Below are 57671 nucleotides of genomic sequence, written 5' to 3' on the forward strand. Positions count from 1 at the left end.
TTAAGCAGTTGCGTTACTGTCATTGATAAAAACAAATGCTCACACTTGGAAGTTCTTTCACTCACTTATTGAAGTTATTGTAATGTATACTGAAAAGTAAGGGGAAAATTATATAATAACGATTATCAGCAAACTATGTAGAGTGCTTTTCATATATGACGAATGGATAGACGATCTGTGTATGTTGTACTCGCATATTATTTGTTTCGACATGTCCTGTTGAGTTACGATATGGAGTATAGAACTCGTTTATAAGGAGGCAAAGTTTTATGAGTGGGTTTCCTAAAGATGCAATGCGTATGTTAAAGGAGACAAGTCGTACTTTCTATATCCCGATTACTTTTCTGCAAAAAGAGCTAAAGTACTCGGTTGCATCTGCTTACCTAGTTTTTCGCGCAATCGATGAAATTGAAGATCATGAAGAAGTAGACAATGAAGTAAAATACACAATTTTAATGCAGGTTAGTGACCTATTTAAAAAACCCTTTAATAATGAAGAATATTTACAAATAGTAGAGCCAGTTAAAGACTATCTACCTGAGGTATCACTTCGTCTTGAAGAATGGTTACTTGCTTGTCCTGATGCAGTTTTACCAATCCTAAGGAATGCTGCGCATGAGATGGCATATGGTATGGCAAAATGGTCAAAAGCGAATTGGAATATTCGTACTCGTGAAGATTTGGACGAGTATACATATTACGTAGCAGGCCTTGTTGGTGTAATGCTCTCAGAACTATGGTCGCACTATGGTGAAGAAAAAACAGACCGTGAACTTGCAATTGGTTATGGGCGTGGGCTTCAGGCTGTAAATATTTTACGCAACCAGAAGGAAGATTTGGATGAACGTGGTGTAAGCTTTGTACCTGATGGCTGGAAACGTGAGGATTTATTTGTCTACGCGGAGGAAAATCTAGCGAAAGCAGATGAGTATATGAAATCTCTACGTAAGAAAAGCATCATCTTATTTTGTCGTTTACCTCTTGCACTTGCGCAAAAAACGTTACATGCATTGAAAGAAGGGCGAGAAAAAATATCTCGTGCAGAAGTAGAACAAACGGTGGAGGAAGTCCAAACCAATTAACTTTGTATACTGGATTGAGTGTTGTCCTTAGCTATATCTTATTTTGAGTCTGCGATAAGGAGGTGTTGGTGATGACTAATACGATTGAACAAAGAAAATCTCAACATATTCAAATTTCATTGAACGAAAAGGTTACAGGGGATTCAATTTCAACTGGATTGGAGTCACTTGTGTTCGTTCACAATGCTCTTCCTGAGATAGATTTTAACGAAATCTCTATTGAAACCAGGTTTTTGGACTATGTTTATAAAACTCCATTTCTAATTAGTTCAATGACAGGTGGGACAGCCTTGGCTGAGACGATTAACCGGAACTTAGCAATAGCAGCCCAAGAAAGAGGATGGGCACTTGCTCTTGGATCCACTCGAGCGCTTCTAGACATCGACGGACATTCCTCGTCTTTTTTAATGAGGAAATATGCTCCGAGTATCCCAATCATTGCAAATCTTGGTGCTGTTCAGTTTAATTATGGATTTGGGTTAGAAGAGTGTAGAAAGATCATTGAATTAACTGAGGCAGATATGCTTGTTCTACATTTGAATAGCATTCAGGAAGTTATTCAGGATAATGGGGATACGAATTTTAAAGGGCTAATAAAGAAAATCGAACAATTGTGCACGATGTTGGAGGTTCCCGTTGGAGTTAAGGAAGTCGGTTGGGGAATAGACGGACAAACAGCAAGAAAGTTAATAGATGTTGGAATTTCGTTTATTGACGTTGCTGGTGCAGGGGGTACTTCTTGGAGCCAAGTGGAGAAATTCCGCTCGGAAGATCCAATCCGCCGAGCGGCAGCTGAAGCATTTAGTGGATGGGGAATCCCGACAGTAGAATCGATTAAGCTAGTTCGAAGTGAGAGTGGTGTTATTCCGCTTATTGCTAGCGGGGGAATGCAGACAGGTATAGATGCTGCAAAATCCATTGCATTAGGTGCTGATTTGGTAGGATTCGGTCGCTCGATTCTAAAAGAAGCGACCCAGAGTGCAGACGATGTCATTAAAATTATGAAAATCCGCGAGATGGAACTTCGTATGGCCATGTTTGGAGTGGGTGCCCTAGCCTTAGATACGTTGAAGGGTAACCCACGTCTAAAAGAACGTGGCAAAATTACGTAACCACTATTAAAACACTCTTTTTGTTATTAAACATGTAATATTACTCGAAGGCTCTAACCATTGGTTAAGAGTCTTTTTTGCGCTTGCGCATCCTAGTTAACAGCTGAATTTCCTTCAAGAAGATGGAAAACTTTGGTATGATATGAGTTAAAGAATAGATTCACGCGTACCTAGGAGTGGTGGTATTGGGTGGTATTATTATTGCGGTATTCGTCAGTTTGGGCATACCTCTAATGGCTTTTGTTTATGCATGTTATAAAAAACTACACATTCCATTTGTATTAGGCATGCTGTCATTTGTAGTTTCCCAGGTTTTATTGAGAATTCCACTTTTGGAATACCTGGAGAAAAATAGCACGAGCTATTTAATGTTTAGCGCAACACAACCCGTTTTGTATGCAATAGTTGTTGGGGGATTGACGGCTGGAATTTTTGAAGAAATGGCTCGGTTTTTAGCCATGCGTTACTTCTTAAAGATGAAAGAATGGAATTCAGGTTTCTTATTTGGGCTTGGTCACGGGGGTATTGAAGCCATTTTATTTGTTGGTATCAGTGCAGTACCACTAATATTTTCACCTACCGCCATCGCTTATAATGAGACTTACTTTATAAGTGGTATCGAGCGGTTCTTTGCAATTATTTTGCATATGGGGCTTTCGGTTATTGTACTAAAAGGGGTTGTGACAAAAAGGATATTTTATGTACTGCTAGCTATTTTGCTCCATAGTTTTATAAATTCAATAATAGGAATTTTACCGCTTTTTGTACCAAGAGGTATTGTATTAATTGTTTTGGAATCTACAATTGCAATTTTTGCAATAGTGGTATTTTGTTTTAGTTTACTACTAAATAGAAGGGGAGATTGATAATGAGGAAAATAGTATTGTTAGTCGTAAGCGCTTTGTTGATGTTGGCTCTGGTAGCGTGCGGTGGTAACGTTGACGAAGCAACCTCAGAAAAGTATGTGTCAAAGGCAGAAGATGTCATTTCTTTATTAAATGAGGGCAAGTATGGAGAAGTACATGATATGTTTGACAATCAGATGAAAGTTGGATTATCCGAGGAACAAATGGAACAATTAACTCCAATTATTGAACAATCAGGTAGATTTGAAAAAGTAGATAAATCTTCAATTGAGGAAAAGGATGGCTATTATGTTGTGGTTTTAGTTGCCAAATACAGCGATGAGAATCGGATTTATACGATATCATTCAATGAGAATGATGAGATTGCAGGGCTCTACATTAAATAGTAAATCACCTCTTGAAAAAAGGACTAAAACGGATGTTATACCTTTCTAACAACCGTTTTAGTCCACGAGTCGATTCTTCACTGCATATAGAGCTGCTTGTGTCCGATCAGCCAATTCTAGCTTCGCTAAAAGGTTCGATACATGTGTTTTAACTGTTTTTTCAGTGATGAAAAGAAATTTTGCGATTTCTTTATTACTCTTTCCTTTTGCAATTTCCTTTAACACCTCTAATTCTCTTTTTGTTAATTCATCTACGAGGTGTTTCTCCTGGTTTCTGTTAGTGGTTAGATTGGCTAATAGGTGTGAGGTCGCTTTTGGATGAAGTTGATTTTCTCCACCTATTATACGCTTGATAGATGCCAGAAGATCATCCGGCTCTATGTCTTTTAATTGGTAACCTGATGCGCCTGCTTCTAGGGCAGGTAAAACGTGATCCTGATCAGAAAAACTAGTCAGCATCATTATTTTTATGTCTGGTTGTTCTAATTTGATTACTTTCGTTGCCTCAATTCCGTCCATCACAGGCATAACTAAATCCATTAGTATTAAATCTGGTTTTAAGAATTTGGCTTGTTGAATAGCTTCTCTTCCATTTGCTGCTTCACCGACAATCTCAATCTCTTTTTGTGTTTGTAGGAAAAAGGCAAGGCCGCGCCTAACGATATGATGGTCATCCACAAGTAATATACGTATGCTCACAACAATCCCCCTAAAATGGAATGTAAACCTTTATTTCTGTTCCGGTTCCTGGTTTACTATTCAATAGAAAAGTTCCATCTAAATTTTCGGTCCTTTTTTTCATATTTCTCAATCCTAATGTCGGTATTTCCAAATTATTTTCGTGGTGGAAACCACAGCCATTATCCATAATGCTCATGGTTACACCAACTTCAGAGGCTTGAAAATCCAAAACGACCTCTGTTGTTTGAGAATGTTTTTTACAATTAGCTAGCGCCTCTTGTCCGATTCGCCACAATGCTTCTTCTACTTTTCCTGGAAGGCTTGTTGCACCTGTCAGTTTTGTTTCAATAGATAATCCTAGCATTTCTGCATAACTGCGTAAGGCGCTAATAAGGCCGTTTTCCAGACCATCCGGTCGTAATTGCCAGATTAAGGCTCTCATTTCCCCAAGAGCTTCTTGGGCTAAATCTTGTATATAGGTAAACGTCTCTTTTATGTCAGTGCTTTCAGTCATCTCAACCCCACCTCTTGCGGTAAGACTAAGAGAAAATAAGAGTTGATTAACGGAGTCATGCAAATCCCGAGCCAAACGGTTGCGCTCAGCAACAAGAGCGGTCTCTTGTTCGCGTTGCGTTAGTTTAATCCGTTTCAACGCGGTTCCGATTTGGTAGGCCACACTTTCTAGTAATGCAAGTTCATTTCTTTCAAAGTGAGTTTTATTGGGGGCACCCACATTCAGAATACCAAATCGTTCTTGGCCAGCGCGGAGCGGGACCGTTGCGTGATGGGATAGGCCACATGTTTCACCAGCACCCTCATCAAGGGCGTCCTCAATTCGTTTGCACTCGATTATATTCGTTGCCTTAGTGAGTTGTAGATTGTTGTACTTGTTTACACACCAACATTTATCTTGGCACATTCGTTGCTTTTGATTAGCAGCTAGAGCAGGTGGGAGGGCTTCGTCAGCTACAAGGTGTTGAGTACCGCTGTCATCGATTAGAAAAATCCAACCTGTTTGTAATCCGGTTACTTGGAGTAGTTTCTTCAATACAACTGTCAACACTTTCTTTGTGTCTGTTCCTTCGTTTAAAAGCTCAGCAATCTCTTTTAAAATAATACTTGATTGGTACCTATCTTCAACTGACATTAAATTCCCTCCCTTAAGTCAAGTAACTGTCTATATTATAACTCGTTTTTAATTTTCAGACTTCCCTTTTTTCTAAGTTGTTGTGATCGGTGCCCTGTACTCGCAATCCGCTCTAGCGAGGCCGAATCCCTTCACAGAGGGTAGTTATTGTAGGGTCTGCCTCAAGTAAGTGGTGTTGACGTCTGGGTCCTACGCAATGGGAACCCGCGAACCCTGTCAGGTCCGGAAGGAAGCAGCAGTAAGCGGACTCTCCCATGTGCCGTAGGGTTGCCTGGACCGAGCTAACTGCTTGAGTAACGCCTGGGGTAACTATTCGACGGAAGGTGCACGGCAGTTATACTACATAAATTAACTCACTCATTCGGGTGAGTTTTTTTATTGTCTTGACGTAAGTGTCACCAGTTTTTGTTATATTCATCGCCACGTTGGGTTTTTAAGTGTGACTATTTCCATTTAGTATCGATTGTCTAGTACACTTAGAGTTTTTCCTATTTTTTAATGAATGTTATAATCACTTTGTACAGTATATTCACTTCCTGTATAATAAGAGTTGACGATAAGAAGGAGGGGCAAGATCAATGGCATATCAAGCATTATACCGTGTCTTTCGGCCGCAGGCATTTCAAGATGTGGTGGGACAAGAACATATAACAAAAACTTTGCAGAATGCCCTTCTTCAAGAAAAATTTTCTCACGCCTATCTTTTTTCAGGACCAAGAGGGACAGGTAAAACAAGTGCTGCAAAGATTTTTGCTAAAGCAGTTAACTGTGAACGTTCTCCTGTTGCTGAACCTTGTAATGAATGTGCAGCATGCCGAGGGATTACAGACGGATCTATATCTGATGTGATTGAAATCGATGCTGCATCAAACAACGGTGTTGATGAAATAAGAGATATTCGAGATAAGGTAAAGTACGCGCCAAGTGCTGTAAGATATAAGGTTTATATTATTGATGAAGTACATATGCTTTCCATCGGTGCGTTTAATGCATTGTTAAAAACATTAGAAGAGCCTCCTAGACACGTCATATTTATTTTAGCAACTACAGAACCTCATAAAATTCCTTTGACAATCATTTCAAGATGTCAACGTTTTGACTTTCGTCGCATCACAACCCAAGCAATTGTTGGTCGAATGAAAACTGTTATTGCAGAACAAAACGTAACTGTAGCAGACCCTGCACTATATGTAATAGCAAGAGCTGCTGAAGGTGGAATGAGGGATGCGTTAAGTTTACTAGACCAGGCAATCTCTTTTAGCGATGATGAGGTAAATATTGACGATGTACTCATGATTACAGGTGCTGTGTCTCAAACCTTTTTAACGAATGTCGTTCGAGCAGTTCGAGACCGTGATGTCCGAACAGCCTTAAAGACGTTAGATGAAATGATGGACCACGGAAAAGATCCGATGCGCTTTATTGAAGATTTAATCTTTTATTATCGAGATATGCTTTTATATCAAACGGCCCCTCAGTTAGAAGAGGTTTTGGAGCGGGTTTTAGTTGATGAGGACTTTACGGAATTAGCGAAGAGTATTCAGAACCAAGAAATTTATGAAACCATTGATGTATTAAATCAAGCCCAGCAAGAAATGAAGTGGACGAACCATCCGCGTATATTCCTAGAGGTTGCTATTGTGAAGTTAAGCCAAATGGACCCACATCAGAGTCCTGATTCACTTCCCCAGCTTGAGGGCTTAATGAACAAAATAAATATGTTAGAGTCTGAACTTGCATCAATTAAAGAAAAGGGAATTACGACTCAATCACAAGATTCAAAACCAGCAGAAAAGCGTCCACAAAAGTCAGCAAGAGCTGGCTATAGGACTCCTGTAGGTAGAATTAATGAGGTTTTAAAGACCGCAACAAGGCAAAACCTTGATTTATTAAAAGGAAAATGGGGCGATATGCTCGAACAGCTGCGGAGTCAAAACAAAGTATCTCATGCTGCTCTTTTAATTGAAAGTGAACCAGTTGCGGCTTCTTCGGTAGCCTTTGTGTTGAAATTTAAGTATGAAATTCATTGTAAAATGGCATCAGAAAACGCAGAAGTAAAAGAAAATCTAGAAAATATCCTTTTTACATTAACCGGGAAAAAGTTAGAAATGATTGGTGTACCCGATGATGAATGGGGTAAAATTAGAGAAGAGTTTATCCGTGGGCAACGAACCGATGATGATCAAGGGCCTGAAGAAACAGAGGACCCTCTTATTGCGGAAGCAATGAAAATCGTAGGTGCCGAGCTCATAGAAATAAAAGAATCATAATAGAGTAAATCTAAGGAGGAAATGAACATGATGCGTGGTGGCGGAATGGGAAATATGCAAAAAATGATGAAACAAATGCAGAAAATGCAAAAGGATATGGCAAAAGCACAGGAAGAGCTTGCTGAAAAGGTAGTAGAAGGTACTGCTGGTGGTGGCATGGTTACTGTAAAAGCAAATGGCCAAAAAGAAATTATTGACGTTATTATTAAAGAAGAAGTGGTAGATCCAGAAGATATCGAAATGCTACAAGATCTTGTCTTAGCTGCAACGAATGATGCTCTTAAGAAAATCGAAGACCTAACAAATGAAACAATGGGTCAATTCACAAAAGGAATGAACCTACCGTTCTAATTGTCGGTTGAAAGGACTTAGATAGATATGCATTATCCTGAACCAATATCTANCTCTATTATCTCTTGATGAGGTCCTTCATAGAATACTGTTTGCCACCCATTCGTATTTTTATAAGGTCCTTCTATTCTTCGCAAGTCTGTAAACTGCAGCATAACATCCTCAAGGTTATTAACTTCAAAACAGATATGAGCATTTGAGTAGTTTCCTTGCATGGTTGATACTAACTCCAATCGAAAGCCATTCAAAATCAAAAATACAATGTCTTCTCCCATAAACGTGAGACGTGTTTCCTCCTTGAAGCCAAACTGTTTTATAAAATACGCACTTGTTTCTTCTAACTCACTTACTTCAAGACCGTAATGGTGAAATCTCATAGCCGACCTCCACTTATATAATCAGGTTCATATCCCCAAACTCATGCCATAAATAGTTGTGTTCAATCGCTTGATGATATGCCTTAAGCAAATGCTGTTCGGATATAAATGCAGAAAGCATATCTAGATGACTGGCTTCAGGTTCATGAAACCCAGTAATGATGCCATCTGCAATTTGTAATGGAAAGCGATGATTAATATATAACTTGGTAGTACCTGAAAGTGTTCCTGAGAGTGTTGCACTTTCAAGTGCTCTAACCACAGTAGTCCCAACCGCAATGACTTTGTTTCCAGCTGCTTTTGTCTTTTGAATCTTCTTCATGGTCTCTCTAGAAATATAATAGTTTTCCTCATTCTCCTCTGGGCCATGGTGCCACTGGTCATCGAGTAGATAGCTCAATCCAGTATGGAGTTGTATAAATTCAACCTTAATCCCTTTTTTCATCAATGTAAATAACAGTTCCCAGGTAAATGCCCTCCCAGCCGAAGGCATTTCTACTGATCCTGGGTGACTTGCAAAAACAGTTTGATAATAGTCCAATTCCCATGGTTCATCTATATATTCGTAACGAACGGGTTCTCCGATTGAGTAAATTATATTTAGAAGGTCAGTTCCTTTTTTACTAAACCTTAATACTTTGAGTGGTGAATTCGCTTTGATTCCAATTACTGTTGCAGATAATTCGTGTGAAAAGAGTATAGTGTCACCAGAATCTACACCAGTTTTATCAATAAGTGCTTCCCAAACGTCTGCCTCACAACGTCTGGCTAATCTCACCTCAATGTTTGTTTCGGTTTGCGAATTTACCCTCAATAATTTCGCATGTAATACCGCAGGAATGGTACGGCTATTATTTAAAACAACTAGGTCACCAGGTTGGAGATAATCTGGTAATTGAAAAAAGTGCGAATGCTGAATGCTCCCAGTGTAACGATTAAGTACCATCATCCGTACATGGTCTCTTCTGATGCCGCGTTTTTCAGGGGGCACTGATGCGTTTAGTTCTGTTGGTAAATTGTAATCAAAAGTATTTGTTGCCATACCTCATACCTCCTCCTGAGATTGGGCCATAAAGCGTTTGCCGGTAATGTTCTGTGCTTGATCAGAAGCAAGGTATAAAAATATATCCACTACCTCTTCTGGTTTCGCCAAAGGATAATCGCAATCTGGTACAGCCAGTTGGTGCATGTCAGTATCCATTTCACCTGGGTCGACCATATTGACTCGAAGGCCTGTTTCACTTAATTCATCCGCCCAAGTTTGGGTTAGGCCCTCGATTGCAAATTTTGAGATTCCGTAAGCACCCCAGCCTGCATATCCAACATGTCCTGCTTCTGAGGTAACATTAATAATCGATCCCTTGTTACGTTCTAACATCCCAAGGCAAACCCTTTTTGTAACTAAAAATGCAGATACGGTATTCACCCTTACTACTTCGGTAAACTGTTCCTCAGGATAATCGAGTAGTAGTGGCATGGGGCTAGGGCCCAACATAGAAGCATTATTTATTAAAACGTCAATTTGACCAAATTCATTCTCTGTCATTGCTACAAATCGATCTACATCTTTTGAATTCGAAACATCAGCTGTTACGGCAAGAACCTTTGCTCCGAAGTTTTCAGCCTCATTCTTCACTTCTAGCAGATTCTCGGTATTCCGCGCGCAAATAGCAAGCCTTGCTCCTTCCTTAGCGAAAGCGAGTGTTAATGCTTTTCCTAATCCTTTTGATGCTCCGGTAATCATGACTACTTTATTTTTCATCGTTATCACTCCTTCGTTCCTGTTGATTTAAGCATATCAACTGTTGGAAAATCCTTCCTCGTATAAAAGCTTGAACTTTTCTACGACTTTAGGATGAGATTTTTTGGGGGGGAAGTAAGATTGAAATAGTGGTGCCTTTGCAGTTTAAATTAATCGGTGTATATGCATAGTTTATTTTGGTAGTTCAGGTAGTTTGTGTAGGGCGCATTTTTAACCGAATACAGAAGGAAACTAACTCTCAAAGGAGGGTTCTATATTTATGAATGTAATTACAACCTTCAAGGAAAAACGGAAAGAAAAACAAATCAAGTATGAACGGAAAATGTTGCGTGAGCTCTCATTGGAAGACTTGAAAAAGAGTGTAGCGGAATCATTTAGGAGTTTCTTCAAAATGGATACGATCCTCGGTAGTGCCATTGAAGAAGGCTGTCTAGATATTGCAATTGAAGCATATTTATTAGGGGCTAAATATAGTAAGTTTGGTTATTATGGTGAATCTGTTGAAGATGTGAGAATGCGGTGTTACAGATTCGAGAAGAACCTTATTGATGCACTTTATGAGTTTATTTGCTACTGGGGGCATATTGGAGACCAGGGCTTTGTAAACGAGTCACTTTACTATGCCTGTGAGTACTATGTAACCTATTGGTGGACCGAAGGATTTCAAAAAGGAGAAAAAAGACACCGGCTAAAATTGCATTAGAATTTTTAATCATATATACTCTCCTTGTCCCATATAGTTAATGTAGGGACATGCAGGAGGTAAATGATGAATAAGAAATTAAAAATTACTGGTATCCTTTTAGGAGCTATTGTTTTATTTATATTTATACAATATCGATTCTTAGACAAAGATGTTTGGGATCCGTGGAGTTTACCACTATCAGGTAAGTATATTATTATTGATCCTGGACATGGTGGCCCTGATGGCGGGGCGGATAGTGGAGATATCCAAGAAAAAGATATAGCACTTGAGATTTCAAAGAAGCTACGAGACTACCTGCAACAACAAGGTGCCCTTGTTCAAATGATACGAGAAGAGGATACTGATTTAGCACCTGAAGGAATGAAAGGGTACAGCAAACGGAAAACTGAGGATTTAAAGAAACGTGTTCAACTCATTAATGAATCAGAAGCGGATTTATTTATAAGTATTCATTTAAATGCTATCCCGTCTTCTAAGTGGAGAGGTGCACAAACCTTTTATTATAGTACCTACAAAGAAAATGAAGAAGTAGCTAAATTTATTCAAGATGAGCTTAGAACTAACCTTGGTAATACCACACGACAAGCTAAAGCAATTAATGGTGTGTATTTATTAAAAAGTGCTAAGAAGCCAGGCGCACTTGTTGAGGTAGGTTTTCTTTCTAATCCAGAGGAAAAAAACCTCTTGATACAAGATGACTATCAAGACAAGGTTGCTGCTTCTATCTACACTGGAATTAATCGCTATTTCTCAGATGAATCAAACCCACCAGACTAGTAGGTGGGTTATTTATTTTTACCGAGCAACGATTTTCGAGATATGATGTTCCTCACACTGTAAATTCGGACAGGTGTGATATAATGGGAGAGGAATGTAACCGAATACAGAATTTAGGTGGTGTTTTTTATGTTAACTGATCAACAAGTGAGAGAAGTACTACATCAGCTGCAAGATCCATTCTTACATAGAACCTTCGAGGAAACGAACGCAATCCAAGAGGTTAAAATAAAAGAGGAAAAGAAACATGTCAGTGTGAAGATTGCCTTATCGAAGACTGGTACCGGTGAGCAATTACAACTTCAGACTGAGATTGTAAATGTATTGAAACAAGCGGGGGCAGAATCTGTCGGTCTTCGATTTACGGAGCTTTCACCAGAAGAATTAGCTAAATTTAAGACGGAATCACCAGAAGAATCAGCATCTTTATTATCTCCTGTAAGTCAAACTACCTTTATTGCAATCGCAAGTGGAAAAGGTGGCGTTGGAAAATCAACTGTTTCCGTTAACTTAGCGGTGTCTCTAGCTAGACTAGGTAAAAAAGTTGGTATTATTGATGCGGATATCTATGGATTTAGTGTTCCAGATATGATGGGGATTACAAAGCGTCCCGTCGTTCGTGGTGAAAAGATTATCCCTGTAGAAAGAAAAGGGGTAAAAGTAATTTCAATGGGATTCTTCGTTGAAGATAATTCTCCAGTTATCTGGCGTGGTCCGATGCTTGGTAAAATGTTAAACAACTTTTTTAATGAGGTTGAATGGGGAGACCTTGATTATCTAGTATTAGATTTACCTCCAGGTACAGGGGACGTGGCCCTGGATGTACATACAATGCTTCCACATTGTAAAGAAATCATCGTTACAACACCACATCCTACAGCTGCATTTGTAGCAGCTAGAGCGGGTGCGATGGCTCTTCGTACAGAACATGAAGTACTGGGTGTTATTGAGAATATGTCTTACTTTGAAAGTAAAGCAACTGGTGAAAAGGAATATGTATTTGGTAAAGGTGGAGGAGAGAAACTTGCAGAAGAGCTTCAAACATCTTTATTAGGTAAAATACCTCTAGGGCAGCCAGACTGGGATGATGATGATTTTGCTCCATCTGTATACGATGAGAATCATCCAACCGGTAAAATCTATAATGAAATAGCAAAACGTGTAATTGATGCCATCTAATGTAAAGACCCTCCCGCACAGGAGGGTCTTTTATTTGCGGAGAAATTAGCTGTTACCACTACCTTCTCCTTCGTCTTTCTTGGCTTTTTCTTGCTTTTGCATATCTTCTGCTGCTTTAATGAGGATATCTTCAATTTTTGCTTTATATAACGGACTTTCAAGTGTTTCACTGGTTACTGTTTGGAGATGCTTTCTAAATTCCTGACTTTTTACTATCTCCATAAGTTGTTCTTCCATCTCAGGGTTTTTTAAGATATCCATCATCATTTTTTGATAATCCGGATCCTTCATTAAATCTTTTATGAGCTTTTCGTGCTCCGTTTGCATACTTTTTGCGAAGTCTTCTACAAACTTCGTATCTTCGAATGTCTTTTTCCAGAATTCTACCCCATTATCGGAGGTTAAGGTTTCTCGGATGGCGTCCTTTACGATGACTTGGTCCATAACAAGATGCTGCTTAATTTTCTCATCTCGCATAAGTTCTTCGATCGCTTTTTTACCATCATCGGTTTTCAATATATCAACAACCATCTTTTTTGTCTCTTCATAATCCATTTTTTGTTCAACATTTGCTGGGGCACAGCCCACAATAGCCAATAGAAAACTAAAAATGAGGAGGAGCGATATCCATTTTCTCATTTAAAAAGCTCCTTTCAAAAAGGGATCCTTATCTGTTAATATGCTTTTTTTGTTAGAAAATATTCACGGATTGCATAGTGAGAAACTGGCATTCATCCCCGACATTTTGGTACAATCATATGGTGAATACAAAGAGTGGGGGATTTTGTCGTGAAAAGTCGAAATTGGGTAAGGTTGTTCTTATCTACCTTACTAGTAGGTGCGGTTAGCACAATTATTACCGGATTTGCTGTTAAGTGGAGTGAATATAAAGAGTTATTTTTAGCATCGGATATTGTTGAAATCCTTATGGTAGTATTTTGGCTTATTGGAGTTGGATTTATTTTTAGTATTATTAGCCAAATGGGGTTCTTTGCATATTTAACTATTCATCGATTTGGGCTTGGGTTATTTAAATCGGTTTGGAGTCCTGCGCAGGTCGTATTAATAGCTTTTGTGTTGTTCGATTTAATCTATTTCCGCTATCAAGCATTTGCTACAGAAGGAGAAAGCATCTCTTCGTATGTGTGGTTGCCTATTTTAATCCTACTTATTGCTTTAGTTGTCGCGTATTTTAAAAGGAAGCAGACAAACAGTAAAGCATTTATACCAGCTGTATTTTTTATGTATGTAGTTTCTGTTATCGAATGGGTACCAGCTATAAGGGCAAATGATCAGAGTTGGTTATATTTAATGATTTTTCCGCTTTTAATATGCAATGCGTATCAATTATTGATACTACCAAAAATAACAAACCAAAAAAGCTGACCAAATTGGCCAGCTTTTTTATTCAACAACTTTACTCTTAACATCTGCATTATTAAGCATATCACTAACTGTTACAAATGAGAGCCCCTTACCTTTAATCCCTTTTATTATGCCTGGAAGTGATTCGGCTGTTTGTTTAGCAGAATCTGAAGCGTGGAAAAGAATGATATCCCCGCCCTTAGCCTTATCCAAGACATTACTTGTAATCTTCGTTACCCCCGGGTTGTTCCAATCATCTGAATCAATACTCCAATGAACAAGAGTAAGTCCTATCGAGTCCACTACTTTCACGACTCTTGAATCAAAATTTCCATCAGGTGTTCTAAAAAAGGAAACTGTTTTGACACCCATTTTTTTAAATACATCCTGGGCTTTATAAATGTCCTTTTTGATTTGTGCATCTTCTAATTCGGTGTAGTTTTTATAATCATATCCTTTGATACCAATTTGATGACCGTCTTTCACAATACGTTCGACAATTTGTGGGTGTCGCTCTGCCCAAGATCCTGATAGAAAAAAGGTCGCATTCGTCACACCTTCGTTTTTCAGGGTGTCGATGATTGGTAAAGCTTTAGTGTCACCCCAGCTAATATTAAATGTGAGTGCAATTGTCTTTTCGCTTTTCTCTCCTGTATAAATCACTCGTGGGCCATCTTCAGTAGAAAAAACCGGAGCAATGTTGCCTTTTTCAATATAAAATATACTGGCTGTAAATAAGGATGCGAATAGAATAATGAATGTTTGTTTTATTCTTTTACTACTCAGGATGTAGAAAAAATTCATTTTTATCCTCCTTGTCCAAAGCATCTTCTGTCTAAATAATATGCTTGTCTTCCAAATTTATGTTTAAAACCAACTCAAAATTTAGTTCATAAAATATGCAATTCTGGTAATAATTAGAATTACAACAAACTTGAGGTGAAACTATGATTGGATTACTAGTTGATCAGAAGGAAGTTAAAGAATTAGAATATCTCCTAAAAAGAGAGATGGATGAAATCTTATTTGATGTGGAAGATTCAAGAATAGACCATATAGTAAAACGTGCAATGGAAGAACGGTATCAAATACTCTTTCGTTTATTTAAAAGGATTGCCGACCCATCTGAGTGCAGTAGGTATATTCGTTCGAAAAAAGTAAACAGTAAAAAAGGATAAATAGAGACTTATGAGGATTGTATTTCAATAATATAGTCCTCTTTTAAAATTTATTCTTTTTTTTAATATAGATTATTGACATGACATTTAGACGATGATATATTAATTAACGTTGTCGCAGACGATAACGATTTATTAAAAAAGTTTCAAAAAACATATTGACTTCAATTACTCAATATGTTAAATTAAAAAAGTCGCTTCTGAGCGGCTGATCAAAAAGTTCTTTGAAAACTGAACACAATACAAGCGTCAACGTTTTTAATTTTGTTAACAAATTATTGAGCAATCAATACTCTTATTGGAGAGTTTGATCCTGGCTCAGGATGAACGCTGGCGGCGTGCCTAATACATGCAAGTCGAGCGAACTTTTGGGAGCTTGCTCCCAAAAGTTAGCGGCGGACGGGTGAGTAACACGTGGGTAACCTGCCTGTAAGACTGGGATAACTTCGGGAAACCGGAGCTAATACCGGATAACATCGAAGACCACATGGTCTTCAATTAAAAGGTGGCTTTTAGCTACCACTTACAGATGGACCCGCGGCGCATTAGCTAGTTGGTGAGGTAACGGCTCACCAAGGCGACGATGCGTAGCCGACCTGAGAGGGTGATCGGCCACACTGGGACTGAGACACGGCCCAGACTCCTACGGGAGGCAGCAGTAGGGAATCTTCCGCAATGGACGAAAGTCTGACGGAGCAACGCCGCGTGAGCGAAGAAGGCCTTCGGGTCGTAAAGCTCTGTTGTTAGGGAAGAACAAGTATCGTTCGAATAGGGCGGTACCTTGACGGTACCTAACCAGAAAGCCACGGCTAACTACGTGCCAGCAGCCGCGGTAATACGTAGGTGGCAAGCGTTATCCGGAATTATTGGGCGTAAAGCGCGCGCAGGCGGTCCTTTAAGTCTGATGTGAAAGCCCACGGCTCAACCGTGGAGGGTCATTGGAAACTGGGGGACTTGAGTGCAGAAGAGGAGAGCGGAATTCCACGTGTAGCGGTGAAATGCGTAGAGATGTGGAGGAACACCAGTGGCGAAGGCGGCTCTCTGGTCTGTAACTGACGCTGAGGCGCGAAAGCGTGGGGAGCGAACAGGATTAGATACCCTGGTAGTCCACGCCGTAAACGATGAGTGCTAAGTGTTAGAGGGTTTCCGCCCTTTAGTGCTGCAGCAAACGCATTAAGCACTCCGCCTGGGGAGTACGGTCGCAAGACTGAAACTCAAAGGAATTGACGGGGGCCCGCACAAGCGGTGGAGCATGTGGTTTAATTCGAAGCAACGCGAAGAACCTTACCAGGTCTTGACATCCTTATGCCATCCCTAGAGATAGGGCTTTCCCTTCGGGGACATAAGTGACAGGTGGTGCATGGTTGTCGTCAGCTCGTGTCGTGAGATGTTGGGTTAAGTCCCGCAACGAGCGCAACCCTTGATCTTAGTTGCCAGCATTTAGTTGGGCACTCTAAGGTGACTGCCGGTGACAAACCGGAGGAAGGTGGGGATGACGTCAAATCATCATGCCCCTTATGACCTGGGCTACACACGTGCTACAATGGATGGTACAAAGGGCAGCGAAACCGCGAGGTTAAGCGAATCCCATAAAACCATTCTCAGTTCGGATTGCAGGCTGCAACTCGCCTGCATGAAGCCGGAATCGCTAGTAATCGCGGATCAGCATGCCGCGGTGAATACGTTCCCGGGCCTTGTACACACCGCCCGTCACACCACGAGAGTTTGTAACACCCGAAGTCGGTGGGGTAACCGCAAGGAGCCAGCCGCCTAAGGTGGGACAGATGATTGGGGTGAAGTCGTAACAAGGTAGCCGTATCGGAAGGTGCGGCTGGATCACCTCCTTTCTAAGGAAACTGAAGTTCTACGAACTTCATAAAAAGACGCTTTGTATTGTGGTCAGTTTTGAGAGTGCTTTTTCTCTCAAAGTCGTTCCTTGAAAACTAGATAACGTAACAAAACATTCATTGAAGTAAAGTAAGTTCTTATAACTTTAGGCGCACGAGAAGCAAGAAGAAATTCGCAGCTTATCGAAGCCGAACAGGTTAAGTTAATAAGGGCGCACGGTGGATGCCTTGGCACTAGGAGCCGATGAAGGACGGTACTAACACCGATATACTTCGGGGAGCTGTAAGTAAGCATTGATCCGAAGATTTCCGAATGGGGAAACCCACTGCTCGTAATGGGGCAGTATCCTTACCTGAATACATAGGGTAAGAGAAGGTAGACCCGGGGAACTGAAACATCTTAGTACCCGGAGGAAGAGAAAGCAAACGCGATTTCCTGAGTAGCGGCGAGCGAAACGGAAGATAGCCCAAACCAAGAGGCTTGCCTCTTGGGGTTGTAGGACACTCTATACGGAGTTACAAAGGAACGGAGTAGACGAAGCGACCTGGAAAGGTCCGTCAGAGAAGGTAACAACCCTGTAGTCGAAACTTCGTTCTCTCTTGAGTGGATCCTGAGTACGGCGGGACACGTGAAATCCCGTCGGAAGCTGGGAGGACCATCTCCCAAGGCTAAATACTCCCTAGTGACCGATAGTGAACCAGTACCGTGAGGGAAAGGTGAAAAGCACCCCGGAAGGGGAGTGAAAGAGAACCTGAAACCGTGTGCCTACAAGTAGTCAAAGCACATTTATGTGTGATGGCGTGCCTTTTGTAGAATGAACCGGCGAGTTACGATCCCGTGCAAGGTTAAGTTGAAGAGACGGAGCCGCAGCGAAAGCGAGTCTGAATAGGGCGAAATAGTACGTGGTCGTAGACCCGAAACCAGGTGATCTACCCATGTCCAGGGTGAAGTTCAGGTAACACTGAATGGAGGCCCGAACCCACGCACGTTGAAAAGTGCGGGGATGAGGTGTGGGTAGCGGAGAAATTCCAATCGAACCTGGAGATAGCTGGTTCTCTCCGAAATAGCTTTAGGGCTAGCCTCGAGTTAGAGTCTTGGAGGTAGAGCACTGATTGGACTAGGGGCCCTCATCGGGTTACCGAATTCAGTCAAACTCCGAATGCCAAAGACTTGATTCTCGGGAGTCAGACTGCGAGTGATAAGATCCGTAGTCAAGAGGGAAACAGCCCAGACCACCAGCTAAGGTCCCAAAGTATACGTTAAGTGGAAAAGGATGTGGAGTTGCTTAGACAACCAGGATGTTGGCTTAGAAGCAGCCACCATTTAAAGAGTGCGTAATAGCTCACTGGTCGAGTGACTCTGCGCCGAAAATGTACCGGGGCTAAACGTATCACCGAAGCTGTGGATTGTTCTTACGAACAATGGTAGGAGAGCGTTCTAAGTGCAGCGAAGTCAGACCGTAAGGACTGGTGGAGCGCTTAGAAGTGAGAATGCCGGTATGAGTAGCGAAAGAGGGGTGAGAATCCCCTCCACCGAATGCCTAAGGTTTCCTGAGGAAGGCTCGTCCGCTCAGGGTTAGTCGGGACCTAAGCCGAGGCTGAAAAGCGTAGGCGATGGACAACAGGTTGATATTCCTGTACCACCTCTTTACCGTTTGAGCAATGGAGGGACGCAGGAGGATAGGGTAAGCGCGCTGTTGGATATGCGCGTCCAAGCAGTTAGACTGGTAAGTAGGCAAATCCGCTTACCATAAGGTTGAGCTGTGATGGCGAGGGAAATATAGTACCGAAGTTCCTGATTCCACACTGCCAAGAAAAGCTTCTAGCGAGGTAAATGGTGCCCGTACCGCAAACCGACACAGGTAGGCGAGGAGAGAATCCTAAGGTGATCGAGAGAACTCTCGTTAAGGAACTCGGCAAAATGACCCCGTAACTTCGGGAGAAGGGGTGCTTTTTAGGGTGAATAGCCCTGAAAAGCCGCAGTGAATAGGCCCAGGCGACTGTTTAGCAAAAACACAGGTCTCTGCGAAGCCGCAAGGCGAAGTATAGGGGCTGACACCTGCCCGGTGCTGGAAGGTTAAGAGGAGGGGTTAGCGCAAGCGAAGCTCTGAATCGAAGCCCCAGTAAACGGCGGCCGTAACTATAACGGTCCTAAGGTAGCGAAATTCCTTGTCAGGTAAGTTCTGACCCGCACGAAAGGTGTAACGATCTGGGCACTGTCTCAACGAGAGACTCGGTGAAATTATAGTACCTGTGAAGATGCAGGTTACCCGCGACAGGACGGAAAGACCCCGTGGAGCTTTACTGCAGCCTGATATTGAATTTTGGTACAGCTTGTACAGGATAGGTAGGAGCCTTGGAAGCCGGAGCGCCAGCTTCGGTGGAGGCATTGGTGGGATACTACCCTGGCTGTATTGAAATTCTAACCCGAAGGCCTTATCGGCCTTGGAGACAGTGTCAGGTGGGCAGTTTGACTGGGGCGGTCGCCTCCTAAAAAGTAACGGAGGCGCCCAAAGGTTCCCTCAGAATGGTTGGAAATCATTCGTAGAGTGTAAAGGCACAAGGGAGCTTGACTGCGAGACCTACAAGTCGAGCAGGGACGAAAGTCGGGCTTAGTGATCCGGTGGTTCCGCATGGAAGGGCCATCGCTCAACGGATAAAAGCTACCCCGGGGATAACAGGCTTATCTCCCCCAAGAGTCCACATCGACGGGGAGGTTTGGCACCTCGATGTCGGCTCATCGCATCCTGGGGCTGTAGTCGGTCCCAAGGGTTGGGCTGTTCGCCCATTAAAGCGGTACGCGAGCTGGGTTCAGAACGTCGTGAGACAGTTCGGTCCCTATCCGTCGTGGGCGTAGGAAATTTGAGAGGAGCTGTCCTTAGTACGAGAGGACCGGGATGGACACACCGCTGGTGTACCAGTTGTCCTGCCAAGGGCATAGCTGGGTAGCTATGTGTGGAAGGGATAAGTGCTGAAAGCATCTAAGCATGAAGCCCCCCTCAAGATGAGATTTCCCATAGTGTTAAACTAGTAAGATCCCTCGAAGATGACGAGGTTGATAGGTCAGAGGTGGAAGCATGGTGACATGTGCAGCTGACTGATACTAATCGATCGAGGACTTAACCAAAAAAGAAAAGCGTAGGCGACTGTACTGCCTCGACAAGCGCTGGAACTTCTGACCGAAAAGTCGATAGACTTTGACAGAAGAAGTGAAGCGACCTCGAGAGGCTAGGAGCCGGAGCTAGACAAATGACTTCATGAATGTGCGTACGTTATCTAGTTTTGAAGGAATGAATCCTTCATAATAGTCTAGTGACGATGGCGAGAAGGTCACACCCGTTCCCATACCGAACACGGAAGTTAAGCTTCTCAGCGCCGATGGTAGTTGGGACTTTGTCCCTGTGAGAGTAGGACGTCGCTAGGCATTGTTCCGCAGTAGCTCAGTGGTAGAGCTATCGGCTGTTAACCGATCGGTCGTAGGTTCGAATCCTACCTGCGGCTGTNATGGCGTGCCTTTTGTAGAATGAACCGGCGAGTTACGATCCCGTGCAAGGTTAAGTTGAAGAGACGGAGCCGCAGCGAAAGCGAGTCTGAATAGGGCGAAATAGTACGTGGTCGTAGACCCGAAACCAGGTGATCTACCCATGTCCAGGGTGAAGTTCAGGTAACACTGAATGGAGGCCCGAACCCACGCACGTTGAAAAGTGCGGGGATGAGGTGTGGGTAGCGGAGAAATTCCAATCGAACCTGGAGATAGCTGGTTCTCTCCGAAATAGCTTTAGGGCTAGCCTCGAGTTAGAGTCTTGGAGGTAGAGCACTGATTGGACTAGGGGCCCTCATCGGGTTACCGAATTCAGTCAAACTCCGAATGCCAAAGACTTGATTCTCGGGAGTCAGACTGCGAGTGATAAGATCCGTAGTCAAGAGGGAAACAGCCCAGACCACCAGCTAAGGTCCCAAAGTATACGTTAAGTGGAAAAGGATGTGGAGTTGCTTAGACAACCAGGATGTTGGCTTAGAAGCAGCCACCATTTAAAGAGTGCGTAATAGCTCACTGGTCGAGTGACTCTGCGCCGAAAATGTACCGGGGCTAAACGTATCACCGAAGCTGTGGATTGTTCTTACGAACAATGGTAGGAGAGCGTTCTAAGTGCAGCGAAGTCAGACCGTAAGGACTGGTGGAGCGCTTAGAAGTGAGAATGCCGGTATGAGTAGCGAAAGAGGGGTGAGAATCCCCTCCACCGAATGCCTAAGGTTTCCTGAGGAAGGCTCGTCCGCTCAGGGTTAGTCGGGACCTAAGCCGAGGCTGAAAAGCGTAGGCGATGGACAACAGGTTGATATTCCTGTACCACCTCTTTACCGTTTGAGCAATGGAGGGACGCAGGAGGATAGGGTAAGCGCGCTGTTGGATATGCGCGTCCAAGCAGTTAGACTGGTAAGTAGGCAAATCCGCTTACCATAAGGTTGAGCTGTGATGGCGAGGGAAATATAGTACCGAAGTTCCTGATTCCACACTGCCAAGAAAAGCTTCTAGCGAGGTAAATGGTGCCCGTACCGCAAACCGACACAGGTAGGCGAGGAGAGAATCCTAAGGTGATCGAGAGAACTCTCGTTAAGGAACTCGGCAAAATGACCCCGTAACTTCGGGAGAAGGGGTGCTTTTTAGGGTGAATAGCCCTGAAAAGCCGCAGTGAATAGGCCCAGGCGACTGTTTAGCAAAAACACAGGTCTCTGCGAAGCCGCAAGGCGAAGTATAGGGGCTGACACCTGCCCGGTGCTGGAAGGTTAAGAGGAGGGGTTAGCGCAAGCGAAGCTCTGAATCGAAGCCCCAGTAAACGGCGGCCGTAACTATAACGGTCCTAAGGTAGCGAAATTCCTTGTCAGGTAAGTTCTGACCCGCACGAAAGGTGTAACGATCTGGGCACTGTCTCAACGAGAGACTCGGTGAAATTATAGTACCTGTGAAGATGCAGGTTACCCGCGACAGGACGGAAAGACCCCGTGGAGCTTTACTGCAGCCTGATATTGAATTTTGGTACAGCTTGTACAGGATAGGTAGGAGCCTTGGAAGCCGGAGCGCCAGCTTCGGTGGAGGCATTGGTGGGATACTACCCTGGCTGTATTGAAATTCTAACCCGAAGGCCTTATCGGCCTTGGAGACAGTGTCAGGTGGGCAGTTTGACTGGGGCGGTCGCCTCCTAAAAAGTAACGGAGGCGCCCAAAGGTTCCCTCAGAATGGTTGGAAATCATTCGTAGAGTGTAAAGGCACAAGGGAGCTTGACTGCGAGACCTACAAGTCGAGCAGGGACGAAAGTCGGGCTTAGTGATCCGGTGGTTCCGCATGGAAGGGCCATCGCTCAACGGATAAAAGCTACCCCGGGGATAACAGGCTTATCTCCCCCAAGAGTCCACATCGACGGGGAGGTTTGGCACCTCGATGTCGGCTCATCGCATCCTGGGGCTGTAGTCGGTCCCAAGGGTTGGGCTGTTCGCCCATTAAAGCGGTACGCGAGCTGGGTTCAGAACGTCGTGAGACAGTTCGGTCCCTATCCGTCGTGGGCGTAGGAAATTTGAGAGGAGCTGTCCTTAGTACGAGAGGACCGGGATGGACACACCGCTGGTGTACCAGTTGTCCTGCCAAGGGCATAGCTGGGTAGCTATGTGTGGAAGGGATAAGTGCTGAAAGCATCTAAGCATGAAGCCCCCCTCAAGATGAGATTTCCCATAGTGTTAAACTAGTAAGATCCCTCGAAGATGACGAGGTTGATAGGTCAGAGGTGGAAGCATGGTGACATGTGCAGCTGACTGATACTAATCGATCGAGGACTTAACCAAAAAAGAAAAGCGTAGGCGACTGTACTGCCTCGACAAGCGCTGGAACTTCTGACCGAAAAGTCGATAGACTTTGACAGAAGAAGTGAAGCGACCTCGAGAGGCTAGGAGCCGGAGCTAGACAAATGACTTCATGAATGTGCGTACGTTATCTAGTTTTGAAGGAATGAATCCTTCATAATAGTCTAGTGACGATGGCGAGAAGGTCACACCCGTTCCCATACCGAACACGGAAGTTAAGCTTCTCAGCGCCGATGGTAGTTGGGACTTTGTCCCTGTGAGAGTAGGACGTCGCTAGGCATTGTTCCGCAGTAGCTCAGTGGTAGAGCTATCGGCTGTTAACCGATCGGTCGTAGGTTCGAATCCTACCTGCGGAGCCATTGCTTCCATAGCTCAGCTGGTAGAGCACTTCCATGGTAAGGAAGAGGTCAGCGGTTCGAGCCCGCTTGGAAGCTTAAAATATGGACATTTTTAAAACTGGCCCGTTGGTCAAGCGGTTAAGACACCGCCCTTTCACGGCGGTAACACGGGTTCGAATCCCGTACGGGTCACCATTGTATAGTTTTAACCTATACACATATACTGCGGAGGATTAGCTCAGCTGGGAGAGCACCTGCCTTACAAGCAGGGGGTCGGCGGTTCGATCCCGTCATCCTCCACCATATGTAAATTTTTAATAGTAGTTATATTTGCCGGTGTAGCTCAGTTGGTAGAGCAACTGACTTGTAATCAGTAGGTCGTGGGTTCGACTCCTATCGCCGGCACCATCTTAATTTAATGTTGGAGGGGTAGCGAAGTGGCTAAACGCGGCGGACTGTAAATCCGCTCCCTCCGGGTTCGGCGGTTCGAATCCGTCCCCCTCCACCATTACATATTTTATAAGGCCTTTATTCTCTCTTTGAACGGTTTCAAAAGGATGGAGTAGGCTATTTTTATGGAAATACTACAATTAATTAACAAAATTACTCATATTTTCATCTTTGACTGTACATTATAATAAGGTAAGCATTTAGCTAACTTACATAATAAACAGCGAAAATAAGTACTTACTTTTTGAAAATAATCAATGGGCTATAGCCAAGCGGTAAGGCAACGGACTTTGACTCCGTCATTCGTAGGTTCGAATCCTGCTAGCCCAGCCATTTTTTACATTATTTCTTGTATGAGCCATTAGCTCAGTTGGTAGAGCATCTGACTTTTAATCAGAGGGTCGAAGGTTCGAGTCCTTCATGGCTCATCTTATGCGGAAGTAGTTCAGTGGTAGAACACCACCTTGCCAAGGTGGGGGTCGCGGGTTCGAATCCCGTCTTCCGCTCCATGAACTACTTCTTTTTCATATTCGGGGCCTTAGCTCAGCTGGGAGAGCGCCTGCCTTGCACGCAGGAGGTCAGCGGTTCGATCCCGCTAGGCTCCACCATATATATTAAAACAGACAATAAACCATTGAGGTTTATTTTTTTTGCATAAAACCATAACTGCATCCTCTCAAACCCACTTAAACTATGCATATATATACATGATTTTGCTGAGTTGAGTCATTCTATGAAAAGTAGGAAAATAAAGGTATATGGGAGGAGGAGGTTTGTAAAGATGAGAAAGGATATATCCTTAATTGGAGTACCCATGGACTTAGGTCAAATGCGTAGAGGAGTTGACATGGGTCCGAGTGCTATCCGTTACGCTGGGGTTGTAGAACGTTTAGAGAGACTTCATTATGATATAGACGACTTAGGTGATATTGAAATTACACGTCCTACTCGTGAGGAAACGGCAAATGATGAAAATTTGAAAAACCTTGAAAAAGTATCTGAGGCAAGTGAAAAACTTGCAGCAACTGTCGACAAGGTTATACAAAATGGAAGATTCCCACTGGTCTTAGGGGGTGACCATAGTATTGCAATAGGATCACTAGCTGGGATTGCAAAAAACTATAAAAACCTAGGAGTTATTTGGTATGATGCTCATGGCGATTTAAACACACCAGATACTTCTCCATCTGGTAATATACATGGAATGCCCCTAGCTGCTAGTCTAGGTCTTGGTCATAAGAGATTAACACATATCGCAGGGTATAGCCCTAAAATCAAACCTGAACATATTGTCCTTATTGGTGCAAGAGCACTCGATGATGGTGAGAAAGAGCTAATAAAAGAATTAGGTGTTAAGGTCTACACCATGCATGAAATAGATCGCTTAGGTATGACGAAGGTCATGGAAGAAACAATAAGTTATTTAAAGAAGAAAACAGATGGCGTTCATCTTTCGTTAGACCTAGATGGTCTAGATCCACATGATGCACCTGGAGTAGGAACACCGGTACTTGGTGGGATTAGTTACCGCGAAAGTCACCTAGCCATGGAGATGTTAGAGGAAGCTAAGTTAATTACCTCTGCTGAATTTGTAGAGGTCAATCCGATTTTAGATGATAAAAATAAAACTGCATCTGTTGCAGTTGCCCTAATGGGTTCACTCTTCGGAGAAAAACTATTATAATTTGTTGCAGTACTCTAAAAAGAGAGTACTGTCTTTTTTATTAATAAACTGTAAATGTTTTGAAATCACTACACATAAACTAGCCAAAATTTGTTAAAATGAAATTTATGGAGAAAATGAAACCTTTTTTAAGGTCATTCGTAAATAATGATACCCGCGAATAGAGCGGAGGTTGCAAAATGGAGACAATCATAAAAAACAGAATTAGGCAGATAAAAAATGGAGATCAGAATGCATTTGCGGAAATTGTAGAATTTTATAAAGATAAGGTTTTTCAGATAAGCTATCGAATGCTTGGTAATCGACATGAGGCTGAAGATATTGCACAAGAGGCCTTTATTCGAGCATACGTAAATATCCATAGTTATGACTTAAATAAAAAGTTTTCAACATGGCTATATCGTATTGCAACGAATCTGTCGATTGACCGTATTCGAAAGAAAAAACCGGATTACTACTTAGATGCCGAAATTGCGGGCTCGGATGGACTAACTATGTATTCACAGATTGCCGCAGATGCAGCATTACCTGAGGACGAGCTTGAAACGATGGAACTTCAGGAATTAATCCAAGCACAAATCTTGAAGCTTCCGGAAAAGTATCGTTCTGTCATTGTTTTAAAATACATCGAGGAGTTTTCGCTCAAAGAAATCAGTGAAATTCTTGACCTTCCAGTGGGTACGGTTAAGACAAGAATTCACAGAGGACGAGAAGCTTTACGAAACCAGCTTCGACATGTATAGGGGTGAGAAAATATGAACTGTTCAGAAAAGGACATGATTGAACTTATTTACAACTACCTTGATGAGGACATTTCTGAAGAGGATGAGAAGCTACTACGTGAGCATTTGCAAACATGCGAATCATGCAATCAACATTTTCATGAGCTAAAGAAGACCATTGCGCTGGTACAAAGTACTTCTCACATTTCTGCACCTAGTGATTTCACATTAAAGGTCATGCAAAACCTACCGAAGGAAAAACGTACAGTGAGCATTAAACGCTGGTTTAGAGGGCATCCGATGTTGACAGCTGCTTCGCTCTTCCTCTTACTTATGGCAGGAAGTCTCTTTTCAACTTGGAATGAAAATGAACAATTCTCTGTATCTAAACAACCAAATTTAATCGTCGAAAATAACACAGTAATTGTTCCTGAGGGTGAAACTGTGAAAGGCGATGTCGTTGTTAAGAATGGAAAGATTCTGATTGAAGGGTCCGTAGATGGGAACGTTACGGTGATTAATGGTGAGAACTATATGGCTTCAGCAGAAAATGTAACAGGGGAAATTACAGAAATTAACCAAATGTTTGAGTGGCTTTGGTACCATATAAAGAAGATTGGAACAGATGTAATTCACATATTTGATAATGAAGAATAGGCCATCGATATTGATGGTCTTTTTCTTCTACGAAAATTAGCCTATCCACCTACCAATTTGTAATCGGTACAAGAAAGATATATGATATAATATTATAGCTAACTATGTGTTTTGGGATTATTTCATAGAGGAAGTGTGAGAATGTCATTTAATGAACTACCATTACTAGGTTATCTCGGCATTTTTTTAGATGTTCTCCTTGTCTGGTATGTGATATATAAATTATTGACCCTAATACGTGGAACGAAAGCTGTTCAGCTGTTGAAGGGTATTATCGTTATCGTTTTCATCCGATTATTGAGTAGCCTGTTAGAATTACATACATTGTTTTGGTTAGTGAATCAGGTGATGGATTGGGGATTCCTAGCAATCATCGTAATATTCCAACCTGAACTGCGAAGGGCATTGGAACAACTTGGCCGTGGAAAGCTATTTTCTAGAGGTGGTACAGATGAAGAAGACCATCAAGTGAAATTAGTTGAAGCTATTACGAAAGCGACCGATTATATGGCAAAACGTCGCATCGGTGCACTTATTTCGATTGAGCGGCAAACGGGAATGGGGGATTATGTAGAGACAGGGATCCCGTTACATTCCACTATATCGTCTGAATTACTAATCAATATATTTATACCGAACACTCCTTTACATGATGGAGCCGTCATTATTCAAAAAAACCAGGTTGCAGCTGCAGCTTGTTATTTACCTCTTTCAGAGAGTCCATTTATTTCTAAGGAATTAGGTACGCGTCACCGGGCAGCACTTGGAATAAGTGAGGTAACAGACAGCATTACCATCGTTGTCTCAGAGGAAACAGGAAGTGTGTCATTAACGAAGAACGGGGAACTTCACCGGGATTTAAAAGCAGACGCATTTCGGGATCTACTAAATCAAGAACTAACGACAACTGAACGTAATACCTCTCATTCACTTTGGCAATGGAGGGGGAAAAAGAATGGATAGATTAATGGATAATCGATGGGTTACACGGATTATTGCATTATTACTTGCCTTGCTCTTATTTGCATCAGTTAGTTTTGAAAATCAGCCAACTTCTAAGAGTCCTGCAGGATTACCGCTATTTTCAAATTACACTGAGACATTAACGGAGATTCCAGTAAATACATACTATGATGATCAGAATCTAGTGGTATCTGGAGTACCTCAATATGTAAATGTAACAATTGAAGGTCCATCGGGTGTTACAAAACGGGAAGGCCTACAAAAGGAAATTGAAGTATATGCGGACCTTACTCAACTTACGGTTGGAACTCATAAGGTTAAATTACAATATCGGAATATATCAGAAAAGATAAAAGTAAAAATTGATCCTGCTGAAATTACCGTGGTCATTCAGGAAAAGGTGACGAAGGAATTCCCTGTTGAGGTCGACTTTGTAAACCGTGATCAGGTAGCAGAAGGTTACACAATTGAAAAGCCAGTGGTGTCACCGCGGGTTGTCAAAATAACAGGTGCATTAGAGGATATTGAAAAAATTGCCCTAGTAAAAGCAGTTGTTGATCTAAAAGGAGTAACCGAAAACTTTACCCAGGAATCTAGGGTAGCTGTTTATGATAGAAACCAAAATGTATTATCGGTTACAGTTGAACCGGGTGTGGTTGAAATAACGGTTCCAATTGTAAGCCCAAATAAATCAGTATCGTTTACCCTTAAGCAGAAAGGAAAGCTTGCTGATGGTCTAAGCCTAGTCAATATTACACCTACGCCGAATCAAGTTACGATATTTGGTCCAAAGGATATAATTGATGCTATTTCTTCTATTGAAGGTGAAATAGACCTTGATAAAATAAAAGAAGATTCTACTATTGAAGTGAAGGTTCCGATTCCGAAAGGAGTTATTCAGGTATTACCTGATAAAATCGAAGTTGCTGTAGATGTTGAAGAAGAGATATCGGAAACCTTCTCGGATATAGCAATTAGAAGCCAAGGCTTGGGGTCTCAATATTCACTTAGCTTTTTAGACCCTGAAGCAGGGACCATTAATTTGGATTTGCAGGGAGCTCCTAGTGTAATAGAAGGGACAAGTCCTACTAACCTTGATGTGTATATTGATGTGGCCAATTTGGGGATTGGTGAACATGATGTAGATATAAAAGTAAATGGCCCAGACAATGTTACGTGGGCACTACCTCAAGAAAAAGCAAGGATACAAATCACTGAAACTGAAGAGTAATTTAGTATTTGAAGTATCTGCAAAAGGAGAGATCATTTAAAATGGGAAAATATTTTGGTACAGATGGTGTACGTGGTGTTGCGAATAGTGAATTAACTCCAGAGCTTGCATTTAAAGTGGGAAGATTTGGAGGTTATGTATTAACGAAGGATAAAGACAGACCAAAAGTTCTAATAGGTCGTGATACCCGTGTATCAGGTCATATGTTAGAAGGAGCTCTTGTAGCTGGACTACTTTCAATTGGAGCAGAGGTTATGCGCTTAGGTGTCATTTCTACACCAGGTGTTGCTTACTTAACGAAAGCTTTAGGAGCTGAGGCAGGGGTAATGATTTCCGCTTCACATAATCCTGTTCAAGATAACGGAATTAAGTTTTTTGGGCCAGATGGCTTTAAGCTTTCTGATGAACAGGAAAATGAAATCGAGGCTCTGTTAGATTTAGCTGAAGACCAGCTTCCACGTCCAGTTGGTGCTGAGCTTGGCCAAGTAAATGATTATTTCGAAGGTGGACAAAAATACCTTCAATTCTTAAAGCAAACTGTAGACGAAGATTTCACGGGTATTCATGTAGCCTTAGATTGTGCACATGGTGCAACCTCTTCTTTAGCTACGCATTTGTTTGCTGACCTTGATGCAGATATTTCTACAATGGGGACATCTCCTAATGGTCTAAATATTAATGACGGCGTTGGATCTACCCACCCAGAAGCATTAGCTGCATTTCTAAAAGAAAAAGGTGCTGATGTTGGTCTAGCATTTGATGGGGATGGAGACCGTCTTATCGCGATTGATGAAAATGGAGATATCGTGGATGGCGACCAAATCATGTACATATGTGCAAAATATATGAAGGAACAAGGTCGTTTAAAGCACCAAACTGTGGTGTCTACTGTTATGAGTAATCTAGGGTTTTATAAAGCGTTAGAAGAAAATAGTATTGAGAGTATACAAACTGCTGTTGGTGACCGCTATGTTGTAGAAGAAATGAAAAAGAGTGGATACATTTTAGGTGGGGAACAATCTGGTCATATTATTTTCCTTGACTACAACACAACGGGTGATGGGCTCCTAACAGGTCTTCAATTAGTGAATATCATGAAGGCTACAAAGAAACCTTTATCACAGTTAGCAAATGAAATGACAAAATTCCCGCAACTGCTTGTGAATGTGAAGGTTACAGATAAATACCATGTTGCAGATAATCCTGTAATCAAAGAAGTGATCGAGCAGGTGGAAGCTGAAATGAACGGAAACGGTCGTATCTTAGTACGTCCTTCAGGAACTGAGCCATTAGTAAGGGTCATGGCAGAGGCTCCAACTGAAGAACTATGTAAAGAATATGTAGACCGTATCGTTTCTGTTGTTAAAACAGAAATGGGAATAGAATAATTAATCCTATACTACTTTTTGATTAAAAATATGCATACTTGGCACATTCAGGTCCAAGTATGCATATTTTTTTAGTATACATGGAAAACAAATTCCATGTTTTGATTGACGAATTTAGATTTTGTGTTGTATGATTGTTCTTGTTTCTTTTAACATTTGAAAAAGGAGGATAGGACACACTATTTAGAGTTTTACTAAAGCGCCAGAACTAAGCCCACGAACGGAAAAGATAACAAAGCCATATGCTGTTGTTACGGGTTTAGTTGACGAGGTGGAGGTTTATCGAAAATTCGGCGGATGCCTCCCGGTTGACTTCAATCACGACCGCAAGTTCTTTTAGGTAAAACAGTGGGGTGACCCTCTGCACAAACGAAAGAATATGATTGAAAAAAGATAAATATGGAGAAAAAGGGGCAAGTAAGCCCCGTGCTTTCTTGTTCCCTTTTTTAGGGAGGAAACTTATTATGTGCGGAATTGTAGGTTTTATTGGAAATCAGGATTCTAAGGAAATTTTGTTAAAGGGACTTGAAAAGCTTGAGTATCGTGGATATGATTCAGCTGGAATCGCAGTTATGAATGATAAAGGTGTTCATGTTTTTAAGGAAAAGGGACGTATTGCTACACTACGTGAGGCGGTAGACCAAAATTTGTTTGCTACTGCTGGGATTGGTCACACTCGTTGGGCAACACATGGTGTGCCTAGTAAAGTTAATGCTCACCCACATCAAGCATCATCTGGTCGATTCACTCTTGTTCACAACGGTGTGATTGAGAACTATGCTCAACTTAAGGATGAGTATATACAAAATGTTGACTTGAAAAGTGATACTGATACAGAAGTCGTTGTTCAAGTACTTGAGCAATTTGTAAATCAGGGCCTAGAAGTAGAAGAAGCTTTTCGTAAGACTCTAAGTCTACTTAAAGGATCCTATGCAATTGCATTACTTGACGAACAAAACAATGAAACCATTTATGTTGCGAAAAATAAAAGTCCATTACTTGTTGGTCTTGGTGACAACTTCAATGTTGTAGCAAGTGATGCCATGGCAATGCTTCAGGTAACAGACCAATACATTGAGTTAATGGATAAAGAGATTGTTATCGTAACAAAAGAGTCTGTCACAATTAAAAATTTAGCGGGTGAAACGATCAACCGCGATCCATATACAGCAGAATTAGATGCAAGTGATATTGAAAAGGGAACTTATCCCCACTATATGCTGAAGGAAATCGATGAGCAGCCTTTAGTGATAAGAAAGATTGTTCAAGAATATCAAACTGAAAGCGGAAAGTTAGCAATCGATCCTTGCATTTTGGAAGTGATGAAGAGTGCAGATCGAATCTACATCATTGCGGCTGGAACTAGTTATCATGCTGGTCTTGTCGGGAAACAATTCATTGAAAAAATGGCGCATATTCCTGTAGAGGTTCATATTTCAAGTGAATTCTCTTACAATATGCCATTATTATCTGAAAAACCATTATTTATCTTTATTTCACAAAGTGGTGAAACAGCAGACAGCCGCGCTGTCCTAGTACATGTAAAAGAAATGGGCCATAAGTCGATTACAATTACAAATGTACCTGGTTCCACCCTTTCTCGTGAAGCTGACCACACATTGTTATTACATGCAGGTCCAGAAATTGCAGTAGCTTCAACAAAAGCTTATACAGCTCAGTTAGCGGTGCTTGCAATTCTTGCATTTGTCACAGCTGATTCAAAAGGGATAAAGCCTGGTATGGACCTTGTAAAAGAGCTTGGCATTATCGCAAACAGCATGGAAGCTCTTTGTGACGATAAGGAAGTAATGGAAGCAATCGCATGGGAGTATTTTACTACAACGCGTAACTGCTTTTTCATCGGTCGTGCGATGGATTTCTTTGTAGGATTAGAAGGTGCCTTAAAGCTAAAAGAAATCTCCTATATCCAAGCGGAAGGATTTGCTGGAGGAGAATTAAAGCACGGAACCATTGCCCTAATTGAAGAAGGAACACCGGTTATCGCTCTAGCGACTCAAGAGCATGTAAACTTAAGCATTCGCGGTAATGTGAAAGAGGTTGCTGCACGTGGTGCTCATCCTTGTATTATCTCGATGAAAGGCTTAGATACAGCTGAAGACCGTTATGTGCTTCCGGCAGTTAACGATATGTTAACACCACTTATTTCTGTTATTCCATTACAACTTATTTCTTACTATGCAGCATTACACCGTGACTGTGACGTAGATAAGCCACGTAACTTGGCAAAAAGTGTAACTGTTGAGTAAGGAAGTTATTAATAACCATTTCCTGTTAAGTAAAATAAATGTATGGAACCAGTAAAAGATGTATGGAGCTAGTTAAAAAAATATTGAACTATACAATAAAGTCCCGATGGAAAACAATATCATCGGGACTTTTTGTGAATTTTTGAGGTATCCACATTGTTGACCTTAGGGAATCGAATTAAGTATGTAAGAAAAACAAATAAGTTAAATCAAGTTGAATTTGCGAAAAATAATTGGTGTTTCTCAGTGAACCTTGAGCTATAGTAAACCTTGTGAAAGAGATTAATAAACATATTTTATAAATATTGATAATACATGGCCATTGTAAATTAGAAAACTTTCACTTTTAATCCGGTGAGAGTTTTTTTAATAATACCTTGAATTCGAGATGTTATTCTTGACTATAAAAGATGTGAGGGTTATTATTGGATACATAAAGTAGTTTGGTTACTAATAGTGACTTATTATAAAAAGATGTACAAGATAAATGTTTTCAGATAGGAGTGAATCATATGGTGGAGGTAACTTTGACTCTTGAATATAAAGGGAAAAACTATCGAACGAATGTCATTGTTAAGAAGGACACAACTCAAAATGAAATTAACTGTATTGCACATGAACAAATTATGAAACAATGGTCAAGTAAATAATCTCCATTTTTAGGAAGGAGAGTGAATCCTTTGAATGAGAAAAAATTGGTTGGAGAAAAAGCGATAGATTATATAAAAGATGGAATGGTTGTTGGTCTAGGGACTGGATCGACAGTGTTTTATACCATTTATAAGCTTGGAGAACTGGTTCAAAATGGACTATCGATTAAGGGAATTCCAACTTCAAAACAAACTGAAAAACTAGCTAATGAAGTTGGAATCCCACTTGTTTCATTTAATGAGGTTGAACAAATAGATGTGGCAATAGATGGAGCTGATGAGGTAGATCCCGACTTAAATCTCATTAAAGGGGGCGGTGGTGCCCTATTAAGGGAAAAAATCATCGCAAATGCAGCTAACACTTTTATTGTAGTTGCTGACCCAGATAAAAACGTTACAAAATTAGGAGCTTTCCCATTACCAGTAGAAGTATTACCATTCGGCATTGAATTTACAAACAAAAAGTTAATTGAACTAGGGCTCAAACCCCATTTAAGACAAGTTCAGGGAAATCAATTTCAAACAGATAATGGTAACTATATTTTTGACTGTCGTTTACCAGTTATAACAAATCTTAAAGAATTAGAAAGAGAGCTTAACCTAATACCTGGAGTTATTGAAAATGGGTTATTTCTCGGAATGACTGATATCTACATTACCTTAGATCGTGATAAGGATAACTCTATTGTAGTCAGACATAGAAAAAATGTGTAAATGAATTACAAAAATAGAATGAAAATTACTATCTTGATTTACATTTACTGGGAGGGTTTAAATTGGAATCAATGACTTTTGTATTATTTGGCTCAACAGGTGATTTAGCAAAAAGAAAGATTTTTCCTGCTCTGTACAACCTGTTTATTGATAATAAATTACCACAACATATATCAATAATTGGTCTTGGACGAGCTGAACTTTCTCAAAGAGACTTTCAAGACAGAGTAAAAGAATCCATCTTTTCTTTCTCGCGTCGTCTTGAACATGATCCTGATGGTCTGGAGGGATTTCTGGATTCATTTCGATATCAGGCACTCGACGTTACCAATAGACAAGGGTATAAACCATTACTTGATTTGGTTAAGCAACGGGAAGCAGAACTGAAAATAAGGGAAAATCGAGTATTTTATCTTTCAGTAGCTCCAGAATTTTTCGACGTTATTGCTTTAAACATCAAAGAGAGCGGGCTTGGTAATACAACTGGCTGGAAACGATTGATGATCGAAAAGCCATTCGGGCATGATCTCGGGTCAGCTCGTGAATTAAATGAAAAACTAAGCGGTGCATTTGAGGAAGAAGAAATCTTTCGAATTGACCATTACCTGGGGAAGTCAATGGTTCAGAATCTCGAAGCTCTTGAATTTGCAAACCCAATCTTACAATCTATTTGGAACAAGGATCACATTGCGAATGTTCAAATTACAGCGAGTGAAACAGTTGGGGTAGAGACAAGAGCTGGCTATTATGACCAGGCAGGAGCGATACGTGATATGGTTCAAAATCATATGCTTCAACTATTGATGATGACGGCCATGGCGCTACCTAAAAAGATGAATGCTTCAGAAATCCGAAATGAAAAGCGTAAGGTAATGGAAGCGATTCGTCCAATGAATTTAGAAGATGTTCATCAGAATATCATTCGCGGGCAATATGGGCCGGGGGAGAGTAATGGTAACCAGGTTCTAGGGTATAGAGATGAACCAGGAGTAAATCCATCTTCCAAAACAGATACATTTGTCGCGGCTCGTATCTGGATTGATAATCCATTCTGGAAAGGTGTACCTTTTTATATCCGAACTGGGAAAAGAATGAAGGAAAAATCAACTCGTATCGTCATTGAATTTAAAAATACATTGAATTCACATTATGAAAATACGAATCAAGAAATTGGTCCAAATTTATTAATAATTGAAATCAGTCCCAATGAAAATATCTCTCTTCAGTTAAATAGTAAAAACCCGGCGAATAATGGGAATATCGAGCCTGTCCGAATTGAACTCTCAAGTGAAGCTACAGGGAGAAAAATACCAGAAGCATACGAAAGAATTATTCATGATGCTTTCGTTGGGGATTCAACATTCTTTGCACATTGGAAGGAAGTCGAGTTGTCATGGGAGTGGGTTCAAGCTATTCTTGATGGATTTGAAGAAGACCTTGTTCCAATATATGAATACCAGTCAGGTTCGAATGGTCCAATGGCATCTGATCTATTGTTAGAAGAACATGGATTTAAATGGTGGTTAGATGAAAGAAATGAAAAGCAAAAAACTAAAGAATTAGCAAAAATTAATTAAAGAAATCAGGGGGCAATCATGACACAAAATATTGAGAACTTAACCGTTACAACACTCCGAAAACGTAGTTCAAATAACTAAAAGTCTATTACACTCTTAAAAAAATGACAAAACAATTGGGGGAAAACAACATGAAGGTCGGATTAATAGGTTTAGGAAAAATGGGTTTAAACTTAGGACAAAATCTTATCGATAACAATCACGAAGTAGTTGCTTTTGATGTAAACCCAAGTGCTGTTGATGAAATAAAGAAATATGGAGCTTCAGGGGTATCAAGCTATAAAGAACTAGTTGAGTGTCTAGATAAGCCAAGAATCATTTGGATTATGGTTCCTCATGCTGTTGTGGATTCTGTAATTGATGAAATTGCACCATTTTTAGACAAAGATGATATTGTGATCGAGGCTGGTAATTCTCATTATAAGGAATCCATCGAGCGCTATAATGATTTAAAGAAAATTGGTGTACGATTCATGGATGCTGGCACTTCCGGTGGAATGGAAGGAGCACGAAATGGTGCTTGCTACATGATCGGAGGCGATCCTGAGGCATGGGATCAGGTTGAAGCTATATTCAAAGATACAGCTGTAGAAAATGGTTTCTTGTATGCAGGAAAAGCAGGAAGCGGCCACTTCTTAAAAATGGTTCATAATGGCATCGAGTATGCAATGATGGCTGCGATTGGAGAAGGCTTTGAAGTACTTGAAAAAAGTGAGTTCGATTATGATTATGAGAAAGTAGCGAGAGTGTGGAATAATGGTTCCGTTATTCGTTCTTGGCTCATGGAATTAACAGAGAATGCATTTTCAAAGGATGCTAAATTAGATGAAATTCAAGGAATTATGCACTCCTCAGGTGAAGGGAAATGGACCGTTGAAACGGCTTTAGATTTACAAACAGCTACACCAGTTATTGCGATGTCCCTATTGATGCGTTACCGCTCATTAGAAAATGATACCTTTAACGGTAAAGTTGTAGCTGCATTACGAAATGAATTTGGTGGACATGCTGTCGTAAAAAAATAATATAAAATTGGAGGAAACGAAAAATGAAGTTTTTTATAGATACTGCTAACCTAGATGATATTAAAAGGGCGTATAAGATTGGAGTTTTATCAGGGGTTACAACCAACCCTTCATTAGTAGCAAAGGAAGGAGTTAAATTTAAAGATCGCATTGAAGAAATTTTAAATGCGGTTCCTGATGTTGAATCTGTTTCCGCAGAAGTAACACCTAATGCTATAACGGCTGAACAAATGATTGCTGAAGCAAACGAACTTATTAAAATTAATGGTGGTAATAAGAATATTACGATCAAACTTCCAATGACCCTGGACGGATTAGAAGCTTGTCGCTATCTAACAAAAAAGGGAGTTAAAACGAATGTGACTCTTATTTTTAGTGTGAACCAGGCATTGCTAGCAGCTCGTGCGGGAGCAACCTATGTATCACCGTTTTTAGGTCGATTAGATGATATTAGTGAAGATGGAGTACAGCTTGTTGCAAAAATTGCCGAGTTGTTCCGCGTTCAAAATATAGATTCTCAAATCATTGCAGCATCTGTACGTCATCCGGATCATGTAACCCGTGTTGCGTTAGCAGGAGCACATATAGCAACGATTCCTTTCAATGTAATTGAACAACTGTCAAAACATCCTTTGACCGATCAAGGCCTTGAAAAATTCGCTGCTGATTGGAAATCTGCACTGTAAGAAAGTTTGAAAAATAAAAACACCTAGAATGGAAGGACTTTACTTATGATAGTCCCTCCAATACAAATAATTTAGGAAGAATAGGAGAAATATATATGACTATTACTTTTGATTATTCTAATGCACTATCATTCATGCAGGAGCATGAGGTTGAATATTTAAGTGAATTTGTAAAGGTAGCTCATGATATGCTTCATGAGAAAAGAGGACCTGGTTCTGACTATCTTGGTTGGGTTGACTTGCCGCATAACTTTGATAAACAAGAATTTGCTAGAATTAAAGCAGCTTCCGAACGAATTCGAAGTAATTCAGACGCTTTAGTTGTAATCGGGATTGGTGGTTCATACCTTGGTGCACGAGCTGCAATTGATGCCTTGTCACATACATTCCATAACCAAATGGAGGACAAAACTGAGATTTATTATGTTGGACAAAATATCAGTGCAACCTATATCTCTCACTTATTTGATGTGCTTAAGGACAAAGATATTTCAGTGAATGTTATTTCAAAATCTGGTACAACAACAGAGCCTGCCATTGCCTTTCGTATCTTCCGAGAGTATATGGAGAAAAAGTATGGAAAAGAAGAGGCCAGAAAACGTATTTACGCAACAACAGATCGAGCAAAAGGTGCATTAAAAACTCTTGCAGATGAAGAAGGATATGAAACTTTTGTCATTCCTGATGATGTCGGCGGCCGATACTCCGTATTAACAGCAGTAGGGTTATTGCCAATTGCTACAGCAGGGCTAGACATTGAAAAAATGATGGCTGGTGCTGCAGCGGCTGCTGACAAATATAGTAGTCCCAACTTGGCAGAAAACCAAAGCTATCAGTATGCAGCAGTTAGGAACGCACTTTATAGAAAAGGGAAATCCATTGAACTATTAGTTAACTTTGAACCATCTCTACATTATGTATCTGAATGGTGGAAACAATTATTTGGGGAAAGTGAAGGAAAAGACCAAAAAGGACTTTATCCAGCTTCTGTTGACTTCTCAACTGACCTGCATTCGATGGGACAATATGTACAAGAAGGTCGCCGAGACCTAATTGAAACAGTTGTAACTATAAAAGAACCTAAGCTGGATATTACAATCAAGGAGGAAGCATCTAATCTAGATGGCTTAAATTATCTAGCAGGAAAAACGATGGACTATGTAAATAAGAATGCAGCACAGGGAACGGTTTTGGCCCATGTAGATGGTGGAGTTCCTAACCTATCTGTAGAAATTGACAGACTGGACGAATTTACGTTTGGAGAGATGGTTTACTTCTTTGAAAAGGCTTGTGGGATTAGCGGTTTATTGATGGGCGTAAATCCATTTGATCAGCCTGGGGTAGAAGCATATAAAAAGAATATGTTTGCGTTATTAGGTAAGCCTGGATATGAAGAAGAAAGAACTGAATTGTTAGAGCGTATTTCTAAGTAAGGCTATATAAAATGAGGATACTAATATGCATAGTATCCTCACTTTTATTTCGAAAAAATACTGCTTGATCATGACAAGCAGTAAGAGTTTAGAAATTATTATAACCATTTATCAGCCCAAGCCTCAACAGTTTTTAATGCCTTTCCCAACTCATATCCCTTTTTTGTTAGGGAATACTCTGTTCGTACGGGACGATCCGTAATTACATTTCGTAGCACTAAGCCGCAATCTTCAAGTTCTTTTATACGTTCGTTAAGCATTCTTTTACTTAAATCGGGAATAAAGGCATGTATTTCACTAAAGCGTTTTGGTCCTTCCATTAGGGAGTGAATGATTAACCCCATCCACTTTTTACCGATCATATGATATGATTCTTCAACTTTTGAGCATAATCTTTCCTGGGTATCTTTTTCTTCCATGCTTCAACACCTCCTATAGAAGTTATTTTTATATATAAACAAAAAGTAACAAGGTAATATAATGTACTATTTAATTATATCCTAAATATAACCTTTTAAAAAGGGGAATATATGGAGGTATTGTGATAATACGAAAACACTAACTAAATAGTCACTTGTTGACTAAAAGTAACCTATAGTGTAATATGGGTTACATAAAGTAACCTTGTGGTTTCACTTCCAAATAAATAAAACTGATTTGAAAGAAAAGGAGAGATTAAAATGAAGCAAATACTAGATGCGAAGATAATTAATACCAAGTATGGATTAGAAACGTATTTAGATATTGAAAAAAATGTCCATATAGCGGATTTAAAAATCCCTACAGTAGACAGCCCCTTTTTTGAAATAAAGATAGGAATTGAATATTATCGATTAATAGATCAAAACTATTATGATAGTCAGGTTAACTATTTTTGGTTAAGAATACATCCAGAAATGAAAACAATTACTCTATTAGAACCTAAGGTACAAAACATATTTAGTATAAAAAATGTAAATGAAAGAATAGCAACAAAGGAATTAATTGGAGAATGGTTGATTAACACTAATGCTTTTATATCTGCCATAAAGAATTTAATTATAAAAAAGAAATCTAAAAATGTAGTTACAGAAGAAGAAATTCGAGAAACTGTACGCACCATCGAATTATTAGAAAAAACACTCGAACTGGAAACAGAAGATATATTAAAGGCTGAAGTAAAAAAGGCTAGTTAAGTTATTGACATATGACCCTTTATGTAATAATATTATCTCGAAGTCAAGATAACTTGTTTCAAGATGTTTTTTTGAGGAGGTGTAAGTGTGGCAAATAAATGCACAAACCAACCATTTTTAATTTTAATGCAAACATCAAGAGCGCTCCAAGAGAGAATTAGAGACGATATGATGAAAAACAACTTAAGTATAACTGAGTTTTCAGTACTAGAAGTACTTTTTCATAAAGGTAAGCAAACCATTCAACAAATTGGTAAGAGTGTCCTGATAACAAGTGGTTCGATGACATATGTAATAGATAGGTTAGAACAAAAAGGATTTTTAAAGCGAAGTGCTTGTCCAGATGATCGACGTGCTATACATGTAACGTTGACTGATGCTGGATTTGAAATAATGAATAATATAATGCCTGAACATGAGGATTTTGTAGATCGGGTTTTTGACTCACTAACCTCTAGTGAGGTAGATACTCTGGTAGATTTTTTAAAAAGAGTAAAAGAAAAGGTGGAAAAATAGTTCAAAATGTTGATATTTTTTTTGTAATATATCTTGAAGTAAAGATACTTTATTTCGAGGTTATATGTAAAAGTGGAATGGGTTTAATTTTATTAGCAAAATCTGATAGTAAATAAACAAAAATAGGAGTGGGACAAAAATGAGTAAAAAGACAATGGGAATTCACCACATTACAGCAATAGTTGGTCACCCACAAGAAAATATAGATTTCTACGCAGGAGTTTTAGGGTTACGTCTAGTAAAGCAAACAGTAAATTTCGACGATCCAGGTACGTATCATCTTTATTTTGGAAATGAAGGTGGAAAACCAGGGACAATCATTACTTTTTTCCCTTGGGCAGATGCGTATCAAGGAAAAATTGGGGACGGTCAAGTCGGTGTAACTTCTTATGTTGTTCCTAAAGGAGCATTGGATTTTTGGGAATCTAGATTAGCAAAGTTTGATATTCCTTACACTAGAATCACACGATTTGGAGAAACGTATTTGGAATTTGATGATCCACATGGACTTCACCTAGAAATCGTTGAGAGGGAAGAAGGCGAAATCAATACTTGGACATTTGGAGATGTAACATCTGAAGTTGCAATAAAAGGTTTTGGCGGTGCTACCCTATTTTCAGCAAAGCCAGATAAAACAGCTGAGACACTCGAAAACGTAATGGGTCTAGAAAAAGTAGATGAAGAAGGAGACTTTGTTCGTTATCGTTCTTCTGCAGATATTGGAAATATCATCGACCTTAAAGTAGTACCAACTGGCAGAGGCCAAATGGGTGTTGGAACAGTTCACCACATTGCATGGAGAGCTAGTGATGATAAAGACCAATTAGATTGGCAAAGATATGTTGCCCAAAACGGCTACGGTGTAACTCCAGTACAAGACAGAAATTATTTCAATGCCATTTACTTTAGAGAGCATGGAGAAATCTTATTCGAAATCGCAACTGATCCTCCTGGATTCGCTCATGACGAATCACACGAAACAATGGGAGAACAATTAATGTTACCTGCACAATATGAGCAACATAGAGAGCAACTCGAACACAGTTTAATTCCTATTAAGGTGAGAAGTCTAGATTAATTTGAAAAGGAATGAATCCAATGCTTTCAATTGACCCTACTTCCATGTCAGAAAGAGAAAATTATAAGTTTCTAATTGGAAGTATTATTCCAAGGCCTATTGCATTCGTTACAACTCTTTCTGAAGAGGGAGTCTTAAATGGGGCACCTATTAGTTATTTTAATATTGTATCCTCAAATCCTCCAATGATTTCATTGTCAATACAACGTACAGAGGGCAGACAGAAGGATACCGCTAGAAACATTACATCTTTAAAGCAATTTGTAGTCCATATTGTGGATGAACAAAATGTTGAAAAGATTAATAAAACTGCAGCAAGTTTACCACCACATCAAAGTGAGATTGAATTAGCGGGATTAACTTCGGTCGACAGTGTAAAGGGCACTGTTCCTGGTGTGAAAGAAGCAAAGGTTCGAATGGAGTGCGTATTGGAACAATCATTAGAGTTGGGCGGGGGTAATTCTCCAGGTTGTGATTTTGTCATAGGAAGAGTGGTTCAATATCATATTGAAGATGATATCTACGCAAAAGGGAGAATTGATCCTCGAGGGTTAGCTGCCGTGAGCCGATTGGCTGGTGCCAACTATGCAAAAATCGGAGATCTATTTGAGATAGAACGACCTAAGTAGAGTCAACGGGACAGGTATAGTGTCCACCAATTAAGTGAAATTTTTGGGACGAGGAACCTGTTCCTCTGTCCCTAATGAATGGGGGGAATGAGATGCAAAGAACAGCGGGCATTCACCATATAACAGCTATGGTTAACGATGCGCAAAGAAATATTGATTTTTATGCAGGTGTACTTGGGCTTAGGCTTGTAAAAAAAACGATTAATTTTGATCGCCCAGAAGTTTATCACCTCTATTTCGGGAATGAAACTGGTGAACCAGGAACAGTCATTACCTTTTTTCCATGGCCAAAACAGCTAAAAGGTCGAATCGGAATGGGACAAGTGGGGGTAACGAGCTATTCCATACCGTCCGGTTCGTTAGAATTTTGGGAAGAACGTTTAAGTACTTTTGGTGTAGATTTCAGGTCTTCTATTCGCTTTAGTGAGAGATTTGTTGCATTTAGTGATCCAGATGGACTGGAGCTTGAACTAATCGAACGAAATGAAGGGCCAATCAATAATTGGAGTTTCGGAGGAATTAAAGCCGAGAATGCAATTAAAGGCTTTGCGGGTGCTACTTTAATTTCTGCACAACCCTATAAGACTGCAGATGTACTTGAGAATGTATTAGGTCTCACATGCATTGGTGACGAAGAAGGTTTTCTTCGATTCAAGTCCGATGCTTCACTTGGGAATGTCATAGACATTAAGTTAACTCCATCTGTTAGGGGGCTTATGGGAGCAGGAACAGTTCACCATATCGCATGGAGAGCGAAGGATGAAGAGGATCTTCTCAGATGGAGAAATCTTCTTAAGGAGAAAGGGTATCATCCAACTGAGGTGCGGGATCGAAATTATTTCAAAGCTGTGTATTTTCATGAAGAAGGGGGAATCCTCTTCGAAATCGCAACTGATCAACCAGGGTTTTCGGTAGATGAGCCAACTTTGGATTTAGGAAAAAAACTTATGCTCCCTACATGGTTAGAGACAAAACGAGAAGAATTAGAAGAAATCTTACCTCCTATTGAGGTTCGCGTATTAGAAGGAGATAAAGAATGAAGCACATATTTAACAAGGGGACCAATCCAGAAAAACCTACATTAGTAATGCTTCACGGTACAGGGGGAAATGAATTAGATTTGTTACCTCTTGCAGGAAAAATTGATGACGAGGCTTCTGTATTAAGTGTTCGAGGTAATGTTTTAGAAAATGGCATGCCACGTTTCTTCAGAAGGTTGGCTGAAGGAGTTTTTGATATAGAAGACCTTATATTCAGAACAAAAGAACTACATCAATTTTTGGATGAAGCAGCTGACAAGTATGAATTTGATCGCGATAATATCGTAGCAATTGGATATTCAAATGGAGCAAATATAGCAGCTAGTCTTTTATTTCACTATCAAGATGCATTAAAAGGAGCAATTCTTCATCATCCAATGGTTCCACGCAAGGGAATTGATCTTCCTGATTTAACAGGGAAGTCTGTATTTATTGCTGCTGGAACGAATGATCCAATCTGTTCTCCGATGGAATCTGCTGAGTTGAAATCTTTATTAGAAAAGGCAAATGCGGATGTGGAAATTCATTGGGAAAACAGAGGTCATCAGTTGACGATGACCGAAGTAGAAGCTGCTGCACAATGGTATAAAAAATTATAAAAAAACATTTAGATAGGAGAAGAGAAAATGACACAAAAAAACGAAATTGGAGCACTTATTTTACGAGTTACATTGGGAATACTATTTTTTATACATGGTTTAGTAAAGTTCCAAGGAGGAATTGAGAATACTGTCGGATGGTTTGAGAGTATTAATATACCTGGATTTATGGCATATGTAGTTGCTTTAATCGAACTAGTTGGAGGTATAGCTCTTATTATTGGATTTGCTACTAGACTGGTATCGAGTTTAATTGCTCTACTAATGGTTGGAGCAATCATTACGGCTAAACTTCCTGTAGGTTTATTAGGAAATGGCCAAATGGCAGGATATGAATTAGATTTAGCGTTCTTAGCAATGGCTATTTATCTTGCAATTAATGGAAGTAAGTTGTTATCACTTAATCGCGTACTATTTAATCAAGATTCAAATGAAGTAAAAAGAGCAGCCTAACATGGAATGCAAATTTTTGAGAGCGGAATAATAGGAGGTGTACTAAATGGGGTTTTTATCAAAAATATTTGGTAAGTCATCAGAAAAGGAGATAGTAAATATGTCAAATGTTAAATTAGCAGTCATTTTTTACAGCATGGGTGGAACAAACTATCAATTAGCAAAATGGGCTGAAGAGGGCGCAAAAGAAGCTGGAGCAGAGGTCAAAGTTTTAAAAGTACAAGAATTAGCTCCTGAATCCGTAATCGAAGGAAATGAGGTATGGAAAGGAACTGTTGAAGCAACAAAAGATGTCCCAGTGGCGACATCTGATGATGTAGAATGGGCAGATGCGATTATATTCAGTGTACCAACACGATTTGGTAACATGCCATCACAAATGAAACAATTCCTTGATACCCAAGGTGGACTTTGGGCTACTGGAAAAACGGTTAATAAAGTTGTAAGTGCAATGACATCTGCACAAAATCCACACGGTGGACAAGAGGCAACACTTCTTTCGTTATACACAAGCATGATGCACTGGGGTGCTATTATTGCTACTCCAGGTTATACCGATCCAGTTTTATTTGGAGCAGGTGGAAATCCATACGGAACAAGTGTTACTGTCGGTCAGGATGGAAAGATGATAGAAGATGTACAGGCAGCTGTAAAACACCAGGCAAAACGTACTGTTAATGTTGCTGAATGGGTTAAAAAAGGAAATCAGTAATGTAATCACAAGAGCTAATCAGGAATAACTGATTAGCTCTTTTTTAATCATTTTAGAAAGCATTAAACAACTTTTGTGAGTAGGGGGAACCAGAATGAGGAATCCATATACAAGAATGGCAATCGGCTTATATACAAATTACTTCCTTTTAGGAATGATTAATTTCTTTTTTCCTCAAACATGAGCTTTCTTACTGAACAATTAAAAAAGGACGAAGCTGGTATTAGCTTTTTAGTTTCAGGAATAGGCATAGGAAAACTAATAACTCTAAGTGTGTCAGGGAGAATTTCTTATAAATTCGGAAGGAGACCTCTAGTCATAACAGCTATTAACCCAAGTCCTTGAAAATTACGTATATTACCTTTGTAATATATACTATAGTAGTGTCTATTTAATCTATATTCATTGACAAAGTTTTATAATAAAGTATACTTTTTATTGTGGTGATTATATGAAAAGAAAGCCAATGTATCTTTATGTGGCAGAGGAACTAAAAAAGCAAATTTATAATGGTGATTTTCCTGTTGACCAGCCATTACCTACGCAAATAGAGTTTGCAAATATCTTTAAAACTAGTGAAATAACTTCAAGAAGAGCATTAACTGAGCTTGTAAATGAGGGGTTAATTTATCGTGTTCGTGGAAAAGGATCCTTTGTTAAAATTAATAAGGCAGAGGAACATACGAATTCAGAAAGTGAAGTTGAAATTAAGCGGATATATTTCGTTTATCCAAATTGTTCATTAAATCTTTTAGCTCATCCTTTTTATCAAGAACTATTGGATGGCATTAATGAGGGCTGTGAGGATAAGGATGTTGAGTTTGTTACTTGGAACATAGGGAAACAAGGTAAACTACCTGATGACAAAAATGCCGGATTTATTGTGTTGGCCCAAGGTCAAGGATCTGAAGAAATTTCACTCAAAATGTTAGAAGGCTGGAAAAACGAAAATAAGCGACTTGTATCTGTTCATTTTTACTACCCACATCTAAAAATCCCTTATGTAATCATAAATAATGTTACTGGTGGTTATTTGGCTACACAACATTTAATATCACAAGGGCATGAAAAGATTGGGCTTATTTTGACGGGAAGATCCTTGATTGAATTAAATCAAGAGTTTTCTTTACGAATGCAAGGCTATAAATTAGCCTTATCTCAACATCAATTACCTTTTAACCCTTCTTATGTAGCGATAGCTGAAGGCATGCAAGAAACTGAGGAAATGGGATACGAATGTATGAAGAAATTGTTGGATTTAGATGATCCACCAACTGCAGTTGTAGCAACAAGTGATTATAAAGCTTTTGGTGCGATTCAAGCTGCACTTGATTACGGATTTAAAGTTCCAGAGGACATCAGCGTTATTGGGTTTGATGATATTCCCTTCGGTAAATACTCATCGCCACCATTGACAACAATTAATCAAAATTCATTAAAACTTGGAAAGCGTGCGGTAGAGCTACTTGTAGATGAATATGATAAGAGTGATAAGGAAGATATACTAAAGGATGAAATTGCCCCTGATCTTATCGTACGAGGAAGTACGAGCAAGCCTCTCAAACGAATCTAGGAAAAAACATAACTTCATATGGAAAAACTACTAATATCATCACGGTTAATTGTAAACCGTGGTGTTTTTTTTGTTTCTCATAAAGGCCTTACGGATATAAGGTATATCTTTACAGTGTGAAATTTTAGAAAATTATTAATAATTGTTGAAATAAGGTATTTACACCGCATAAAGTATATATTATTATTTAAAGTATACTTAATTGAAAGGACTTGATGATTATTAGTATGCTATGGGATGCTAGTTGGATCTGGAATGAAATACCTGAATATACACCTAACATATATAATGAATTCCGAAAAACATTTCATGTTAAATATAAGACTAATGTGACTTCTGCAAAGATCTCAATTTCGGCCAATCAAGAGTATATTCTCTATATTAACGAGAAAAAGATTGGTAGAGGTCCTTCACCATCTGATAATAATTGGAAGTATTATGATACATATGATGTTACCGCTTACATAATTGAGGGTCAGGAAAATATCGTATCAATATTAGTCTATAATTTCGGTACAAAAGAGATCGTTACCCAACAATATCAAGGGCCTGGGGGAGTCATTGCACAATTGGAAATTGACACAGACAATGAACCAATCGTGATCTCAACTGATTCTTCTTGGAAATGTCGTCAGTCACCGCGATGGTTCCAAGAGGTGAGTAGACAACATAATTGGAATGGGTATAAAGAGGTTTACCTTGCTGAAAATGAGGATGGATGGGAGAAAGCTGATTATGATGATACAGCATGGGATAACTCCCAAATTATTGCTAAGGCTGAAGATAAAGAATCAGCTTGGCCTCGTCTAATTCCAAGAGAAATTCCATTTTTACATAAGGAAAAAATCTTTCCAAGCACTATATTTAGTAAGGAAGGTAATCTCGGGACAATAAGTATAGAGCAGCCTAATTTGGAGAACTCAGTTATATCTGTTGATGCATCTGTTCCAGGGTCAATGCCTGCATTGGTTTATGATTTTGAAAAAGAAGTGGTAGGGTATATGCAATTGGAAATATTAGCCCCTAAAGGCGGAGTTGTACAATTACATTATGGTGAATCATTAGATTTAACGTTATATGACACTATTATCCTTAAAGAAGGAAAAAACTTTTTTAATCCTTTTGGGAGAAGAGCCTTTCGATATTTGAAAGTAACTGTCCAAGCAACACCAGAACCGATTACAATTAAAAAGGTTAATCTAGAGTTCGTTCATTACCCATTTGAAAAGGAGGGTACTTTTGAAACGAGTGATTCCTTGTTAAATCAGATTTGGGAAATTGGAAAGTATACTACGAAAGTCAACAGTCAAGACCACCTAGAGGATACGCCTCTGAGGGAGAGAGCATTATGGGTTGTTGATGAGATTGTAATGGGCAAAGTCATTTATAATGTATTCGGTGATCATGTACTTCTGAGAAAATCTCTGTTACAAGGTGCACGAATTCAAAATGAAGATGGTTCTATTCCAGGAACTGGTCCTGAACGAAATGATATGATGTTGCCAGATTTTTGTGCACACTGGTTATTTGGAGTTACTGATTATTTGAAGTATACAAATGATATTGTTTTTGTTGAGGAATTATGGGGGACTATTGAAAGATTGCTAGAATGGTTTAGACTGCATGAAACAGAAGAAGGGTTATTTACGATTTCTGGGAACAACAGCTATTGGTGTTTTATCGATTGGGCTGAATATATTGATAGACGTGATAAAGTAACGGCTCTCTCTTGTTTCTATTATAAAGTGTTGAAAAGTGTGTCAGCGCTTGCGAGGATAATACGGAAGGAAGAAGAATCTCAAAAATGGGAAGAAAAAGCCGATAAGCTCAAAAAACAAATTAGGACTACGATGTGGTCAAATGAGTCAAATGCGTTCGTGGATTGTGTGGTTGGTAATAAGCTATCAGAAAATATCACCTATCAAACGAATTTTATCGCGATGTGGACAGGTATTATGTCTGGTAAGGAAGCTAAGTTTTTCATAGAAGAATATTTTCTTAAAGGTAAGGCACCAGAAATAAAAGGTCCATTCTTCTATCATTTTGTTTTAGAGGAACTATTTAGTCGAAATTACACGAAAGAGGCACTTGAAACCATACGTGGATATTGGGGAGAAATGATTGCTCGCGGAGCGACGACATGGTGGGAAACGTTTGAACCTAGCAAACCACATTGTACGGTGCCGAGTGCATTTCAAGGGCATACTCCGACCTATTTACATGACCATATTCCCGTTAGTTATTGTCATGGTTGGGGAGCAGGACCGACGTACTTAATGACACAACATATCTTAGGGGTTGATATATTCGAGCTTGGAAAGAAACTAGTAAAACTGAAACCGCATACAGCGTATTTAGACTGGGCAAAGGGAACAATTCCTACTAGGTGGGGAGAAATAGATGTAGAATGGCGGAAAAAAGAAGACGGAAGAATACACTATCAATTGCACATACCAGAATCTATACATTGGATTGCAGAATTTGATGAAACAATGGATGTCCAAATAAATGGTGTGCAAGTTGGGTTAGAAATAGGAAACTCGAATTAAAAAAGTAAATTTTTAGATTGGAAGGTGGTGATAAAAAGAAAAGGTTCAGAAGGTTTTTCTTACTAAGTAAAATATGAAGATTTCTGAAGGGGGACACAGGAGCTTATGATGAAGAAAAAGATGCATTTAATGGTTGTTATTCTTATGATACTTTCTTTATTCCTTGCAGCTTGTAAAGGTGATACTGCTACAGATACAAAACCACAAGATAATAAAAATAATAATGAGCAAGCAACTGAAAATGAAAAAGGATTAGAAGGGAAAATTCGAATCTCACTACAGGGTATTGCCGGGCAATCTTCAGGACAAGATGTTTGGGATTCAGTTGCTAACGCTTATATGGAAAAAAATCCAGGTGTTGAAGTCATTGTTGACAATAAACCAGCTGATGGTTACAAAGAATGGTTAACCGCACAATTTGCAACTGGAGATGTACCAGAAGTGGATATCGTAACATCAAATATTGTTCCGAACTTAATTGCGGACAAGAAATTTGTCGATTATATCCCATATCTAGAGCAAAACAATCCTTATACGAATAAAGCTTGGAAGGATAGTTTTGACCTAGATTCAATGCAGGTGAACTTAGATTCCTACAAAGCAAAAGGGGATGAATTGAGCCACCTTAACTTTGAGTCGGTGCAGGTAATGTGGGTTTATAATAAAGACATTTTGGCTGAAGCAGGCTATGATGCTCCTCCGGAGACGTTCGAAGAGATGATTACCATGTTTGAAGAGATTAAAAAACTAGGTTATTCACCATTTACGATTGGTGGAAACGCCAATTCTTTATGGTCTGGAAAAGCAGGTTGGGCTATTAGGATTTATGCAGATCAATACTTTAGAGATTCTATTAATGTTATTCACTCACGTGAAGGAGACTATACTTATTTTGAACCGTTAGATGGTAAGTGGGAATATGACCCAACTAATCCATACAATGATAATCATTCAGAAGTAACTACTAATCATTTGCGTTTTTGGAAGGCTATTGCTGAAAAACAAGCACCATATGTGCTAACAGGTGATGATAGATGGAAAGCACTTTATGAAAACTTACAAACACTTTTCAGTTTTGCACCTGACGGGTATACAGGGATGAGTGATGAGGATGCATATAAACAATTCCTTACAGGTAAAGCTGCAACATTCCTTGGAGACCCTAGTTCTTTCTGGCAACTACCTAAGGACTTCGGCGATTCTAGTGTAACAGGTAGTGACGGAGGTGTAGAGCCATTTGAATTTGGTTTCTATAACTTCCCAACCATAAAGGATGATCTAGTACAGGCAGATGTAAGAACCATTCACATTCCTGTAGGCTTCTATTCTGTAGTAGCAAAAGATGCAAAACAAAATGCATTAAATATGGACTTCCTACAATTTTGGACAAGTCCAGAAGGATATGGTGTTTACTTAGAGGCAGTCCAAAATAGTGATAATAAGTCATTAACAGGACCACCAGCTTTAAAAGATATTGAATTACCTCAAGAGATGGCGGAAGCATTTTCACAATTTGAATCAATAGGAAACATGGAAGGTTTAATGAATGCAAGTAATATTATGGCTCGTGGATTGCATAATTATCAGCCTAACATTCAAGACTGGGTTGTTCTAACACAGAGATTTTTCTCGAATGAAATATCAGTCGATGAATATATCGAGCAAAGTCAAGCTAACATTGATGAAGACTTAGAAGATGCTTTAAAAGAAGAGGGTCTAGAGCTTTCAGATTTAGAGCATGTGGAAAGAAAACCACCTGAAAGAAAATAACAAAAAAGCAAGGAAATCTGGTCGGGTGGTGCCAGATTTCCAACCAATTTGTGAGGTGTTTTGATTGGTTACTAAACATATAAAAAGTTTATTTCTACTACTCATTTTTGCTTTGGTATTTATCTCTAACCTATCCGTGCATGCGGAGAGTAATCAATCATTTATGGTTGAAAATAAAACCAATATTACGTCCATAGATGTTAACCATGATTCATCAAAGTTTGCAGTAGGAACTTATGGAGCAACCGTGTACGTATATAATGCATCAGGTGAGATAATTAATGAGTTCCAAGCTGATAATGTCATAACAGGCATTTCATTTTTACAAGATGATTCCTTATTAATATCCTCCGATGACCGAAAATTATATTACCTCGATTCGCAAGGTGAGCTTGTTTGGATCAAAAGCTTTGACCTACCTGTCAAAACGGTTGCAAGTTCAACAGATGGATCCATTATCACGGTATATTTATCCGGAAGTAGTGAGATGATTTTATTAAATCATGAAGGAGAAGTTACTGGTACAGTCAACACGGGTTTTACACTAAATACATTATCTGTATCTGAAAATGGGGAATGGCTTGTTTCAGGTGGTGCAGACCAATTTATACGGGTGTTTGATAAAAGCGGCGAAAAATTGAATGAAATACCTGCTGATGGCATTATCAATGACATTTCCATCTCTAACGAAGGAGAAATAGTGGTCGGAAGTGATAATAGCTATATATATCTTATGAATCAAGAAGGAACTACTACTGCTAGTGTTCAGGTAGATTGGAAAATTACTAGTGTTGATATCACCTCGAATGGTGATTATATTGCTGCTTCTGATATGAGAGGATATAACTATTTAGTTAATCACGAAGGAGAAGTTCTCTGGAAACAGCAGGGCGAAGGGATTGCACGTGCCGTTGCATTTGGTGGCAATGGTGAAAACTTATATACGGGTTCAGCCGAAGGTATGATTCAACTATTTAATGTAAGTAGTGCAATTGAAGAAGTACAAAAGGGTGCATTAGTCAAAACAATTGTGATCATTAGCATCATTGTCCTCGGTGTATTAGCTTTGGGTGTCATCCTCTGGCAGATGAAAAGGCGAAACAAAACGAAGGTATTTAAAGCAATTTGGAAAGCGAAATATAATTATCTTGTCCTCTTACCAAGTATCGTATTAATAGCAGTGTTCCTGTATTATCCAGCTGTTACTGGTTTTGTCTATTCATTCTTTGAATGGAATCCTGGTGGAAAGTCCCACTTTATAGGATTAGATAACTTCCGCAAAATGTTTCACGACGAATATGTAATTGAAGGACTGAAGAATCTATTCATTATTATGGTAAGTGGAATTGTCAAATTTATGATTCCTCCACTGATTGTAGCTGAACTACTCTATTTTTTGAGTAGTAAAGCTTCTGCCTATTGGTTCCGTACTGTATTTGTTGCATCAATGATTCTTCCAGGAGTAGCTTCGTTACTAATCTGGCAAAATATTTATAGCTATGAAGATGGATTATTAAATGAATTTCTTACGATAATTGGCTTAGGTTCATATACAGAAGCTTGGTTAGCGAATCCTGATACTTCTTTATGGGCCATCATCTTTATTGGTTTTCCGTTCATTAGTATTCTGCATTTACTCGTTTACTATGCTGGGCTAATCTCAATTCCTTCCGAATTGAAAGATGCAGCGATGATAGATGGAGCAAATACATATCGAATTATTCGTTCTATTCATCTACCATTACTATCTGGTCAGTTTAAGTTATTAATTGTAATGACAATTATTTCATTAATCCAGGATTTCAATGCGATGTTAATTGTTACAGGTGGTGGACCTGGAACATCTACCTATGTACCAGCACTTCAAATGTATTATGCAGCAACGAAGTTCTCGGATATGGGATACGCTTCAGCAATTGGTGTGTTAATGTTCTTTATGATCTTCATTTTTACCTTAATTAATCTAAAATTTGTGAAGTCATCTGAACATTAATTCTAGTTGTTTCGCAAATATTGTAACCTTTATCTGTCTGAAGTAAAACTTTAAAAATCCCATATGATAAATGTGATTTGAGCGTAAGGAGCGAGACTCTCTTGCGGGAAAGCGAGTTAAAGCTAAACCCCGCAGTGTGGAATGATTGAGGAGGCTTCGTAGAATGAGCGATAATTATGTAGCAACAAGGTCAAGTGATTACAAAGTATTCTTAATGGGGAGGCAAACTTGTGAATACAGAAACAGTGATGAAAACGAATATAAATGTAAAGAAGAATAGAAAGAAACGCTTTCCTACTAGTCAAGCGGTAATTTATCTACTATTGACTTTTATTGCCTTCTTAACAGTGGTTCCAATTCTATTTATGATATTTATTTCCTTCAAAAGCAACTCCCAGATTCTTGGGAACTTTTGGGGGTTGCCTGATCCATGGATGTTTGGAAACTATGTCAAAGCCTTCCATGGAATCTGGCCATTTGTTCTTAATACGATAGCATATACTGCCGTGGCCTGTTTATTTATTATCATTTTAGCCTCTGTAAGCGGGTATGTATTTGCGAAAAAACAATTTCCGGGAAAAGAAGGTATTTTTATCTTGTTTCTCGCAATGATGATGGTTCCTGGCTTATTGACCTTGATTCCATCTTATGTTTTGCATGACCAACTAGGCTTAACGAATACACCTTGGGCAATCATCTTACAGCATGTTGCAGGTGGACAAATATTTGGCATCTTCTTATGCAGGAGTTTCATGAACAGTCTTCCTAATAGTTTATTTGAATCTGCACGTATTGATGGTGCAAATGAAATGACCGTCTTTTTTAAGATTGTTGTTCCATTATCGACACCAATATTAGCAACCGTTGTTGTTATGCAATCAGTAGGAATCTATAACGATTATATTTGGCCATTACTTGTTATCCGTGACAGTGCCATACAGGTTGTGTCTGTAGGATTAACATTGTTTGCAAGTGAGTTTGGAACAACAGGAACAGGAATCAGTTATGCAGGCTATGCAATATCTTCTATTCCCTTACTAATTACATTTATTTTTGGTATGAAATATTACATTCAAGGAATGACACAAGGTGCTTTGAAAATGTAAATACAGGAGCCTTTCTTATGTGACTGTTCCTTTTGACAGTTGCATAAGAAACCTCTAACCCTTCATGTAAACAACTAAATAATAACCCCTATGAATCTCGCATTGTAACACTAGTATGATTACTACCCGTACAAGAGCGGGATTTTTTGTGCCCAAAAACAGATAGGGAATAAGACCTATAAGGAGGTGATATGTATCGTTCACAGCAGCAGATAGCACAAGATAGTGGCATTACATGGTTTTATAGTTGGATGGGAAACGATTCTAATAAGAGAAGAAAGAAGGGAAGAGAATGAAGAAGTTAAGGAATTCTATATTTTTTCTTTTGGCTTTTGTAGTATTTATTTCGCAAGTCAATTTACCAGTAAAAGCTGCACCTTTTGATAAAGATTTGAAACAAAGTGACAACATCATGAATGCAACCACGATTTATCCATCTGTGGTAATAAATGATTTTAATACAGCTGAAGACGTAGCATTATGGAAAACAGGTGAAAATTCAAAAGAAGTCAATTTCGTGACGAGTATCTTAAATGGACCTAATAGTGTCTTCGAAGGTTCAGGTGCATTAGAGCAAACACCAGAAAAAGTAAAAGTGTTTGAGTGGAGAACGATTTATCGCGATTTTGAAACACCACTTGATTTATCTGAACAAAATTATGTAGCCTTTGCATCAAACTCATGGGGATGGCAGCCAGTTGATTATTTTATCAAGATTAAGCTACATAGTAGTGAAGATTCCTATGAAGGAATTGCGAAGATGAGTAATGACCGATGGAATCAATTCTTCTTGAGCATTAAGGAATGGGAAAATCGGAATGATATACGCAAAATAGAATTTTCTTTCATGCAAAACTTTGATTTAGAAGGAATTAAGCCAGGTGACCCTGGATATGACTTTTGGGATGGCAAATTTCAAATTGATCACTTAGTGGCAACGAATCTATTAGATATGACATTTTCAGTAGATGGTGATACAGAAGGATTTACTTCTGAATCTAGTCTTCTACAAGTAGAGAATGGAAGCCTTCAAATGGAAATCATAGGCTCAAACCCGGTTCTGATTTCGCCTGAATTAAACCAAGATTTAACGATGAAGAACATCATTTCCGTTGATTTAAAAAATGAAACTGATGCAGATCAATTTAAAATTTCATGGACTACTGAAGAAGATCAAGATTGGGATAAAGAGAAATCTACTACGGTTGATGTTGCAACATCCGACCAATTTAAAACGGTAAACTTTTCATTGTCTGACAATGGAATAGTGGAGGGGAAAATTAAACAATTTCGAATGGAACCTCTTGTTAATAAACCTGAAGGGAAGATTGAAATTAACAAAATAACTTTTGATTACGCTCCATTTGAATCAGAGAATTATGTCGGTGAATTGAAGGAAAGTAAGATTACTGACACTGAAAATATCCTAATAAGTGGTTCAGTAAGTGATGAATATCTTGTTGCCAACGAAGATGCTCAATTACAGCTATTTGAACTCAGGCCTTATGAAGATAACGAGCAGGATTGGGATAGCATTACACCGATTTCAGAGAAGAAGGTGTCGAAAGACTTTACATTCGAAATACCTTTGAATAAGGGAGAAAAGTCGCGTTTATACTCTAAATTTGTTGCGGTTTTGAAAAATGCAAATGGTGAGTATGAATTAGTTGATGATGCGAGATACATTACGAATCCAGAAAAAGTCGCAAAAAATGATTATTCTTTCCCAGAAGCACAGAGTAAAAAAGGGTTACAAGTGCAAATGACCGATGATGCTGAGGAATTAGGGATTAGTCATGCTGCACTTAATGTAGCATATGATCAGATGCTATACGTGGATGACAGTCATCCTGGGAATACAATTCCTTATGTATTTGAAGGTGAAACATTCTATTTTAAAAAGAGTACTGTTCAATCCCTTGATAATCAGATTAAAAGTTTATCTGATAATGACATGATTGTTTCCTTGATTCTCATTATGTATAACAATATGGATCCTAGTACACCGAATGAACATCTGATTCACCCTGATGCTGAGCCTGGCGGAACGGTATATGCTGTCAATACTGCAAATGAGATTGGTGTTAAATATTATAGTGCCATTACCAATTTCCTTGCAGAGCGCTATACGAGAGAAGATGAGAAGTTTGGTCGTGCTGTAAATTATATTGTCGGAAATGAAATAGGACAAAACAAGGTTTGGAATAACATGGGTCCGAAGCTAGTCTGGGACTATGTAGATGAATATGCAAGAACATTACGTCTTACAAACACAATTGTAAAAAGTAATTATACAAATGCGAGAACATATGTCTCATTAGACCATTTCTGGGATGAGAATATTCCGGCTGATGCATTATGGAAATACGATAATAAGAGGATTATTAATCTACTGAATGAAGATATTCAGTCACAAGGAGATATTTCTTGGCATATCGCATTCCATCCATATCCACAAAATTTATTTGAACCACGTTTTTGGAATGATGCTCTCGCAACAGATGATTTTGAAACCGATGTGATAACATTCAAGAATTTGCAAGTTCTTCCGGAATACTTGAATCAAGAAGAATTCCTATATAATGGAGAACCTCGTAGAATTATTCTGTCTGAACAAGGATTTCATAGTGGGGATAATTCAGAGGAAGCACAAAAGGTCCAAGCCGCAGCATATGCATATGCCTACTACAAAGTTAAATTCTTAGATGAAATTGATTCATTTATCTTACATCGACATGTAGACCATCGACAAGAAGGTGGATTGAACTTAGGTGTATGGACGACAGCTGAAGGACAAGTCGTCACTCCGGATCAACATAAATACAGTTATGATGTTTTTAAATATATTGATACAGAGCGTTCTTTGGAAGTAACTGAATTTGCTAAATCCATCATTGGGATTGAGGACTGGCAAGAGGTCATACCGAATTTTAATGCAAACGAATTAGCTGATCGTGTATTACCAACAGAGGTTGGTGTGAGTTTTGTTAAGAAACCAATAAAACCATTAATTATTGAAAACTTTGATCAAGATACTGGTGCATGGGAATCAGTGGATAATAGTAATTCTGTGAGTCGAAATGCCGAATCTACATTTGGTGGTGATGGGGCATTACAAGTTCATTTTAATTCACTTGCTTCATTGTGGCGTGGTGCAGGTGTGAATTTTGAACAACCTGTAGATGTAAGTGATACACCATATTTGAATCTTGCTTTAGCAATCCCTAATATGGATGAGGAATTATCTTATCATGCAAAAGTGAAGATCTATAGTGGGTCCAATGTGGCTGAAGGAATCTTGCCAATTCATAATAGCGATTGGAACAATATAGCACTTGATTTAAGTAAGTGGAATGGACTTCATTCAGTTGATCGAATAAAAGTGTGGGTGAAGTCTTCAACCTTGAACAATTGGAATGGAACATTGCTTATTGATGAAGTTTCCTTTGCAAATAAGGTTGTCCCACAAGGTGGAAAAGTTAACGTAAACATTGAAATGGACTCGAAAACTGCCATCGAAAAAGGTGATGAAATTAATGTAAAAGTCACCAATAATGATGTGTTTAATTTAACAGGAAATATCAAAATTGCTGATTCTAATTATATTACCTTTACAACAAATACAATTAAGGTCAACGGCATTAAGCCTGGAGAAAGTAAGGTATTTGTCTTGAAAGCGGAGGAATTCACATTACCGAATGAGGAGGATATTAAGATTTCCTTCAATTATCGGAATAGCACTTGGGAGAAAATG

At 39.4% G+C, this 57671-nt stretch carries 45 protein-coding genes, 11 tRNA genes, 3 rRNA genes, 1 other RNA gene and 1 other annotated feature (1 of these 61 only partly in view); of the genes, 53 read left to right on the forward strand and 7 right to left on the reverse strand.

What is annotated here, in order from left to right:
* Window positions 1-269 precede the first annotated feature (269 nt).
* From CZ490_RS18430 to CZ490_RS18445, 4 genes are all read left to right on the forward strand, one after another.
* On the forward strand, window positions 270-1082 hold the full coding sequence (locus CZ490_RS18430) for a squalene/phytoene synthase family protein (protein ID WP_077620245.1): 813 nt from the start codon (window positions 270-272) through the stop codon (window positions 1080-1082).
* A 71-nt stretch (window positions 1083-1153) separates the two neighbouring features.
* Window positions 1154-2194: a type 2 isopentenyl-diphosphate Delta-isomerase gene (fni, locus tag CZ490_RS18435; RefSeq protein ID WP_077620246.1), complete on the forward strand. Its 1041-nt coding sequence runs from the start codon at window positions 1154-1156 to the stop codon at window positions 2192-2194.
* 185 nt (window positions 2195-2379) lie between these two features.
* On the forward strand, window positions 2380-3060 hold the full coding sequence (locus CZ490_RS18440) for a YhfC family glutamic-type intramembrane protease (protein ID WP_077620247.1): 681 nt from the start codon (window positions 2380-2382) through the stop codon (window positions 3058-3060).
* A 2-nt stretch (window positions 3061-3062) separates the two neighbouring features.
* Window positions 3063-3446, forward strand: coding sequence for a DUF3887 domain-containing protein (locus tag CZ490_RS18445; protein ID WP_077620248.1), 384 nt, complete (start codon window positions 3063-3065; stop codon window positions 3444-3446).
* A 57-nt stretch (window positions 3447-3503) separates the two neighbouring features.
* On the opposite strand, the gene CZ490_RS18450 is transcribed toward CZ490_RS18445, so the two are convergent.
* Entirely contained in the window at window positions 3504-4145 is a 642-nt protein-coding gene (locus CZ490_RS18450; RefSeq protein ID WP_077620249.1) for a response regulator, read from the reverse strand.
* 10 nt (window positions 4146-4155) lie between these two features.
* Window positions 4156-5274, reverse strand: a complete 1119-nt coding sequence (locus CZ490_RS18455) for a GAF domain-containing sensor histidine kinase (protein WP_077620250.1) — start codon at window positions 5272-5274, stop codon at window positions 4156-4158.
* Between the two features lie 80 nt (window positions 5275-5354).
* Between CZ490_RS18455 and ffs the strand changes: the two genes are divergently transcribed.
* From ffs to CZ490_RS18470, 3 genes are all read left to right on the forward strand, one after another.
* An RNA gene (gene ffs, locus CZ490_RS18460) (signal recognition particle sRNA large type) lies at window positions 5355-5605 on the forward strand.
* A gap of 247 nt (window positions 5606-5852) precedes the next feature.
* Entirely contained in the window at window positions 5853-7544 is a 1692-nt protein-coding gene (gene dnaX / locus CZ490_RS18465; RefSeq protein ID WP_077616976.1) for a DNA polymerase III subunit gamma/tau, read from the forward strand.
* A 30-nt stretch (window positions 7545-7574) separates the two neighbouring features.
* A complete protein-coding gene (locus CZ490_RS18470) occupies window positions 7575-7895 on the forward strand; it encodes a YbaB/EbfC family nucleoid-associated protein (protein ID WP_010285585.1) in 321 nt (106 codons plus the stop codon).
* Between the two features lie 390 nt (window positions 7896-8285).
* Here CZ490_RS18470 and CZ490_RS18480 read toward each other — a convergent pair whose 3' ends face one another.
* A complete protein-coding gene (locus tag CZ490_RS18480) occupies window positions 8286-9314 on the reverse strand; it encodes an S-adenosylmethionine:tRNA ribosyltransferase-isomerase (protein ID WP_077620252.1) in 1029 nt (342 codons plus the stop codon).
* Window positions 9315-9317: 3 nt separating this feature from the next.
* The gene (locus CZ490_RS18485; protein WP_077620253.1) at window positions 9318-10034 is read right to left on the reverse strand and encodes an SDR family NAD(P)-dependent oxidoreductase; all 717 of its coding nucleotides are present in this window, start codon (window positions 10032-10034) and stop codon (window positions 9318-9320) included.
* Window positions 10035-10293: 259 nt separating this feature from the next.
* On the opposite strand from CZ490_RS18485, the gene CZ490_RS18490 reads away from it, so the two are divergent.
* The 3 genes from CZ490_RS18490 (at window position 10294) to CZ490_RS18500 (ending at window position 12696) form a co-directional block, all read left to right on the forward strand.
* Window positions 10294-10737 carry a YbaK family protein gene (locus tag CZ490_RS18490; RefSeq protein ID WP_077620254.1) on the forward strand — a complete coding sequence of 148 codons (444 nt, stop codon included), beginning with the start codon at window positions 10294-10296 and terminating at the stop codon, window positions 10735-10737.
* A gap of 66 nt (window positions 10738-10803) precedes the next feature.
* The gene (gene cwlD / locus CZ490_RS18495) at window positions 10804-11517 is read left to right on the forward strand and encodes an N-acetylmuramoyl-L-alanine amidase CwlD (protein ID WP_077620255.1); all 714 of its coding nucleotides are present in this window, start codon (window positions 10804-10806) and stop codon (window positions 11515-11517) included.
* A gap of 129 nt (window positions 11518-11646) precedes the next feature.
* On the forward strand, window positions 11647-12696 hold the full coding sequence (locus CZ490_RS18500) for an Mrp/NBP35 family ATP-binding protein (RefSeq protein WP_077620256.1): 1050 nt from the start codon (window positions 11647-11649) through the stop codon (window positions 12694-12696).
* A 45-nt stretch (window positions 12697-12741) separates the two neighbouring features.
* Here CZ490_RS18500 and gerD read toward each other — a convergent pair whose 3' ends face one another.
* Window positions 12742-13335 carry a spore germination lipoprotein GerD gene (gerD, locus tag CZ490_RS18505; RefSeq protein ID WP_077620257.1) on the reverse strand — a complete coding sequence of 198 codons (594 nt, stop codon included), beginning with the start codon at window positions 13333-13335 and terminating at the stop codon, window positions 12742-12744.
* Window positions 13336-13485: 150 nt separating this feature from the next.
* On the opposite strand from gerD, the gene CZ490_RS18510 reads away from it, so the two are divergent.
* Window positions 13486-14082 carry a KinB-signaling pathway activation protein gene (locus tag CZ490_RS18510; RefSeq protein ID WP_077620258.1) on the forward strand — a complete coding sequence of 199 codons (597 nt, stop codon included), beginning with the start codon at window positions 13486-13488 and terminating at the stop codon, window positions 14080-14082.
* Window positions 14083-14100: 18 nt separating this feature from the next.
* Here the strand turns inward: CZ490_RS18510 and pdaB are convergent, their stop codons facing one another.
* Window positions 14101-14865 carry a polysaccharide deacetylase family sporulation protein PdaB gene (gene pdaB, locus CZ490_RS18515; protein WP_077620259.1) on the reverse strand — a complete coding sequence of 255 codons (765 nt, stop codon included), beginning with the start codon at window positions 14863-14865 and terminating at the stop codon, window positions 14101-14103.
* A 143-nt stretch (window positions 14866-15008) separates the two neighbouring features.
* Between pdaB and CZ490_RS18520 the strand changes: the two genes are divergently transcribed.
* From CZ490_RS18520 to CZ490_RS18660, 28 genes are all read left to right on the forward strand, one after another.
* On the forward strand, window positions 15009-15239 hold the full coding sequence (locus CZ490_RS18520; protein ID WP_077620260.1) for a hypothetical protein: 231 nt from the start codon (window positions 15009-15011) through the stop codon (window positions 15237-15239).
* Between the two features lie 295 nt (window positions 15240-15534).
* A 16S ribosomal RNA gene (locus CZ490_RS18525) occupies window positions 15535-17086 on the forward strand.
* 196 nt (window positions 17087-17282) lie between these two features.
* Window positions 17283-20213 (forward strand): 23S ribosomal RNA (locus tag CZ490_RS18530).
* Together the 16S and 23S rRNA genes with 1 tRNA gene alongside form the textbook arrangement of a ribosomal RNA operon.
* Before the next feature lie 181 nt (window positions 20214-20394).
* Window positions 20395-22921: a sequence feature (most likely nonfunctional fraction of RNA operon), on the forward strand.
* Window positions 20517-20587: transfer RNA gene (locus CZ490_RS22565), tRNA-Asn, on the forward strand. It overlaps the preceding feature by 71 nt.
* Before the next feature lie 181 nt (window positions 22922-23102).
* Window positions 23103-23218 (forward strand): 5S ribosomal RNA (gene rrf / locus CZ490_RS18545).
* A gap of 5 nt (window positions 23219-23223) precedes the next feature.
* Window positions 23224-23298: transfer RNA gene (locus CZ490_RS18550), tRNA-Asn, on the forward strand.
* Window positions 23299-23300: 2 nt separating this feature from the next.
* Window positions 23301-23373, forward strand: a tRNA-Thr gene (locus tag CZ490_RS18555).
* Between the two features lie 24 nt (window positions 23374-23397).
* Window positions 23398-23472, forward strand: a tRNA-Glu gene (locus CZ490_RS18560).
* Window positions 23473-23504: 32 nt separating this feature from the next.
* Window positions 23505-23580 (forward strand) — tRNA-Val (locus tag CZ490_RS18565).
* Between the two features lie 29 nt (window positions 23581-23609).
* Window positions 23610-23685: transfer RNA gene (locus tag CZ490_RS18570), tRNA-Thr, on the forward strand.
* 15 nt (window positions 23686-23700) lie between these two features.
* Window positions 23701-23785: transfer RNA gene (locus CZ490_RS18575), tRNA-Tyr, on the forward strand.
* 200 nt (window positions 23786-23985) lie between these two features.
* Window positions 23986-24060: transfer RNA gene (locus tag CZ490_RS18580), tRNA-Gln, on the forward strand.
* A 22-nt stretch (window positions 24061-24082) separates the two neighbouring features.
* A tRNA-Lys gene (locus tag CZ490_RS18585) sits at window positions 24083-24155 on the forward strand.
* Window positions 24156-24161: 6 nt separating this feature from the next.
* Window positions 24162-24236: transfer RNA gene (locus tag CZ490_RS18590), tRNA-Gly, on the forward strand.
* Window positions 24237-24259: 23 nt separating this feature from the next.
* Window positions 24260-24335 (forward strand) — tRNA-Ala (locus CZ490_RS18595).
* Between the two features lie 173 nt (window positions 24336-24508).
* Entirely contained in the window at window positions 24509-25411 is a 903-nt protein-coding gene (gene rocF, locus CZ490_RS18600) for an arginase (RefSeq protein WP_077620261.1), read from the forward strand.
* A 179-nt stretch (window positions 25412-25590) separates the two neighbouring features.
* Window positions 25591-26154, forward strand: a complete 564-nt coding sequence (sigW, locus tag CZ490_RS18605; RefSeq protein ID WP_077620262.1) for an RNA polymerase sigma factor SigW — start codon at window positions 25591-25593, stop codon at window positions 26152-26154.
* A gap of 12 nt (window positions 26155-26166) precedes the next feature.
* Window positions 26167-26790, forward strand: coding sequence for an anti-sigma factor family protein (locus tag CZ490_RS18610; RefSeq protein WP_077620263.1), 624 nt, complete (start codon window positions 26167-26169; stop codon window positions 26788-26790).
* 141 nt (window positions 26791-26931) lie between these two features.
* Complete coding sequence (gene cdaA / locus CZ490_RS18615; protein WP_077620264.1) at window positions 26932-27753, forward strand: diadenylate cyclase CdaA; 822 nt, start codon at window positions 26932-26934, stop codon at window positions 27751-27753.
* On the forward strand, window positions 27746-28984 hold the full coding sequence (locus CZ490_RS18620) for a CdaR family protein (RefSeq protein WP_077620265.1): 1239 nt from the start codon (window positions 27746-27748) through the stop codon (window positions 28982-28984). The genes cdaA and CZ490_RS18620 overlap by 8 nt, the downstream gene beginning before the upstream one ends.
* Window positions 28985-29025: 41 nt before the next feature.
* Window positions 29026-30372, forward strand: coding sequence for a phosphoglucosamine mutase (glmM, locus tag CZ490_RS18625; protein WP_077620266.1), 1347 nt, complete (start codon window positions 29026-29028; stop codon window positions 30370-30372).
* 464 nt (window positions 30373-30836) lie between these two features.
* The gene (gene glmS, locus CZ490_RS18630; protein ID WP_077620267.1) at window positions 30837-32639 is read left to right on the forward strand and encodes a glutamine--fructose-6-phosphate transaminase (isomerizing); all 1803 of its coding nucleotides are present in this window, start codon (window positions 30837-30839) and stop codon (window positions 32637-32639) included.
* A 512-nt stretch (window positions 32640-33151) separates the two neighbouring features.
* Window positions 33152-33289 carry a BA3454 family stress response protein gene (locus CZ490_RS18635; RefSeq protein ID WP_077620268.1) on the forward strand — a complete coding sequence of 46 codons (138 nt, stop codon included), beginning with the start codon at window positions 33152-33154 and terminating at the stop codon, window positions 33287-33289.
* A gap of 30 nt (window positions 33290-33319) precedes the next feature.
* Window positions 33320-34003 carry a ribose-5-phosphate isomerase RpiA gene (gene rpiA / locus CZ490_RS18640; RefSeq protein WP_077620269.1) on the forward strand — a complete coding sequence of 228 codons (684 nt, stop codon included), beginning with the start codon at window positions 33320-33322 and terminating at the stop codon, window positions 34001-34003.
* Between the two features lie 62 nt (window positions 34004-34065).
* A complete protein-coding gene (gene zwf, locus CZ490_RS18645) occupies window positions 34066-35580 on the forward strand; it encodes a glucose-6-phosphate dehydrogenase (protein WP_077620270.1) in 1515 nt (504 codons plus the stop codon).
* A gap of 131 nt (window positions 35581-35711) precedes the next feature.
* On the forward strand, window positions 35712-36605 hold the full coding sequence (gnd, locus tag CZ490_RS18650; RefSeq protein WP_077620271.1) for a phosphogluconate dehydrogenase (NAD(+)-dependent, decarboxylating): 894 nt from the start codon (window positions 35712-35714) through the stop codon (window positions 36603-36605).
* Between the two features lie 23 nt (window positions 36606-36628).
* Complete coding sequence (fsa, locus tag CZ490_RS18655) at window positions 36629-37291, forward strand: fructose-6-phosphate aldolase (protein WP_077620272.1); 663 nt, start codon at window positions 36629-36631, stop codon at window positions 37289-37291.
* Window positions 37292-37386: 95 nt separating this feature from the next.
* Window positions 37387-38724, forward strand: a complete 1338-nt coding sequence (locus tag CZ490_RS18660) for a glucose-6-phosphate isomerase (RefSeq protein ID WP_077620273.1) — start codon at window positions 37387-37389, stop codon at window positions 38722-38724.
* Window positions 38725-38822: 98 nt separating this feature from the next.
* Here the strand turns inward: CZ490_RS18660 and CZ490_RS18665 are convergent, their stop codons facing one another.
* Window positions 38823-39143, reverse strand: coding sequence for a winged helix-turn-helix transcriptional regulator (locus CZ490_RS18665; protein ID WP_077620274.1), 321 nt, complete (start codon window positions 39141-39143; stop codon window positions 38823-38825).
* A gap of 261 nt (window positions 39144-39404) precedes the next feature.
* On the opposite strand from CZ490_RS18665, the gene CZ490_RS18670 reads away from it, so the two are divergent.
* From CZ490_RS18670 to CZ490_RS18735, 14 genes are all read left to right on the forward strand, one after another.
* Window positions 39405-39899, forward strand: a complete 495-nt coding sequence (locus tag CZ490_RS18670) for a hypothetical protein (RefSeq protein WP_077620275.1) — start codon at window positions 39405-39407, stop codon at window positions 39897-39899.
* Between the two features lie 87 nt (window positions 39900-39986).
* Window positions 39987-40415 carry a MarR family winged helix-turn-helix transcriptional regulator gene (locus tag CZ490_RS18675; RefSeq protein ID WP_200801604.1) on the forward strand — a complete coding sequence of 143 codons (429 nt, stop codon included), beginning with the start codon at window positions 39987-39989 and terminating at the stop codon, window positions 40413-40415.
* A 139-nt stretch (window positions 40416-40554) separates the two neighbouring features.
* Window positions 40555-41493, forward strand: coding sequence for a ring-cleaving dioxygenase (locus CZ490_RS18680; RefSeq protein WP_077620276.1), 939 nt, complete (start codon window positions 40555-40557; stop codon window positions 41491-41493).
* 20 nt (window positions 41494-41513) lie between these two features.
* Window positions 41514-42122 (forward strand): flavin reductase family protein, encoded by a 609-nt coding sequence (locus tag CZ490_RS18685; protein WP_077620277.1) that lies wholly within the window; start codon window positions 41514-41516, stop codon window positions 42120-42122.
* 92 nt (window positions 42123-42214) lie between these two features.
* Window positions 42215-43162 (forward strand): ring-cleaving dioxygenase, encoded by a 948-nt coding sequence (locus tag CZ490_RS18690; protein ID WP_077620278.1) that lies wholly within the window; start codon window positions 42215-42217, stop codon window positions 43160-43162.
* Window positions 43159-43761, forward strand: a complete 603-nt coding sequence (locus tag CZ490_RS18695) for an alpha/beta hydrolase (protein WP_077620279.1) — start codon at window positions 43159-43161, stop codon at window positions 43759-43761. The genes CZ490_RS18690 and CZ490_RS18695 overlap by 4 nt, the downstream gene beginning before the upstream one ends.
* A gap of 27 nt (window positions 43762-43788) precedes the next feature.
* Complete coding sequence (locus tag CZ490_RS18700) at window positions 43789-44214, forward strand: DoxX family protein (protein ID WP_077620280.1); 426 nt, start codon at window positions 43789-43791, stop codon at window positions 44212-44214.
* Between the two features lie 100 nt (window positions 44215-44314).
* Window positions 44315-44926 carry an NAD(P)H:quinone oxidoreductase gene (wrbA, locus tag CZ490_RS18705; RefSeq protein ID WP_077621110.1) on the forward strand — a complete coding sequence of 204 codons (612 nt, stop codon included), beginning with the start codon at window positions 44315-44317 and terminating at the stop codon, window positions 44924-44926.
* A 451-nt stretch (window positions 44927-45377) separates the two neighbouring features.
* On the forward strand, window positions 45378-46499 hold the full coding sequence (locus tag CZ490_RS18710; RefSeq protein ID WP_077620281.1) for a GntR family transcriptional regulator: 1122 nt from the start codon (window positions 45378-45380) through the stop codon (window positions 46497-46499).
* Window positions 46500-46714: 215 nt separating this feature from the next.
* Entirely contained in the window at window positions 46715-49048 is a 2334-nt protein-coding gene (locus CZ490_RS18715; protein WP_077620282.1) for a family 78 glycoside hydrolase catalytic domain, read from the forward strand.
* Window positions 49049-49153: 105 nt separating this feature from the next.
* Window positions 49154-50818: an ABC transporter substrate-binding protein gene (locus CZ490_RS18720; protein WP_077620283.1), complete on the forward strand. Its 1665-nt coding sequence runs from the start codon at window positions 49154-49156 to the stop codon at window positions 50816-50818.
* 64 nt (window positions 50819-50882) lie between these two features.
* Complete coding sequence (locus CZ490_RS18725; protein ID WP_077620284.1) at window positions 50883-52811, forward strand: DUF5711 family protein; 1929 nt, start codon at window positions 50883-50885, stop codon at window positions 52809-52811.
* Between the two features lie 230 nt (window positions 52812-53041).
* Entirely contained in the window at window positions 53042-53917 is an 876-nt protein-coding gene (locus CZ490_RS18730; protein WP_234987259.1) for a carbohydrate ABC transporter permease, read from the forward strand.
* A 325-nt stretch (window positions 53918-54242) separates the two neighbouring features.
* Window positions 54243-57671: the 5' portion of a DUF5722 domain-containing protein gene (locus CZ490_RS18735; protein ID WP_142255401.1), read on the forward strand. It continues 519 nt past the right edge of the window; the window shows 3429 of its 3948 coding nt (coding positions 1-3429); its start codon is at window positions 54243-54245; the stop codon falls past the right edge of the window.

The sequence above is a fragment of the Litchfieldia sinesaloumensis genome, assembly GCF_900156865.1.
Lineage (GTDB): Bacteria > Bacillota > Bacilli > Bacillales > Bacillaceae_L > Ferdinandcohnia > Ferdinandcohnia sinesaloumensis.

Bases quoted from the DNA above. Each gene is read 5' to 3' on its own strand.
- CZ490_RS18490 (WP_077620254.1), top strand. From the start codon at position 10,294: ATGAATGTAATTACAACCTTCAAGGAAAAACGGAAAGAAAAACAAATC.
- wrbA (WP_077621110.1), top strand. From the start codon at position 44,315: ATGTCAAATGTTAAATTAGCAGTCATTTTTTACAGCATGGGTGGAACA.
- cdaA (WP_077620264.1), top strand. From the start codon at position 26,932: ATGTCATTTAATGAACTACCATTACTAGGTTATCTCGGCATTTTTTTA.
- CZ490_RS18430 (WP_077620245.1), top strand. From the start codon at position 270: ATGAGTGGGTTTCCTAAAGATGCAATGCGTATGTTAAAGGAGACAAGT.
- CZ490_RS18665 (WP_077620274.1), bottom strand. From the start codon at position 39,143: ATGGAAGAAAAAGATACCCAGGAAAGATTATGCTCAAAAGTTGAAGAA.
- CZ490_RS18455 (WP_077620250.1), bottom strand. From the start codon at position 5,274: ATGTCAGTTGAAGATAGGTACCAATCAAGTATTATTTTAAAAGAGATT.
- CZ490_RS18685 (WP_077620277.1), top strand. From the start codon at position 41,514: ATGCTTTCAATTGACCCTACTTCCATGTCAGAAAGAGAAAATTATAAG.
- gnd (WP_077620271.1), top strand. From the start codon at position 35,712: ATGAAGGTCGGATTAATAGGTTTAGGAAAAATGGGTTTAAACTTAGGA.
- gerD (WP_077620257.1), bottom strand. From the start codon at position 13,335: ATGAGAAAATGGATATCGCTCCTCCTCATTTTTAGTTTTCTATTGGCT.
- glmM (WP_077620266.1), top strand. From the start codon at position 29,026: ATGGGAAAATATTTTGGTACAGATGGTGTACGTGGTGTTGCGAATAGT.
- CZ490_RS18710 (WP_077620281.1), top strand. From the start codon at position 45,378: ATGAAAAGAAAGCCAATGTATCTTTATGTGGCAGAGGAACTAAAAAAG.
- CZ490_RS18610 (WP_077620263.1), top strand. From the start codon at position 26,167: ATGAACTGTTCAGAAAAGGACATGATTGAACTTATTTACAACTACCTT.
- CZ490_RS18445 (WP_077620248.1), top strand. From the start codon at position 3,063: ATGAGGAAAATAGTATTGTTAGTCGTAAGCGCTTTGTTGATGTTGGCT.
- CZ490_RS18700 (WP_077620280.1), top strand. From the start codon at position 43,789: ATGACACAAAAAAACGAAATTGGAGCACTTATTTTACGAGTTACATTG.
- CZ490_RS18470 (WP_010285585.1), top strand. From the start codon at position 7,575: ATGCGTGGTGGCGGAATGGGAAATATGCAAAAAATGATGAAACAAATG.
- CZ490_RS18485 (WP_077620253.1), bottom strand. From the start codon at position 10,034: ATGAAAAATAAAGTAGTCATGATTACCGGAGCATCAAAAGGATTAGGA.
- CZ490_RS18500 (WP_077620256.1), top strand. From the start codon at position 11,647: ATGTTAACTGATCAACAAGTGAGAGAAGTACTACATCAGCTGCAAGAT.
- CZ490_RS18480 (WP_077620252.1), bottom strand. From the start codon at position 9,314: ATGGCAACAAATACTTTTGATTACAATTTACCAACAGAACTAAACGCA.
- fsa (WP_077620272.1), top strand. From the start codon at position 36,629: ATGAAGTTTTTTATAGATACTGCTAACCTAGATGATATTAAAAGGGCG.
- CZ490_RS18635 (WP_077620268.1), top strand. From the start codon at position 33,152: ATGGTGGAGGTAACTTTGACTCTTGAATATAAAGGGAAAAACTATCGA.
- CZ490_RS18695 (WP_077620279.1), top strand. From the start codon at position 43,159: ATGAAGCACATATTTAACAAGGGGACCAATCCAGAAAAACCTACATTA.
- CZ490_RS18680 (WP_077620276.1), top strand. From the start codon at position 40,555: ATGAGTAAAAAGACAATGGGAATTCACCACATTACAGCAATAGTTGGT.
- CZ490_RS18690 (WP_077620278.1), top strand. From the start codon at position 42,215: ATGCAAAGAACAGCGGGCATTCACCATATAACAGCTATGGTTAACGAT.
- rocF (WP_077620261.1), top strand. From the start codon at position 24,509: ATGAGAAAGGATATATCCTTAATTGGAGTACCCATGGACTTAGGTCAA.
- CZ490_RS18520 (WP_077620260.1), top strand. From the start codon at position 15,009: ATGATTGGATTACTAGTTGATCAGAAGGAAGTTAAAGAATTAGAATAT.
- dnaX (WP_077616976.1), top strand. From the start codon at position 5,853: ATGGCATATCAAGCATTATACCGTGTCTTTCGGCCGCAGGCATTTCAA.
- CZ490_RS18660 (WP_077620273.1), top strand. From the start codon at position 37,387: ATGACTATTACTTTTGATTATTCTAATGCACTATCATTCATGCAGGAG.
- sigW (WP_077620262.1), top strand. From the start codon at position 25,591: ATGGAGACAATCATAAAAAACAGAATTAGGCAGATAAAAAATGGAGAT.
- CZ490_RS18720 (WP_077620283.1), top strand. From the start codon at position 49,154: ATGATGAAGAAAAAGATGCATTTAATGGTTGTTATTCTTATGATACTT.
- CZ490_RS18715 (WP_077620282.1), top strand. From the start codon at position 46,715: ATGATTATTAGTATGCTATGGGATGCTAGTTGGATCTGGAATGAAATA.
- pdaB (WP_077620259.1), bottom strand. From the start codon at position 14,865: ATGAATTTTTTCTACATCCTGAGTAGTAAAAGAATAAAACAAACATTC.
- CZ490_RS18620 (WP_077620265.1), top strand. From the start codon at position 27,746: ATGGATAGATTAATGGATAATCGATGGGTTACACGGATTATTGCATTA.
- CZ490_RS18670 (WP_077620275.1), top strand. From the start codon at position 39,405: ATGAAGCAAATACTAGATGCGAAGATAATTAATACCAAGTATGGATTA.
- fni (WP_077620246.1), top strand. From the start codon at position 1,154: ATGACTAATACGATTGAACAAAGAAAATCTCAACATATTCAAATTTCA.
- glmS (WP_077620267.1), top strand. From the start codon at position 30,837: ATGTGCGGAATTGTAGGTTTTATTGGAAATCAGGATTCTAAGGAAATT.
- cwlD (WP_077620255.1), top strand. From the start codon at position 10,804: ATGAATAAGAAATTAAAAATTACTGGTATCCTTTTAGGAGCTATTGTT.